46 protein-coding genes (2 of these 46 only partly in view) are annotated in these 57,671 nt (G+C 41.6%); 15 read left to right on the forward strand and 31 right to left on the reverse strand.

Going from position 1 to position 57,671, the window contains the following annotated elements; all coding sequences use genetic code 11:
- The 8 genes from C9J48_RS06165 to trxB all read right to left on the reverse strand — a co-directional run.
- Positions 1-334 carry the start of a glycine/sarcosine/betaine reductase component B subunit gene (locus C9J48_RS06165; RefSeq protein ID WP_036802590.1) on the reverse strand. Its footprint begins 959 nt before the window's first position, so the window shows 334 of its 1,293 coding nt (coding positions 1-334); it begins with the start codon at positions 332-334; the stop codon falls past the left edge of the window.
- 71 nt (positions 335-405) lie between these two features.
- Entirely contained in the window at positions 406-1,452 is a 1,047-nt protein-coding gene (gene selD, locus C9J48_RS06170; RefSeq protein ID WP_081450072.1) for a selenide, water dikinase SelD, read from the reverse strand.
- Between the two features lie 137 nt (positions 1,453-1,589).
- A complete protein-coding gene (gene grdD, locus C9J48_RS06175) occupies positions 1,590-2,786 on the reverse strand; it encodes a glycine/sarcosine/betaine reductase complex component C subunit alpha (RefSeq protein ID WP_006229107.1) in 1,197 nt (398 codons plus the stop codon).
- Between the two features lie 12 nt (positions 2,787-2,798).
- The gene (gene grdC / locus C9J48_RS06180) at positions 2,799-4,334 is read right to left on the reverse strand and encodes a glycine/sarcosine/betaine reductase complex component C subunit beta (protein ID WP_006229106.1); all 1,536 of its coding nucleotides are present in this window, start codon (positions 4,332-4,334) and stop codon (positions 2,799-2,801) included.
- Positions 4,335-4,439: 105 nt separating this feature from the next.
- Complete coding sequence (gene grdA / locus C9J48_RS06185; RefSeq protein WP_081450095.1) at positions 4,440-4,904, reverse strand: glycine/sarcosine/betaine reductase complex selenoprotein A; 465 nt, start codon at positions 4,902-4,904, stop codon at positions 4,440-4,442.
- Between the two features lie 14 nt (positions 4,905-4,918).
- Positions 4,919-5,404 carry a glycine/sarcosine/betaine reductase complex selenoprotein A gene (gene grdA / locus C9J48_RS06190; protein ID WP_081450071.1) on the reverse strand — a complete coding sequence of 162 codons (486 nt, stop codon included), beginning with the start codon at positions 5,402-5,404 and terminating at the stop codon, positions 4,919-4,921.
- Between the two features lie 101 nt (positions 5,405-5,505).
- Positions 5,506-5,832: a thioredoxin TrxA gene (gene trxA / locus C9J48_RS06195; RefSeq protein ID WP_006229102.1), complete on the reverse strand. Its 327-nt coding sequence runs from the start codon at positions 5,830-5,832 to the stop codon at positions 5,506-5,508.
- 9 nt (positions 5,833-5,841) lie between these two features.
- Positions 5,842-7,053 carry a thioredoxin-disulfide reductase gene (gene trxB / locus C9J48_RS06200; RefSeq protein WP_006229101.1) on the reverse strand — a complete coding sequence of 404 codons (1,212 nt, stop codon included), beginning with the start codon at positions 7,051-7,053 and terminating at the stop codon, positions 5,842-5,844.
- A gap of 981 nt (positions 7,054-8,034) precedes the next feature.
- Between trxB and C9J48_RS06205 the strand changes: the two genes are divergently transcribed.
- Both C9J48_RS06205 and C9J48_RS06210 read left to right on the forward strand, forming a co-directional pair.
- On the forward strand, positions 8,035-9,432 hold the full coding sequence (locus tag C9J48_RS06205) for an aminopeptidase (protein WP_006229100.1): 1,398 nt from the start codon (positions 8,035-8,037) through the stop codon (positions 9,430-9,432).
- 24 nt (positions 9,433-9,456) lie between these two features.
- Positions 9,457-10,929, forward strand: coding sequence for an oligopeptide:H+ symporter (locus tag C9J48_RS06210; protein ID WP_006229099.1), 1,473 nt, complete (start codon positions 9,457-9,459; stop codon positions 10,927-10,929).
- A gap of 154 nt (positions 10,930-11,083) precedes the next feature.
- Here C9J48_RS06210 and C9J48_RS06215 read toward each other — a convergent pair whose 3' ends face one another.
- Positions 11,084-11,440 (reverse strand): DsrE/DsrF/TusD sulfur relay family protein, encoded by a 357-nt coding sequence (locus tag C9J48_RS06215; RefSeq protein WP_006229098.1) that lies wholly within the window; start codon positions 11,438-11,440, stop codon positions 11,084-11,086.
- A gap of 135 nt (positions 11,441-11,575) precedes the next feature.
- On the opposite strand from C9J48_RS06215, the gene C9J48_RS06220 reads away from it, so the two are divergent.
- Positions 11,576-12,367, forward strand: coding sequence for a TOBE domain-containing protein (locus C9J48_RS06220; RefSeq protein WP_006229097.1), 792 nt, complete (start codon positions 11,576-11,578; stop codon positions 12,365-12,367).
- A 122-nt stretch (positions 12,368-12,489) separates the two neighbouring features.
- On the opposite strand, the gene C9J48_RS06225 is transcribed toward C9J48_RS06220, so the two are convergent.
- Positions 12,490-12,816: a hypothetical protein gene (locus tag C9J48_RS06225; protein WP_242610791.1), complete on the reverse strand. Its 327-nt coding sequence runs from the start codon at positions 12,814-12,816 to the stop codon at positions 12,490-12,492.
- A gap of 321 nt (positions 12,817-13,137) precedes the next feature.
- Here C9J48_RS06225 and rbsD point away from each other — a divergent pair, with 321 nt between their 5' ends.
- From rbsD to C9J48_RS06260, 6 genes are all read left to right on the forward strand, one after another.
- A complete protein-coding gene (rbsD, locus tag C9J48_RS06235) occupies positions 13,138-13,557 on the forward strand; it encodes a D-ribose pyranase (protein WP_006229094.1) in 420 nt (139 codons plus the stop codon).
- 83 nt (positions 13,558-13,640) lie between these two features.
- Positions 13,641-15,155: a ribose ABC transporter ATP-binding protein RbsA gene (rbsA, locus tag C9J48_RS06240; protein ID WP_006229093.1), complete on the forward strand. Its 1,515-nt coding sequence runs from the start codon at positions 13,641-13,643 to the stop codon at positions 15,153-15,155.
- A complete protein-coding gene (gene rbsC, locus C9J48_RS06245) occupies positions 15,152-16,141 on the forward strand; it encodes a ribose ABC transporter permease (protein WP_006229092.1) in 990 nt (329 codons plus the stop codon). The genes rbsA and rbsC overlap by 4 nt, the downstream gene beginning before the upstream one ends.
- Before the next feature lie 99 nt (positions 16,142-16,240).
- Positions 16,241-17,119 (forward strand): ribose ABC transporter substrate-binding protein RbsB, encoded by an 879-nt coding sequence (gene rbsB, locus C9J48_RS06250; protein WP_006229091.1) that lies wholly within the window; start codon positions 16,241-16,243, stop codon positions 17,117-17,119.
- Between the two features lie 158 nt (positions 17,120-17,277).
- Complete coding sequence (rbsK, locus tag C9J48_RS06255) at positions 17,278-18,198, forward strand: ribokinase (RefSeq protein ID WP_006229090.1); 921 nt, start codon at positions 17,278-17,280, stop codon at positions 18,196-18,198.
- Between the two features lie 88 nt (positions 18,199-18,286).
- Complete coding sequence (locus C9J48_RS06260; RefSeq protein WP_006229089.1) at positions 18,287-19,288, forward strand: substrate-binding domain-containing protein; 1,002 nt, start codon at positions 18,287-18,289, stop codon at positions 19,286-19,288.
- Positions 19,289-19,406: 118 nt separating this feature from the next.
- Here the strand turns inward: C9J48_RS06260 and fabG are convergent, their stop codons facing one another.
- The gene (gene fabG / locus C9J48_RS06265) at positions 19,407-20,141 is read right to left on the reverse strand and encodes a 3-oxoacyl-ACP reductase FabG (RefSeq protein WP_006229088.1); all 735 of its coding nucleotides are present in this window, start codon (positions 20,139-20,141) and stop codon (positions 19,407-19,409) included.
- Between the two features lie 289 nt (positions 20,142-20,430).
- On the opposite strand from fabG, the gene C9J48_RS06270 reads away from it, so the two are divergent.
- Positions 20,431-21,366, forward strand: a complete 936-nt coding sequence (locus C9J48_RS06270) for a LysR family transcriptional regulator (protein WP_006229087.1) — start codon at positions 20,431-20,433, stop codon at positions 21,364-21,366.
- A gap of 71 nt (positions 21,367-21,437) precedes the next feature.
- On the opposite strand, the gene C9J48_RS06275 is transcribed toward C9J48_RS06270, so the two are convergent.
- Together C9J48_RS06275 and fghA are read right to left on the reverse strand one after the other, a co-directional pair.
- Positions 21,438-22,670 (reverse strand): NAD(P)/FAD-dependent oxidoreductase, encoded by a 1,233-nt coding sequence (locus C9J48_RS06275; protein WP_006229086.1) that lies wholly within the window; start codon positions 22,668-22,670, stop codon positions 21,438-21,440.
- Between the two features lie 279 nt (positions 22,671-22,949).
- Positions 22,950-23,789, reverse strand: a complete 840-nt coding sequence (gene fghA, locus C9J48_RS06280; protein WP_006229085.1) for an S-formylglutathione hydrolase — start codon at positions 23,787-23,789, stop codon at positions 22,950-22,952.
- Between the two features lie 331 nt (positions 23,790-24,120).
- Here fghA and C9J48_RS06285 point away from each other — a divergent pair, with 331 nt between their 5' ends.
- Positions 24,121-24,990, forward strand: coding sequence for a LysR family transcriptional regulator (locus tag C9J48_RS06285; RefSeq protein ID WP_006229083.1), 870 nt, complete (start codon positions 24,121-24,123; stop codon positions 24,988-24,990).
- A gap of 102 nt (positions 24,991-25,092) precedes the next feature.
- Here the strand turns inward: C9J48_RS06285 and gfa are convergent, their stop codons facing one another.
- The 3 genes from gfa to C9J48_RS06300 form a co-directional block, all read right to left on the reverse strand.
- Positions 25,093-25,698: an S-(hydroxymethyl)glutathione synthase gene (gfa, locus tag C9J48_RS06290; RefSeq protein ID WP_006229082.1), complete on the reverse strand. Its 606-nt coding sequence runs from the start codon at positions 25,696-25,698 to the stop codon at positions 25,093-25,095.
- Positions 25,699-25,714: 16 nt separating this feature from the next.
- Positions 25,715-26,107 carry a EutQ-related cupin domain-containing protein gene (locus C9J48_RS06295; protein ID WP_006229081.1) on the reverse strand — a complete coding sequence of 131 codons (393 nt, stop codon included), beginning with the start codon at positions 26,105-26,107 and terminating at the stop codon, positions 25,715-25,717.
- 138 nt (positions 26,108-26,245) lie between these two features.
- Positions 26,246-26,557, reverse strand: coding sequence for a hypothetical protein (locus tag C9J48_RS06300; protein ID WP_006229080.1), 312 nt, complete (start codon positions 26,555-26,557; stop codon positions 26,246-26,248).
- 721 nt (positions 26,558-27,278) lie between these two features.
- Between C9J48_RS06300 and cfa the strand changes: the two genes are divergently transcribed.
- The 3 genes from cfa to C9J48_RS06315 all read left to right on the forward strand — a co-directional run bounded on the left by cfa (position 27,279) and on the right by C9J48_RS06315 (position 29,672).
- Positions 27,279-28,421: a cyclopropane fatty acyl phospholipid synthase gene (cfa, locus tag C9J48_RS06305; RefSeq protein ID WP_006229079.1), complete on the forward strand. Its 1,143-nt coding sequence runs from the start codon at positions 27,279-27,281 to the stop codon at positions 28,419-28,421.
- Between the two features lie 115 nt (positions 28,422-28,536).
- Complete coding sequence (locus C9J48_RS06310) at positions 28,537-29,040, forward strand: hypothetical protein (protein ID WP_006229078.1); 504 nt, start codon at positions 28,537-28,539, stop codon at positions 29,038-29,040.
- A gap of 185 nt (positions 29,041-29,225) precedes the next feature.
- On the forward strand, positions 29,226-29,672 hold the full coding sequence (locus tag C9J48_RS06315) for a hypothetical protein (protein WP_006229077.1): 447 nt from the start codon (positions 29,226-29,228) through the stop codon (positions 29,670-29,672).
- Between the two features lie 92 nt (positions 29,673-29,764).
- Here the strand turns inward: C9J48_RS06315 and C9J48_RS06320 are convergent, their stop codons facing one another.
- Positions 29,765-30,205, reverse strand: coding sequence for a carboxymuconolactone decarboxylase family protein (locus C9J48_RS06320; protein ID WP_006229076.1), 441 nt, complete (start codon positions 30,203-30,205; stop codon positions 29,765-29,767).
- 177 nt (positions 30,206-30,382) lie between these two features.
- On the opposite strand from C9J48_RS06320, the gene C9J48_RS06325 reads away from it, so the two are divergent.
- Positions 30,383-31,309 (forward strand): LysR family transcriptional regulator, encoded by a 927-nt coding sequence (locus tag C9J48_RS06325; RefSeq protein ID WP_006229075.1) that lies wholly within the window; start codon positions 30,383-30,385, stop codon positions 31,307-31,309.
- Positions 31,310-31,516: 207 nt separating this feature from the next.
- On the opposite strand, the gene C9J48_RS06330 is transcribed toward C9J48_RS06325, so the two are convergent.
- The 14 genes from C9J48_RS06330 to C9J48_RS06400 all read right to left on the reverse strand — a co-directional run.
- A complete protein-coding gene (locus C9J48_RS06330; RefSeq protein ID WP_006229074.1) occupies positions 31,517-31,855 on the reverse strand; it encodes a hypothetical protein in 339 nt (112 codons plus the stop codon).
- A 756-nt stretch (positions 31,856-32,611) separates the two neighbouring features.
- On the reverse strand, positions 32,612-33,742 hold the full coding sequence (gene csm6, locus C9J48_RS06335) for a CRISPR-associated ring nuclease Csm6 (RefSeq protein ID WP_006229072.1): 1,131 nt from the start codon (positions 33,740-33,742) through the stop codon (positions 32,612-32,614).
- A gap of 95 nt (positions 33,743-33,837) precedes the next feature.
- Entirely contained in the window at positions 33,838-34,452 is a 615-nt protein-coding gene (locus C9J48_RS06340) for a type VI secretion system-associated protein TagO (protein WP_006229071.1), read from the reverse strand.
- Complete coding sequence (locus C9J48_RS06345; RefSeq protein ID WP_006229070.1) at positions 34,439-34,639, reverse strand: restriction endonuclease subunit S domain-containing protein; 201 nt, start codon at positions 34,637-34,639, stop codon at positions 34,439-34,441. Before C9J48_RS06345 ends, C9J48_RS06340 begins: the two co-directional genes overlap by 14 nt.
- A gap of 45 nt (positions 34,640-34,684) precedes the next feature.
- Positions 34,685-35,056, reverse strand: a complete 372-nt coding sequence (locus C9J48_RS06350) for a hypothetical protein (protein ID WP_006229069.1) — start codon at positions 35,054-35,056, stop codon at positions 34,685-34,687.
- Between the two features lie 170 nt (positions 35,057-35,226).
- On the reverse strand, positions 35,227-41,424 hold the full coding sequence (locus C9J48_RS06355) for a DEAD/DEAH box helicase family protein (RefSeq protein ID WP_006229068.1): 6,198 nt from the start codon (positions 41,422-41,424) through the stop codon (positions 35,227-35,229).
- Positions 41,425-41,441: 17 nt separating this feature from the next.
- Positions 41,442-44,816, reverse strand: coding sequence for an STY4851/ECs_5259 family protein (locus C9J48_RS06360; RefSeq protein ID WP_006229067.1), 3,375 nt, complete (start codon positions 44,814-44,816; stop codon positions 41,442-41,444).
- A gap of 71 nt (positions 44,817-44,887) precedes the next feature.
- Positions 44,888-45,223, reverse strand: a complete 336-nt coding sequence (locus C9J48_RS06365) for a hypothetical protein (protein ID WP_006229066.1) — start codon at positions 45,221-45,223, stop codon at positions 44,888-44,890.
- 117 nt (positions 45,224-45,340) lie between these two features.
- On the reverse strand, positions 45,341-46,708 hold the full coding sequence (locus tag C9J48_RS06370) for an McrC family protein (RefSeq protein WP_006229065.1): 1,368 nt from the start codon (positions 46,706-46,708) through the stop codon (positions 45,341-45,343).
- A 2-nt stretch (positions 46,709-46,710) separates the two neighbouring features.
- Positions 46,711-49,251 (reverse strand): McrB family protein, encoded by a 2,541-nt coding sequence (locus C9J48_RS28180; protein WP_006229064.1) that lies wholly within the window; start codon positions 49,249-49,251, stop codon positions 46,711-46,713.
- 63 nt (positions 49,252-49,314) lie between these two features.
- Positions 49,315-50,886, reverse strand: coding sequence for a restriction endonuclease subunit S (locus tag C9J48_RS28185; protein WP_006229063.1), 1,572 nt, complete (start codon positions 50,884-50,886; stop codon positions 49,315-49,317).
- The gene (locus tag C9J48_RS06390) at positions 50,883-52,532 is read right to left on the reverse strand and encodes an N-6 DNA methylase (protein ID WP_006229062.1); all 1,650 of its coding nucleotides are present in this window, start codon (positions 52,530-52,532) and stop codon (positions 50,883-50,885) included. Before C9J48_RS06390 ends, C9J48_RS28185 begins: the two co-directional genes overlap by 4 nt.
- A 145-nt stretch (positions 52,533-52,677) precedes the next feature.
- Positions 52,678-56,205 (reverse strand): type I restriction-modification system endonuclease, encoded by a 3,528-nt coding sequence (hsdR, locus tag C9J48_RS06395; RefSeq protein WP_006229061.1) that lies wholly within the window; start codon positions 56,203-56,205, stop codon positions 52,678-52,680.
- Between the two features lie 106 nt (positions 56,206-56,311).
- A protein-coding gene (locus tag C9J48_RS06400; RefSeq protein WP_006229060.1) for an EH signature domain-containing protein crosses the window boundary here: on the reverse strand, positions 56,312-57,671 show its 3' portion. Its footprint extends 698 nt past the window's final position; the window shows 1,360 of its 2,058 coding nt (coding positions 699-2,058); its start codon lies beyond the right edge, outside the window — the gene reads right to left on this strand; the stop codon is at positions 56,312-56,314.

Here is a 57,671-nt window from a genome sequence, read left to right on the forward strand (position 1 = left end):
CAACGATTTCACCCGTTGTTACCACTGCCATACCTTTTAATACATGGGTACGACCTTCACCAACCATGGTTTCTTCACCCAGATGACGACCTGGGAAAATATCACCACCGCCAGACACTTTTACGCGAGGTTCAATGGCATCTTTCACTGGCATAATACGAGTACTATCACCAGGTTTTGCAATGCTTAGCTCTATAGAACGAATACGGTGGTCTAATTCACACAAGTAACCTTTCAGTGCGTGCTCATCAATTACTACCGTGTTTTCTTTAATTTCACTGGTTGACCCAAAAGCCAAATCGCGAATATTAATATTGCCTAATTCGAGTTTCATTTGTTTCTCCAAACAAGCGTCCATTGGGGGAAGTCTGTCGCCTTCACAAATTGTGTATCAAGAATGGTGCATCAAGAAACTTTGATGCCACGTCCTGATTCGGCGTAGCCAACCACCCAACATGATTCTCCAGTATTGCTAAATTCAAGTAATAAGGATTCGAGACAATCTTTGGGTACTGTTGCTAGCAAACCGCCAGAGGTTTCTGGGCAGCATAATTTTTGTTGCCAGCTTTCATCTAATTCAGGTGCAAACTCAATATCATCTTTATAGGCTTCAAGGTTACGATTCGCGCCACCAGGGAAAATACCTTGTGCTGCGTAATCTTCTGCCCCCAACAAAAATGGCACTTGGTCAGCAATGAAATGCATACATACATCGCTTTTTTCTGCCATTTCTAGGGCGTGGCCTAGCAATGAATAACCGGTTACATCAGTACATGCTTTAATTGGGTACTTAACAAAAATCTGAGCCGCGTTGCGATTGAGTTTTTTCATACTGTCGGTTGACGTTTGAATCGACTCTTGGCTCGCTTTGCCTCGCTTGGCTGCGGTAGAAATTACGCCAGTACCTAAAGGTTTAGTTAGTACTAATACATCCCCGCTTTCAACAGCGGCTTTGGTTTGCACTTTTGATGGATGAATCATACCCATAACCGATAAACCAAATTTTGGTTCATCGTCTTCCACTGTGTGGCCACCAACCAGTACTGCTCCAGCTTCACGGACTTTATCCGCACCGCCTTTCAGTATCTGACCAACAACCTCTTGTGGAAGATCTACTGGGACGCAAAAAATATTCATCGCTAATGTTACTTGTCCGCCCATGGCGTACACATCGCTTAGTGCATTTGCAGCTGCAATCGCACCAAAGTCGTAAGGGTCGTCAACAATTGGCGTAAAGAAATCCAATGTTTGAATAACCGCAACATCATCGTTAATTTTATAAACGGCAGCATCGTCACTTACCGCCAGCCCAACCATTAAGTTGGGGTAATCTTGTTCGGGAAACAGGGGTGAAATGGTCTGCAGAACCTGCGCCATGGCCTTAGGGCCTATTTTGGCCGCTCACCCTGCTTTTTTGGTCATCTGCGTTAGACGCATTGCTTTATCTGTCATCTCTAATTTCCTTAGAAGTGGACGGTAAGAGCGCATACCGTTTATTCAATCAATGTTTTGCGCTCAGCGTATGTTTTGATTCTTATCGTGTTTTTTATCTAATGCTTTATCTAGTATGTTTATCGCTAAATAAAACCTTATAAATATTTCGCTTCTACCAATTTGGCTTTAGCGGCTTCTTTATCTTCTTTGGCAACCAGAATAATGGGGCCTGTACATCCCATACCCGTGCGGGCAAAAATGTTCATTTTCCATAACACCTGACAAGCATCTTCAATCTCTAAAATATCAATGCCGCCAATATCGGTATCGGTCACTTTTTCAGGAGGGGAAACAACATCAGCCTTAACATCTGATTTAGCGTCAGTAGCAACAGGTTGCTTGTATTTATTAACTAAATTGTTAATGCCAGCTAATGATGCAGCTTCCCATTCTTCATTCACTCGCTTCATTACCCCTCCCTTTGCTGCATCTGCGCATAAGCGGATTGCGCCAGCAACAACAGGAGCACCAGAAGCGCGTGAAATAATGCTAACTAATTGCCCATCAGCACAGCCATCCTTGCTTAACCCCGGTCCATAACCAAAGCCAGATGCTTCAAAGCTGCCGCCAGTAGTAAAAGATGAGAACATCTTCATCAGTAAGTTGCCGGTTAAGCTGTCTGTTACCATGACATCCGGTGTACCGCGTAATAAATCATTACCACGCATTGCAATACCACCATCAGCCCTAGACGAGTCAGCAAAATGAATATCATAACCAGCCTGTTGCAGCTCTTTTAAGCCACGTTCGCACTGGGCTGCACCATCAATATTCAACACACCAACACTTGGTTTTTCAATGCCACTCGCTTTCGCTAATGCAATACCGTAAATAGTATTTTTCAACAACGCAGCTTGACGATTCGTGTCTGATGTACCAGTAGTTGAGGCGATAAACATTTCACGACCAGTTCCTGGCGTAACAACTTTACCCATCGTGCTCACCCCTAACGGGAAGGCATAATGCAGTGTCACACAACCATCGATTTGTTTATCAGCAAATAACTGCTCCATCACTTGATGACATTCAGTTAGCTCGCTTGCAGGATGATGTTCAAACTCACCCGCTTGCTCACCACCAATTAAAACAAGTTCGATATCACTATATTGGCGTGACACAAGCTGCGCGCCATGAAGCAATTCAGCTTCACCTAACTCGCTACCAATAAGCGTTAAACCAATACGTGTTTTACGAGCACATTGCCCAGACAATAAGCCATCGGCCATCGCATTGAAGGTATCAGAAAGTTGTTGATTGATGTGTTGATTGCCTTGTTGATTGGCATTTTGCATAACAACCTCCAATCACTTATTAGCGTTAAGTAAGTTTTCTGCAACGTCACGCATTGCTTGCGCCACAATTTGCTTCACTTGTGCTTCATCGAACTGCGCCGCTTGTTTGCCTGTGTTTTTCTGAACCACAAAGCTCAAGCCATCGAACAAGTTAGTCATTCGACCTAAGAACAAGCTACCTTTACCAACCATCATGAAATTATTGATTTCACCATTCATGATCATGTCACGACCGAAGCCTAAGAAAGGTACACCCGATGGGATATGGCCTTGCGTAGGAGCGAAACCTGTCATGCCATGCTCTTTCACAAAATCAAGTAACTGCGTACGCTCTAGCTGTCCTTCTTTCACGGCTAAGGCGGCAATCATTTTGTAATTAGACTCAGGAACATTACCTGCGCCTGCGGGTTTGGTAATTTCTGGGTTTTGCATTTCAACAGAATATTTATCAATATCTGTCATTGCCATGCCCGCATCTTTTAGCGGCTTAGCAATCAATGCAGTCATCACAGCTTGTGGTGATGAACCCGTACCAATCTGATGGCGACCAACAATGTCGGTATTGATCATTGGGCTAACACCGTCATTTTCGCTGACGACACAAGCAAAACCGGCAAGGCAGTCTTCTAGCACTGGCATGTTATTTTTCACATGGTCACGCCCGTTCATGCCCAATTTGGCAACAGCACCACCAGCAACAACCATGACGTTTTTAAAAATTCCCGCTTTCACGAGTGCAGCGGCCAATGTCATTGCATGAGCAGGTGCTGCGCAGAAACCACGCACATCTGAACCCGTTGCCGTCACACAACCCACGCTTTCACCAATCGCTTTAGCAAAGTTACCGCCACCGCGTTGATTAATATCGCCACATGCTTCTTCTGAACATTCAATAATGTAGTCAATCTCAGCCACATCAATGCCTTGGCGTTTCAGGTTCATTGCAGACATGACACCTGATGCTTTGGTACATAGATTTTCAAGCATGATATGGGCAGAAAGATTTTCATCTTCATCGTGTGCAGCTTTCACACAACCGATAATTTCACCATTAAGCATTAATACTTCAGCTTGATGAGATTCATGTAAAGCAAGTACTTCATCACGCGTAATCAGCTGATGACCCGCTAATAAATCAGTGTCGCCGTACAAAGCATGATGACAAATTTGGCTATGGTACTTTTCAATAAATTCAGCGGTAAAGCACACCAAATTAAACACATCAACGTGGTTTAACATGGCGTAGAAATGTTCTTGCGAGTTAATCTCGCCGTATTTACCTTCTGCCGATGTAGATTCTTTAATATTGAACCAAGGCTGAGGTAAATCAGATAATTGTTGGGGAGTAATATTGCCGATATAACATTGGTTTGCGGGGTAACTCACTACGTCAGAAAATGGACGAAGATGTGTACCTAGATTGGCTAAATAATTATCTTGAGGATCATTTTTAGCACGAGCAGCAACTTGTGCCGACCCATTGTGAATCAAGATATCAGGTGTATGAGCCAATACATAGCTCACCCCTTTAATAACTGCGTATCCCATTGTCACTCCTGCATCCGAGCCGGATATGAGATTCGAGCCTGTCATCAGACTCGAATCGGTATTGATGAGAAGATATCAAGCTGACTGATCAGCTTAATGTGGCACTTATGCTTCTACGGGTTCTTCACGGTATTGTTGCATTTCCGCTTTAATCGCATCGACATCTAGAACCATTTCCATCATCCCAATCTGTTCTTCATAAACAGCTGGGTCGACAGCTTCTTTTATTGCGTCTTCAACCACGTGGTAACAAGAAAGTCCTAACTGGACTCCCGCCAATGGTCCTGCAAAAGTCGGATCACCTGTGGTGACAGTTTCACACGCGAGTCCAGAAGCTTCTGCTTCTGCACCACCAAGAATAACAATTACATTCTCGGCGCCGAACTCGTCGGCGAGTGCTTTAATCCGTTTTTGATTTTCAAGATCCATTGCGCCTGCGCTAGTTCAGACGAAACATTCTGTTGTAGAGAAAGCAACGTGAGCACCGGTGGTCTTTATACAAGCTTCAATTGCTTGACCAGGTATGCCGTCACGGTCTCCAAGAATGATCGCTGTTTTGGTAGCAAACACTTCTTTATTCACAATTACACCTCAGCTTCCGCTAAAACATACTTCCCAAATTGCTCACGGTACCCTTTTATTTCTGCAATGATTGCATCAACATCAAGTACCATTTCCATCATGCCTATCTGCTCGTCATAGACGTCAGCATCAACATTATTTTTTATTTCCGGCTCAACCACATGATAACAAGAGAGTCCTAACTGGACTCCGGCTAACGGACCGGCAAAAGTAGGATCACCGTTGGTTACGGTTTCACAAGCAAGGCCTGAAGCTTCTGCTTCTGCGCCGCCAAGTACGATGAGAATATTTTCTGCACCAAACTCTTCAGCAAAACCTTTGATCCTCTTCTGGTTTTCCAGATCCATAGCACCTGCGCTGGTTCAGACGAAACACTCGGTAGTAGAGAACAAAACATGGGCACCAGCAGACTTAATACAAGCTTCGATTGCCTGTCCTGGTATTCCATCTCTGTCTCCTAAGATAATAACTTTCTTATCTTTGAGCATCGTTAACTCCGAAGGATTACAGATTACTAAACTTACGTTGCAGTCAATTACTTGATACAACCCCATTATTACAACTTGCTGATTTCATAAATGTTTACTGACTATGCTTGTTCACAAACAAAGCTTTCAATCGCATTCACAATATCTTCAACTTCTAATTCTTCACCAGAAAGGTGCGTTTGTTTCTCACCGTTTTTGTAAAACACGAACGAAGGTAAGCCCATCACTTTCTGTGCCATAGCCAAACGACGATTACCTTGAATGTTCAATTTACAGAACTTCATTTGCTCGCTGTATTTCGCTTCCATTTCAACCACATCGGGCATTAGCTCTTTACAACGTACGCAGCTTTCGCTCCAGAAATCGACCATCACAATGCCATTAACATTGACTTCAGAATCGAAATTCTCTTTGGTAAGTTCGATCATTGCTTTTCCTTAATACAAAGTTTCTAACTCATTTAGATCCTTAACATTTACACGCTTGGCTTCCTGCCCAGCGTCGAATCGAATAACAACCGGTATTTCAGAGACATTAAACTGCTTAGCAATTTTCTGATTTTTGAAGATATCGATTGTGACAACGTTCTTACCAGCTTGACCTTTATTGTGCGTTTCTAGCTGATTGATAACATCGATACTGTCTTGGTTTTGTGGCGCCCAGAATGCAACCAATGCGGTGCCATCAAAATCGACAACTGATTTACGCCAGTTATCTTCTTCCTCGATATAACGGTCTGCAGCTACAGCGGCTACCGCACCATCACCTGCGGCAGTAACGACCTGTCGCAAGAATTTATCTGTCACATCACCGACAGCATAAATACCGGGAATATTAGTCTCTTGTTTATCATTAGTTACAATGTAACCATGAGAATTCAAGTCAATCAGCCCTTTGATGAAATCTGTTTTAGGCACTGTGCCTACAAACATGAATACACCGTCAGATTCGATATGGCTGATCTCACCAGTTTTAATGTTCTTCACATTGACGCCATTCACCAGCTCGTCGCCAGTAATTTCGTCTAAAACTGAATTCCATACAAAATTGATTTTATCGTTAGCAAAAGCTTGTTCTTGGGCAGTACGATCTGCCGCTAAAATACCGTGATCACGACGTACAATCATGGTGATTTTATTGACAAATTTAGTGAGGAAGAGGGATTCTTCAACGGCGGTATTACCCGAACCAACAACCACAATATCCAGCTCTTCGAAGAAGTCAGCATCACAGGTTGCGCAATACGATACGCCTTTACCACGGAATTCATTTTCACCCGGTACACCAAGAATCAGTGGCGAAGCACCAGTGCCAATAATGATACTTTTGGCCTGAAATATTTCACCCTTAGTGGTCGTTAAGGTTTTTATGTAGCCGTCATCAGCAACGCTAATGTTATTCACAATACCTTTGGTGAATTCAACGCCAAATTTGTCACAATGAGCACGGAACGCATCCATTAACTCAGGGCCAGTAGCAGACAGAACACCCGGATAGTTTTCCATCTCATCGGTTGTTGCTGCTTGACCACCCGCTTTACGTTTTTCTTCAATAATAAGCGTTTTCATTTTGCCACGAGCGGCATAAACACCGGCTGACATTCCGCCAGCACCACCGCCAATAATAATTACATCATAGAGCTCAGACATACCTTCACCGGTTTAAACTTAAAGCCTAATTTAATAGAAGTACCAAGTTTCACTTAATAACTTCACCGAATTCGATCATCAAAAAATAAGCATTGGCAGTAGCATTCGACATGACATTAAGCTAACCATTAAATACAATCCGAAATTAAAACTGGTGAATAATATTTCACACAATATTCAAAACGAAGAATAACATTCAACTTATATAAGAAACCGCTACAAACATCTAACGATACCCATCTAGCTTTAATATTAATTTCGTATCGATTTTATTGACTACACACCAACCTCTTACCAAGAATTGTGATTATAAATAGTAATCTATGTTTTTTTGTGACCAAAATCCGACTACAGAATAAAACCCTATAAAAAGACAAAAAATATGACATCCAGCGCATAATGATAGACATACCACCACACCATATGTTTCATAACCTCTTAATTTATAGTTACTTATGTGTTGTTTATGTTAAGGAATGTATGCATAAATGCGATAGAATATAATTCTAACTTTAGAAATGACTTTATTTGGTTTTTTTAGTCTTACCAAATCTTAATACCCACTCACAAAACTGAAAGATTTCGGATTAGTTTTAATAATACCTAAAATAAGAATATATACCCCAATAAAAAATGAGATAAAACGAAGATAACTAAACATTATATAAAACATATAAATATCATCGCATTTCGTAAAAATTCACAGACTTAACATATAGCTTTACACTATCAGCGTTACTGACAAGACCTTGCCAACAGCCAAGCTTGAAAATATTAATATTTGTAAACAAATGTTTGGATATAAAATTACATCTTAAGCGGCAATTACAACAATCATAAAAAACAATATATTCTATTGATAAAAAAGTCATTTTTACTGTGGCTGCTTTTTATTAAATAAAACGAGAGGGCTCACAATTTAAATTTATTCCTTAATGCTAATCTCCACCGCGAAAACAACTAAACTTTCGGAGTGAAGCAATGGAAACGCTGCAATATACCAATGGTTGGCTTAACCTCAATGAAGAACGTATTAATGAAATCAATCACTTTTGTGAAGACTATAAGCATTTCCTCAATAAAGGGAAAACTGAGCGTCAATGCGTAGCACTCTGTGTTAAACAGGCCGAAGAAAAGGGATTTCGTCCCATCTCTGAATTTAAACAACTAAACCCTGGCGATAAAGTCTACTTCGTAAACCGTAAAAAGAACGTCGCATTAGTGGTTGTGGGTAAACAACCGATCAGTGACGGTATTCGTTATGTGGTTTCTCATATTGATTCTCCTCGTTTAGATTTGAAACCTAACCCGGTATATGAAAAAAGTGAACTCGCATTAATGCGTACCCATTATTACGGCGGAATCAAGAAATACCAGTGGGCATCTCGCCCTCTTGCATTACATGGCATTGTTGCAACTAAGTCGGGAAGAAATGTCGACATCGTCATCGGTGAAGATCCACAAGATCCTGTCTTTACTATTCCAGACTTATTGCCCCACCTAGACAAAAAAGTACAGCGCGAGCGTACGGCAGCAGAAGTCCTAAAAGGCGAAGAGCTTCAGATTATTGTTGGCTCGATACCAATGGAAGTAAATGACGACAAGATTAAAGACAAAGTAAAGCATCATATTCTAACTAAATTATTTGAAAAATATGAAATTTCAGAACCAGATTTTATCTCTGCTGAATTAATGCTTGTACCCGCAGGTGAAGCCCGCGATGTAGGTATAGATGGGGGCTTACTAGGCGCGTACGGCCAAGATGATCGCATTTGTGCTTTTACCTCGTTAGAAGCAATTTTCGATATTGCTATGCCAGAACAAACTGCTGTTTGCTTCTTAGTGGATAAAGAGGAAATTGGCTCATCAGGTTCAACAGGACTTGAATCTCGCTATCTTGAATACTTTACTGGCGAGCTGCTTATCCGCCAACTTGGTAATCAATATAACGATCAAATGATGCGTCGTTGTTTATGGCAATCTTATGCCCTTTCTTCTGATGTAAATGCTGGCTTAAATCCATTATTTGAATCGGTTCATGACGTTCAAAATGCATCAAAAATGGGTTATGGCTTGGTCTTAACCAAATACACCGGTCATGGTGGTAAAGCGGGTTCAAACGATGCTGATGCCGAGTATGTCGCTGCATTACGCCGCATGTTTGATGATAAAGAAATCAAGTGGCAATCAGGTTTGTTAGGCAAAGTCGACGAAGGTGGTGGCGGTACCGTGGCTAAATACCTAGCGCATTATGGCATTAATACCATAGATGCAGGGGCGGCACTGCTTTCAATGCATTCACCGTTTGAACTTGCCTCTAAGTTTGACATTCACGAGCTCTACAAAGCATATAAAGTTTTCTTTATTGATGCACTTTAGTCTGCTGAGTATCGGAGATAAGCAATGAAAAAACGTCATCCACTGACCTTTTATATTCTCTGTTCATGCCAGTTTTGGTGGGCATTATCTTTTTACAGCTTATGGGCAATTTTGCCGGTTTTTTTAGGCGATGAACTCGGTATTGATCAAAAGACCTCATTCGCAACATTTGGGGCATATGCTGCCCTTGGTGCTGCACTGTTATTTGTCGGCGGCTGGTTAGCCGACAAAGTACTTGGTGCAAAACGTACCTTAGTATGGGGGTTTTTCTTTCAAGGCTTAGGTTATTTCATCATTGCGTACTCGGCCCTAACGGCACAACCAACTTATGTGTTTATAGGTTTAGGTACCATTATTGTTGGTCGTGGTATTGGTAGTGTTGCTCCTCCCACTATTATCGCTGCGTCTTACGAGAAGGATGACCCAAGGCTCGATGGCGCATATACCTTGTTTTACATGGTGAATAATATTGGTGCTTTCATCGCCCAATTAGGTGCTCCGATCGTTGCTTATAACATAGGGTGGACAGCAGCGTTTATTCTTTCAGCCGTAGGTATGACAGTGAACGTTATCACCTACTGGATTATGCATAAGAAGATTAACCCAGCATCAGAGGCCGACAAACTTAAGATTCCATTTAAAACCAACAGTTTGTTTCTATCTGGCGCATTAGTGACCGTTGCAATGGCAAGTTACCTACTGACCAACCTACCATTGGCACAGTTTGTATTGGCTGCAGCAGCAGTAACGATCTTGTTCTTAATCATGCGTGAAATGAAGAAAGAACAACCTGAAAGCCGTATGCGGATGATTGTAGGCTTAGCTTTAATGGGGCAAGCACTGGCATTCTTTGTGTTGTATAACCAAATGCCAACATCGTTAAACTTCTTTGCGATTAATAATATTGAACCTGAAATATTTGGTATCGCGATTAATCCGGTGTCTTACCAATCATTCAACCCGATGTGGGTTATTTTTCTTAGCCCTATTTTGGCGCATATTTACACCACGTTAGGTGCAAAAGGAAAAGATTTATCCATGCCCGGTAAGTTTGCATTGGGAATGCTAATTTGTTCAGCAGCCTTTGCTTGTGCAGGTTTCTCACAATACTTTGGTGATGAAAACGGCATGCTTAATCCATTCTGGATTGCAGCTCCTCACTTCTTATTTGCAATTGGTGAGTTGTTAATTTCTGCACTGGGTCTGTCTGCCATCGCAAAACTATTCCCGAGTCGTATTAGGGGCTTCATTTACGGTGCTTGGAATATGACATTGGCAATTGCATCGGTCGCAGGGGCTTGGGTGGCTGGCTTGTCGTCAAACACAGGTGTGGAAATGACCCCAGTAGAAAGTTTGGTGTCATACGGCAACTACTTCTATGCCTTAGCCATTGCAGCAGCTGTTGTGGGCGTAATTTGTGTGATTATGGCACCTCGCCTAAATCGTTTACTTGAAACACCACCAACAGATACACCTGAAACATTGAAAACGGCATAACTTGTTAAGCCAAGATGCATACTAATCAATTGATCAGCTAAAAATTGATAAGGTAAGTAAAGTCGCTCAAAAAAGTAAACAAAAATATAATTAGAAACAAGAAGCTAAAAAGATAGCCTCACTGCATTGTAAAAAATGCAGTGAGGCTCTTCTTTTAAAAGCTAACGACTTTATCAGCTTTCAATGTCCATAAAGACAAATCATCCAGCGTGCCAATTTCTGCCCCTTCGAGCAAAGGTAAATCAGACATGCCACGTGCATCAGTACAGGTTTTACACAATTTCACCTGAGCGCCTTGTGCTAATAAAATATCCAGCATTTGCTGAATATTGTAGCCTTCACTTGGCTTCTGCTTAACTAATGCGCAGCTTACAGAGTCTGACATAAGAAATATCTGTAATTGTGTTGCTTCATGTTCCTGTTCGTTTAAATTAATTGCTAACCGTAATGCATTAAAAGAACGTTCTGAACCGTACGGCGCTTCATTCAGAATAAAGAGAATATTTTGCATGGTTGGTACTCACTAAAAGGTTACTTGAACATAAAACAATAATTGCTTTATGCATTGTGCGGTATACTTTACGACAAGTTGAACCTTAGCGTTCTGATTTAGCTCTAGTTTTTAATCAAAGGTACGCACTTAGCAATGATGGATTTTGACGCGCTTCTTACCCTTTCTACCAACGGTAAAACCTTTGCTAATCCCCGACGGGTGGCTTTGCTCAAGGCAGTGCATACGACAGGTTCAATTAGCCAAGGGGCAAAACAAGCTGGTATCAGTTATAAAGCCGCTTTTGATGCGATTAAAGACATGAATAGTCGATCGCAAGAGCCACTGGTCACCAGTGAGAAAGGGGGTAAAGGCGGTGGTGGTGCTTCCTTAACGCATTTTGGCGAACGTTTAGTACAAATGTATGAACTGCTCGATAAGATTCAAGATATGGGCTTAAAAGCACTCAACGATGAAAATGCCCCACTTCATAGTTTACTAGGCATTATGTCTAAATTCTCTTTGCAAACGAGTGCCAGAAATCAACTATTTGGTACTATTTGCGATATTCAACGCTATGAATTACATGACTTAGTCATTATTCAACTCGCCAGTAACCATCGTATTTCTGCCACGATTACGCATGGCAGTACGGTAAGGCTACAGTTAGCTATTGGAAAAGATGTAGTTGCGCTGATCAAAGGGCCATCCATCACTGTTTTTAACGAACCAGCGTCAAAACTTGATTACGATAATCAGCTTAAAGGCACTATAAAAGCAATTAATCGGGATAAAACATCAGCAGAAATTACAGTTGGTTTAAGTGAAGATGATGAAGTATGTGCCTTAGTCGATAATGATAACCTCACAAAGACAAACACGAATATCAATACGCCAATCTATGCATGTTTCCATTCAACTCAAGTGATTATTGCCACCATGTGTTAATGCTCAGTAGAGCATTAACTTATCCAGGTTGGTATCAGCCAGGGAACTCTAAAATACACATTTGCAATGGTGGACTGTAGTTTTTTCCTTCCAATAAACAATCGGTAAAGTGCTTGTAGTCTTCATATTGCAAAATACCTAGCAGCGCCACCGAGATAAGCATACCAACCATTGAAATGCGCATTAACCATTTCTTTTTTGCCTTCAACGAGAATAAAAATGCGATGACAGACACAGGAGCAAGCGATAATAGAAAAAACCATGTATTCATCGACAAAGCGATCATGACAAACTGCATTCCATTCAAGAACTGTTAAGGGTGGTGATGGTAAGCCTTTTCCATCTATAAATTCAAAGGTATTCGTATTTTTTTGCAAAGCTTTACAAAACATTGACAAGATAAATCTACATTCATCGCCATCTTGTATCGTAATCGAGACAACTTTCATTCTTCTTCTGACAATGCCTCATTTGATATAAAACCGATTTAATAACCCATTACAACCCATTCAGATACCCCTACTTCCCCTTTAAGAATTAACTCATGTGATCCATAACTCCATTTATTCAGTCCAAGCATATTTGTTCTGATCTGAATCACATTTTGTAACAAACAAAAGTGCAAAACATCCCATTTAACTCTACATTTCACCCATCGAAACGTTTGCGTAACCGTTTCGATGACTGAGAAACACGATTTAAAAGGATTTACCGCCAAGGCTGGCAACATACTTTAAGCATCACCATTACGAATAATTAAGGCGTAACTCATGAAAAAAAACGCACTCATCAACGCTGAATTGTCTTACGTTGTTGCCACTCTCGGCCATACTGATGAGATCACGATTTGTGATGCAGGCTTACCGATTCCTGATGAAGCACAGCGTATCGATCTAGCTTTAATACCCGGCGTGCCAACTTTCATCGATACCGTTAAAGCGGTATTAGGCGAAATGCAAATCGAAGGCGTTGTTATGGCAGAAGAATTTGCTCAAGTCAGCCCAGAACTACATCAAGCCTTGGTTACACTGATTCGTAATGAAGAATTGTTATGCGGTAAAAAGATCACTTTGTCTTATGTGAGCCACGAAGCGTTTAAAGTGCATACGCAAGACAGTAAAGCTGTAATTCGCACAGGTGAATGTACACCTTATGCGAACGTAATTTTCCAATCAGGTGTTGTCTTTTAAGCACAGGTTTTGAAGAGCTGTTGTTTAACGAACAGACAAAATTGAAGACACACTGATTATCGGAATAATCGCAAGGAACTGACATGAACCAGCCAATTTTAGAACTTAAAGGCATTGAAAAAGCATTCCCTGGTGTAAAAGCGCTAGATAATGCTTGTTTGAATGTTTACCCAGGCAAGGTAATGGCTTTAATGGGTGAAAATGGTGCCGGTAAGTCGACGCTTATGAAATCCTTAACTGGAATCTATGCGATGGATGCAGGTGAAATTCGCTATCAAGGAAAAGTCGTTAACTTCGATGGTCCTCGCCACTCTCAAGAAGCAGGCATCAGCATAATTCACCAAGAGCTGAACCTGATCCCTGAATTAACCATTGCTGAGAATATCTTTCTTGGTCGTGAAAAAACCAATGCATTCGGTGGCATTAAATGGACAGAAATGTACCGTGAGGCCGATGCTCTACTTAAGCGCTTAAATGTGAAACACCACTCCCGTCAGTTATTGGGAGAGTTAAGCCTTGGTGAGCAACAAATGGTTGAGATTGCGAAAGCCTTATCTTTCAAATCTCAAGTCATCATTATGGATGAGCCAACCGATGCACTAACAGATACCGAAACGGAATCGCTGTTTAAAGTGATTAATGAGTTGCGTGACGAAGGTTGTGGCATTGTCTATATCTCGCACCGCTTAAAAGAAATCTTCGAAATCTGCGACGATATTACAGTATTACGAGACGGAAAATTCATCGGTGAACGCGCTGTAGCCGATACCGATGAAGACGGCTTGATCGAAATGATGGTAGGCCGTCGCTTAGATGAGCAATACCCTCGTATTGATGTGCGCCACGGTGAAACCTGCCTTGAAGTAACAAACCTGACAGGTGCTGGTGTCAACAATGTCAGCTTCAAACTGGATCGCGGTGAAATCTTAGGCGTCTCAGGCTTAATGGGTGCAGGTCGTACCGAGTTAATGAAAGTTATTTACGGTGCCCTAAAGCGTGAGTCAGGCGATGTAAAACTTAATGGTAAAACCATTAACCCAGTAACTCCACAAGATGGCTTAGCGAACGGAATTGCGTATATATCGGAAGACCGGAAAGGTGATGGGCTGGTACTTGGGTTATCAGTAAAAGAGAACATGTCGTTATGTTCACTCGAACAGCTTTCTAAAGGTGTTCAGCTGAAACATTACGAAGAAGTAACCGCGGTGGAAGATTTCATCCGCTTATTCAACATCAAAACCCCAACGCGAGATCAAATCATTGGCAACCTCTCTGGTGGTAACCAACAGAAAGTCGCCATCGCCAAAGGATTAATGACCCGCCCGAAAGTCTTAATTTTGGATGAGCCAACCCGTGGTGTTGATGTAGGGGCAAAGAAAGAGATTTATCAACTCATCAACCAATTTAAGGCTGAAGGCATGAGCATCATCTTAGTTTCTTCTGAAATGCCAGAAGTACTGGGAATGAGTGACCGCATCATGGTGATGCATGAAGGCCGTATCAGCGGTGAATTTATGGCAACCGATGCCGATCAAGAAAAATTACTGGCCTGCGCGGTAGGTAAAACCATCGAGCAGAACAACGAGGTAGCAGCATGAGCAGCAACGCGATGACCAAAACAGACGATTCAAAAAATAAAGCAGGTAAGCTGTTCACTAAAGAATGGTTAATTGAACAAAAATCACTGATCGCATTGATCTTACTGATTGTTGTTGTGTCTTTTCTTAACCCCAACTTCTTTACTGTCGACAACATTTTAAACATTCTTCGCCAAACCTCTGTCAATGCAATTATTGCAGTAGGTATGACGCTGGTTATTTTGACTGCTGGTATCGACCTAAGTGTGGGTTCTGTATTAGCCTTGTGTGGAGCATTTGCCGCCACCATGATTGGTCTTGAAATTCCAGCCATCATTGCCGTACCTACAGCCCTACTAGCAGGTGCAGCTTTAGGCGCTATCAGTGGTGTCATTATAGCCAAAGGTAAAGTGCAAGCATTTATTGCCACCTTAGTAACCATGACATTACTGCGTGGTGTCACCATGGTTTACACCGATGGTCGCCCTATTTCTACTGGCTTTACAGATGTAGCAGATAGCTTTGCATGGTTCGGTACAGGTTACGCAATGGGTATTCCTGTTCCTATCTGGCTAATGGTTATTGTATTTGCTTCAATCTGGTATTTATTGAATCACACTCGCTTCGGTCGTTACATCTACGCACTGGGCGGTAATGAATCAGCAACTCGCTTATCAGGTATAAACGTAGATCGCGTCAAGATTGGCGTCTACGCTATCTGTGGCCTGTTAGCTGCCCTTGCTGGCATCATCGTAACCTCTCGTCTTTCATCTGCTCAGCCTACCGCTGGTATGGGATACGAACTGGATGCGATTGCTGCTGTGGTATTGGGTGGTACCAGCCTTGCTGGTGGTAAAGGTCGCATAATGGGCACACTAGTAGGTGCGCTTATTATCGGCTTCTTAAACAATGCACTAAACCTGTTAGACGTGTCTTCATACTACCAAATGATTGCAAAAGCAGTGGTAATCTTGCTTGCGGTACTGGTAGATAATAAAAATAAGTAATTCGAAAACATAAACCTCTGAGCATTGGCACAATAAACACCCCCAACCCTTTGTTTATTGTGCCTAACAAACTGACCCGAAATATATAAGGAATATAGAATGAAAAAGTTAGCAACCCTAATCTCTGCTGCTGTTCTTTCGGCTTCTTTCAGTACGACTGCATCTGCGCAAGACACTATGGCAATGGTTGTTTCTACGCTGAATAACCCATTTTTCGTCACCATGAAAGAAGGCGCTGAGGCGAAAGCAAAAGAGCTGGGCTACAACCTGATTGTTCTTGATTCTCAGAATGACCCAAGCAAAGAACTGTCTAACGTTGAAGATCTGACTGTTCGTGGCGTGAAAGCCATTTTGATTAACCCAACCGATTCAGATGCGGTATCGAACGCGATTCGTATGGCGAACCGTTCAAATATCCCAGTACTAACACTTGACCGTGGCGCAAGCCGTGGCGAAGTAGTAAGCCACATTGCATCAGATAACGTTGCTGGTGGTGAGATGGCGGGTAAATACATCATGGAAAAAGTGGGCGAAAAAGCTCGCGTTATCCAACTTGAAGGCATTGCAGGCACCTCTGCTGCACGTGAACGTGGTAAAGGCTTCATGCAAGCTGTAGATACCTACAAAATGGATCTGCTAAGTAGCCAGCCAGCTGATTTTGACCGTACTAAAGGTCTTAACGTTATGGAAAACTTGCTAGCAGCAAACCCTGATGTTCAAGCGGTATTTGCACAAAATGATGAAATGGCACTGGGTGCACTGCGTGCTGTTCAAGCGTCTGGTAAAGATATCCTGATTGTTGGTTTTGATGGCACTGATGACGGCCTTGCTGCGGTTAAACGCGGAATGCTTGGCGCCACAATTGCCCAACAGCCTGATCTAATTGGTGCACTTGGTGTTGAAACAGCCGTCAAGGTACTAAAAGGGGAATCTGTTGAGAAAAGCATTCCTGTACCTCTAAAGGTTGTTACTGAGTAATCAATACCATGGTGAGTATCTAGGAATTCATTTCTAGATACTCTTCTGATTATTTACTTCTCCCCTCATCAACACAAAATACATCGTTTAATACCTGCCTCACATTGCAGTATTAACCCATATGTTTTGGTAAAGAACACAAATAAGAAAGGTTTTGTATGAATAAGTTAGTTGTTCTAGGTAGTGTTAACGCTGATCATGTTCTTCAGGTTGCTTCTTTTCCTCGTCCCGGTGAAACGTTACATGGTCACAGCTATTGTGTTATTCCTGGCGGCAAAGGGGCAAACCAAGCTGTTGCTGCGGCCCGTTTAGGTGCAGACATTGCCTTTATCGCGAGTGTAGGTGATGACAGTTTTGGTCATCAGATGCTAGAAACATTTGCCAATGAAGGTATGAATACTGAAGCGGTAATGGTTGAAGAAAACATGCCGACAGGCATTGCGATGATTCAGGTTGCAGCAACGGGTGAAAACAGCATTTGTATTTCAGCTGAAGCAAATGCATGCTTAACCGCTGAACGTATTAAACCTCACCACGCATTAATTGCCAATGCTAATACGTTACTCATGCAATTAGAAACACCAATAGAAACCATTGAAGCTGCAGCCACTATTGCGAAGCAATCTGGTACCAAAGTGGTGTTAAACCCTGCACCAGCGCAACCATTAACAGATGACTTATTGCAACTTGTTGATATGATTACGCCTAATGAAACTGAAGCTGAGCTGCTAACAGGCATCAAAGTTGAAGATATGGCATCTGCACAACAAGCTGCTGATGCACTTCATGCCAAAGGGATCAAATGTGTAATGATCACATTGGGCAGTAAAGGTGTTTGGATAAGCCAAGGTGGTAAAGGCCAACAAGTTGAAGGTTTCCGTGTTGATGCTACAGATACAACAGGTGCTGGCGATACATTCAACGGTGCTTTTTTGACCGGTTTACAAGCAGGTCGTAAAATGGATGACGCAATCCGTTTTGCACATGCTGCCGCTGCAATTTCAGTAACACGTATGGGTGCTCAAACATCGATTCCACACCTAAGTGAAGTAGAACGATTTCTTACTGAGCACAGCTAAATAGCAATTAAATCTGAATCGCAGCACGCATTTTAGTTACGTTTTCAAATAGTAAGCTGCGATCAGATATTGAGTCAGGGAGAGTTTAATGGCGACAATTAAAGATGTTGCAAAACATGTGGGAGTTTCTACTTCAACAGTCAGCCACGTACTCAACAAAACACGCTTCGTCAGTGAAGATATATCGACTCGCGTATTAGCCGCAGTAGACGAGCTGAACTACGCACCTTCTGCGCTGGCTCGTAGTTTAAAAGTAAAAAACACACGTACTTTTGGCATGCTCGTGACCACATCAACGAATCCATTTTTTGGTGAAGTAGTAAAAGGTGTTGAGCGTCGCTGCTATGAACACGGTTATAACCTAATTCTCTGTAATACCGAAGGCGATATCGCTCGCATGCACTCTAACCTTGATACCCTGCTACAAAAACGGGTAGATGGTTTGCTTCTAATGTGTAGCGAAGTCGACAATGAAGAATTCAATTTATTCGCTCGTCACCAGCCAGTACCGACCGTTGTCATGGACTGGGGGCCTATTGATTTTCCAAGCGATAAAATTCAAGACAACTCACATCATGGTGGTTATTTAGCAACCCGCCATCTTATTGCTCAAGGCCATACTCAAATCGGCTGCTTAACTGGCCCATTAGACAAATTGCCAGCTCAGCAACGCTTATCTGGCTTTGTACAAGCAATGGAAGAAGCTGGATTAACAATCAATAAAAATTGGATTGCATCAGGTAATTTCGAATGTGAAGGCGGTGAAAAGGCATTTGAAGATCTCTACGCGAGAGGTAGTTTACCAACTGCACTTTTCGTTTGTAACGACATGATGGCAATGGGTGTCATTAATACAGCAAATAAAAAAGGCATTTCTGTGCCTAACGATATCTCTATTGTGGGTTACGATGATATCAAATTGGCTAAATACATAACGCCATCATTAACAACCATTCACCAGCCCAAGCATCGATTGGGTCAACAAGCCGTCGATACGTTATTGGATAAAATCCAAAGCCAACGTGAAACAAACCAAGTTATCCAACTTGAGCCCACATTAGTAGAACGAGACAGCGTTAAAAAGATGTAGCCCATTTAGCTTATGATTAGTAATAAATAGTATATTCTTAATTTTTAGATATAAAAAAAGCAGGTTTATGGTGATAAGCCTGCTTAAAGTTTTTAGCACATCGTTACTTTTATTATAATTAAATCACTAGACCACCATCGATCTTCAAAGTTTGCCCAGTGATAAATGATGAACGTTCACTCGCAAGGAACAATGCCCCTTCCGCTATATCTGTTGGTTTGCCCATTCGCTTAAGTGGCGTTTTATTTGTCATGTAATCCAAGACTTTTTCTGGCAAATCTTTGGTCATTGGCGTCTCAATAAAACCAGGTGCTATGCAGTTCGCGCGAACCTGAGCCCCTTTACGAGAAAATTCTTTCGACCAACCTTTCGTCATGGCGATAACACCACCTTTGGTTGCCGCATAGTTACTCTGACCAATATTACCATCAGTACCCACAACTGAAGACATAGTAATAATAGAACCAATACCATTTTCAATCATAATAGGCGCAATAGCTTGTGTCATATTGAAAACCCCTTTCAGGTTCACATCAGCCACCATATCCCATTCTTCTTCGGTCATTTTATCAATAAGGTTATCACGCGTTATACCCGCATTATTTACCAGCACATCAATATGACCAAATTCGGCCTTAATACTTGCTATTGCCACACCGATAGATTTTCTATCACATACATTGAGCTCTAAAGCACGCACATTGTTGTATGCCGATTCAAGATCTGCCATTACTGACGCATTCATATCGCATGCAAAAACCATTTTTGCATCATTTTGTGCAAAGGTTTCTACAATACTACGTCCAATTCCTTGAGCACCACCAGTCACTATACAAACTTTATTAGTTAACATGAGCTATTCCCTTTTAAATACCAATCAAAAAGCATTGTTGATGCACACTTTGGTATACATAACGAAATCTAACAGCACAGTAAGTACCAACGCACTCAAGAGCCTTTTAATCTATTTTAGATGATTAAATCCAAATGATTACCGTCAATGATGCAAAACTGCTTTGCAATATCGAAACTGAATAGCGCAACACATCTGCAATAGCGTGCATAGAATAAATTTGATATAAGTATATACATAGTACATACAAATAAATTGATCTCAGTACCATTACTAAACAGGATGTTAAATGCTTAACAAGGTTGTCTTTTTTTTGCATGTCGTCAGAAGTGGGTCACTAAGTGAAGCGGCAAAGCAGTATGGTATTTCAGCATCAGCAGGAAGCCGATGGTTAAATGAACTCGAAGAAAAAATGGGCGTAGGCTTAGTAAAACGTACTACACGAAAAATAAGCCCAACTCAGGCAGGTCTGCACCTGTTTGAGCAATTTAGCACCATAAACAACCAAATTAATGATGTTTTCAATGAAGTTCAAAATTTAAGTAATGAAGATAAAGGCACAATTAAAATTGCAAGTACTCCCCTATTTGCAAAACATTTTTTAAGCCAGATTATTGGTGAATATGTTCATGAGAACCCTTTTATTAACTTTGTTGTAATTGAAACGGCTTTCGATGTCGATCATGTACATGATGTTGACTTCGCTATCCGTGCAAACGCGACTTACCGTGGCTTTCAAGATAAAGATAGCCTACTGGTTAAACGCACATTGCTGCATGAACCTCTTACAGTTTGCTGCTCTCCAAGTTATATTAAAAAATACGGGAAACCAATTTATCCACATGATTTAACACAACATTTATGCTTATACGCCACCACGCTTGTAGGGGGTAACAAATGGATTTTTGAACAAGATGGTGAATATAACACGGTTGAAATATCGCAAACAGTGGAAGCCGACGACAGCGAAATACTTAAAAATATTGCACTCGCAGGCGGAGGAATTGCGTATTTACCTTACAGCCTAATTCAGCGTTCTGTTGCACAGGGAAAGTTAGTCCCCATTTTGAATAACTATATCAGTAGCGAATTTGAATTAAGTTTATATTTCAAACCCAGAAAGCATATGCCCGCCCGTTGTGCAAACTTTAAAGATTTTTTGATTCAACGCGTTGAAGAGCTCACTCTCGAAAAGAAAGAAAGGAAAGAAAAGGTAAGGGATTAAAACCAGAATGACGTACTCTGGCTTTAACACGAAGCAATTCAAATATAACGTAAGCGATATTAAAAGTAGCCTTAGGAAATATTTCCTTTGTAATAAGGGTTCAACGCGCACTTGATACGTTTTAGTAAAACTAAAGCCGTTACACGCCCCCAGCCAAATAAGATCTGTTGGTGCAGGCGGAAAATCATATCGTAAAGATTGCGAACAAATCGACCACGTAAGATCAGTTTATTATTCATTAAGCTGCCCACGGCATAGTCATGCCCTACCGCAATCACCATACCACCATCGTTAAAAATAAAAGGTTTTAGCGCCTTCCCTTTTAATAAACGCTTAAACTGGCGTGCCAGATGTCCTGCAGCTTGATTCGCAGCCTGTGCTCGTGGTGGTACAAACGAGCCATCCGCTTGTGGACATTCCGCACTATCACCCAACACGAAGATTGCATCATCAAGTGTCGATTGCAGATTAGCATCAACTTTAAGCTGATTTAGGCGGTTGGTTTCCAGTCCATCTAACTGAGTTAACCACTCAGCACACTTGATCCCAGCAGCCCATACTTGTAGATCCGCAGTTATAATTTCTCCTTCTGCAGTCACTAATTCACCAGCTTCTGCACGTTGAACTCGGGTATTCGTTCGTACTGTGATCCCTTGCTTTTCGAGAGCTTTTTGTACTTTTTCTGACATGCATTCAGGACCAGCAGGCAATACTCGATCAGATGCTTCTATTAAGGTAATTGCTAGCTCTGAGCCATGACGATAACGTTGCAACTTAGCACTAACTTTAGCCAACTCTGCCGCTAGCTCCACCCCTGTTGCACCCGCACCAACAATCGATAAATGATGCTTACCTTCCGCCCTGAGTAACGGATTAATTTTCTCCCAAGCAAGTTGAGCTTGCAACGAAGAATCAAGAAACAGACAGTGGTCACTTACACCTGGTGTTTTGAAGTCGTTGCTCACAGCCCCAACAGCAATCACTAGATAATCATAATCAAGCGAAGATCCTGTACCATTTTCATTGCGTAATTGGAGCGTCTTCGTTGCTCGGTCTAAACTTGACATCGCAGCCTGAACATACTGGTAGTCATTACAACGGGCATGCTGTAAGTAACTTACCGCATCCAGTTCAGCATCAAAGGTGCCCGCAGCGATTTCATGTAGACGAGGCTTCCAATAGTGGTGAGTGGAAGGTTCAACCAGAATAATTTCATGAGTATCGCGACGACCAAAGCTTCTACCTAGACGAGTTACCAGCTCTAGACCTGCGGCACCGCCTCCCACAACAACAATTTTTGACATAGTATGCTCTACCCTTTTAACGCCAGTCTGTTGGCGTTTGGAAATCTGATAACTCGTCATAACAACGAGCGATTATGTGATGTGGGTATTATATTGATACCAAATAAAATGATAATCCGCCATTTCATCAAATGACTATTACCAACATGAAACAATTTCGAAGGGGTAAGTATAAAAAGCGCGCAACAATAAATAGAAATAAAAAAATCCCGCCGGGCATACGCCCGACGGGATAAAAGTTAGTACATAGCTATTTAGTACATGACTATATGGAATATTTTACTGATTAAGATGACTCGCATGAAAACGTAAATGCTGTTCAATAAAGCTACTGATCAAGTAGTAACTATGGTCATAGTCTACATGTTGATTTAACTCTAGTGGGTATCCACTCACTTTAGCGGCATCAGACAATTTCTTAGATGTGAGCTGATCGTCAAGGAAGCCATCGCTCTCGCCTTGATCAACCCGTGCTGGCACAAAATGTTTTGCTTTACGCATCAAGGCACAAGTATCATAGCTCGCCCAGCTTTCACGATCTTGACCAAGATAAGCCGTAAATGCTTTTTGTCCCCAAGGCACATCCATCGGGTTACTGATCGGACTAAATGCCGATACTGATTGATAGCGTTCTGGGTTGCGCATTGCTATTACCAGTGCTCCATGCCCACCCATTGAGTGACCGGAAATTGCACTTTTTTCATTTATCGGAAAATGTGTTTCAATCAATTTTGGCAGCTCATCAACCACATAATCATACATCTGATAATGACGATTCCATGGTGCCTGCGTTGCGTTAACATAAAAGCCAGCCCCCAGACCTAATCCATGCTCTACATCATCGACAATATCATCACCCCTTGGACTCGTATCCGGTGCCACAATGGCTACCCCAAGTTCGGCAGCAAGACGCTGTACACCCGCTTTTTGCATAAAATTTTCGTCAGTGCAGGAAACATCAGAAAGCCAGTAAATCACTGGTACCTTTTTTCCACATACAACCTGTGGTGGCAAAAAAATGGCAAACTGCATAGTGCAATTTAAGATATTGGAGTAATGGCTGTATTGTTTATGCCAACCACCAAAAGACTTATTTACACTAATATTTTCAATTGTCATTTTTCTATCTCTTTGCACTGCGTTGTCCCTCTAACTTCATAGAGTAAAGGGAACTGAAAAACCAAAAGCGGTTACTTTACCGATGTAAATTCAAAGGAAATTATATGTCCTGTTTCAATAAACTCATTATATTACTTTCACTAAAGATGATAATCAGCTAAAAAAACAAATTACTTTTACTAACAGGTAATAATAATGACTAATTTTATCTTGCCAGTTTGACAAGAAGAACGAATCTCTTCAGTAAATTTTCAGCGTGAAATTGCTTGCTTTTATTTCAATGAGGTCGATAATTCAATTAATATTGAATTATTTTTACGTGGTAGTAATAATGTTTAACTGGGAAGGAGTCAGTGAGTTTGTCGCTGTTACTGAGACTGAAAGCTTTACCGCAGCATCAAAACGACTGGGAATTTCAACAGCCCAAGTTAGTCGTCAAATCAGTGCGTTAGAAAAAAGATTATCCGCTAAACTGTTTTACCGTACTACCCGAAAAGTGTCTGTAACCGATGTTGGTCGCGTTTATTACCAACACTGTCGACAAGTTCTAGACGGGTTAGATGAAGCTGAAAGAGCAATCAGTAATTTGCAAAGCTCGCCTCAAGGGAAATTAAAAATTACGGCTCCCATTACCTATGGTGAAGGTACTCTTGCACCGTTAATAAACGATTTTACTCTTCAATATCCCGAGCTTGAAGTTAACCTACAACTATCAAATCAAAAAGTTGACTTGATCGACGAAGGGTATGATTTAGCTATTCGTCTTGGCCAACTAGAAGATTCTTCGATGATGGCCAAAAGGCTGGGATCTCGTACCCAATATGTTTGCGCTTCAGAAAAATATCTTTCGACCCATGGTGTGCCTTATTCATTATCTGAACTCAATCATCATAATTGCCTTCAGGGAACACTCGACTATTGGCGTTTTCAAGAAAATGGCAAACACCGTAATATTCGGATAAAAGGTAATCTTCGTTGTAACAGTGGCCATGCACTAACTGATGCTGCCCTAAAAGGACTTGGTATTGTTCAACTGCCTGACTATTACGTACAAGAATATATCGACAATCAACAGCTCATACCGTTGTTGACCCAATTTACTGAGAGTGATGATGGGATCTGGGCACTCTACCCACATAACCGTCATCTATCACCTAAAGTACGTATGCTGGTTGATTTCCTAAGCGAGCAACTAAACTAACAGCGTAAAATTGGACTAAATACGCAGAGATCACTCTGAATCTTGTAGCTTAGGTATATACATTAAAACAGATCAAAAAAAGGCTCCAAAGAGCCTTTTTTATTATTTGCTGTTCGCAATATGTGCTGCGATTGCATCCATTAATACAGGAGAAAGACAATCATAAGGTTCTAAACCTTGCGATTGTAATTGCTTACGAATTGCTCCCATATCTTCAGGATTTGTTCCTGTTTCTATAATTGATGATACAAACGCTGCGAACTCAGGTGCTGACCAACCTTTTTCTGCTGATAGTTCAGTATGAATAAAGTCTAAGCCAAAGAACGGGTGATCGGTATTGTCAATTCGCCCATACATGTGCACACCACAATCCTTACAAGCAAATCGCTTAATGGCTGCACTCTCATCAACAACCTGAAGTTTCGACTCATTATTAGTCACTTTCAGGTTATCTCTTGGTATTACAGCAACCTGTGAGAACAAACTATCGTTAGGCTTCCAACACTTAGAGCAACCACAAACATGGTTATGAGCACTTTGCCCTTTTATCTCAACAGTAACTGTATTTGAACGACAATTGCATTTTAAAACACCGCCCTCAAAATTATCTGATGTTGGTTGGATGCCGTTATCAACATTAGGATGAATATGCACACCATTCGAAGAGCAGAATACCGCTTTATATTTATTAACTATTTTATTTATCATGGTAATACCTTAAATATTATACTTGTGGTGCAAATTCAGGAGCTGCTTTCCGGTGAGCTGTATAAATTGCTTCGCCATCACTTTCTGCGTCAAAAATAACAGATACATTAGAAGAAAATAAAATAACATCACCAACTTCAGCAATATATTTATTACCTTGTTGATCACGCATTACAATTTTCCCTTTTGTGACCACTTTATATTCTACAGAATCATAAAGATATTCAAATTCAACGCCTGGTTCCATGATGAAGTGACCAATCGTTAATGCATTTGAATTATTTGTCACTGCAACTTCAGCCATTTCGCTTTTTAAGCCATCAACTTCAAGAAGTTTACTTAAATCATTCAACTTAAATGAACCAGATTTTAATAGAGTGATACCCGGCTTATCAGATAGAGTCGTCATTCTTTGTTCCTTTATTTATGTTTTATACCAACCATAGAGATAAATGATAATATTATGTGATTGGTTTCATGAAGTCCCTAAACGGAACTCTATTCAAATATTGAGAAATACCTTTAGCTTGTTATAAATACGTAATCTTTAGCGCTTACTCACACCATGATACGCAATGCGTAAAAATTCCTCACCATTAGACGTCACTGCTTTATATTGAATAGAACGTGAACTATTTAAGGATAAGGGAATAAAAACACGACCATTATCGTCAGTGTTAAATGCTTGATTTAATTGATACAACTTAGGAGTCGTAACTAATGCATTCTCTTCTGCCACACCATTTTTAGATACCGTTACCCACGAACCATTTTTTGTATCTACGATATTAATATCAGCTAACGTTGCCGCTGAAAATAAAACCAACAACGTAGAAATGGAAATATTTAATTTTTTCACTATTTACCTTCATTATAATATGGTGTCTAACGCTTAATGTATTACGGATCACTTTCGGTATAAAACCTATATATCATAGAATTTATCGATCTTGTTCAGCACTATAGTAGACAGAGTTAATATGCATATAGCATTGCTATTAAAGAAACATCAGAGCGTTTATTTATGCTCTTCGTTTTGATGGAGCAATTATGCTTCATTCCATCATTGGTGATAATCTGTCTTTTAGATAAATGACTTTTACTATACTGTAACAATACCGATAAACATGCTAATAAACACAGACTTAGCTTATATATCGGAACATTTAAATCGTACAAAACATTCATCAACATCATTATTAATAGCTATACGTAATAAACAATCTAACTTTTAATAAAGTACACGCCTCATAATGCTATAAAGATTTATTCGTCATACACCTAAATTAATCTATCTTCGATGAGTATATTTAAAGCGGTATTTCATTTAACTTTCGGCAGCACAATGTAGTAAAGAGAGCAACAAACGACGATAAATAATAACATCATCAAACCGCTGTATAAATTTCGTTCAATTCAATCACTAATACTAAGAAGTACTTCCTATACACAAAACATCAAACTTTTCACGTTAATTATTCTAAGCATGGTGTTTAGTAAAAATGAACATAATGTCATTTCATAAAGTGCTATTTTTTTGTGGTCTCAAAATGTTTCTTGTTTTATATAGCAGGTAAGTTATGTCCAATTTAAAACTTTTCAATGAACTATTACGCCCAGCCGATATTCAAATCAACGGTAAACGTGATTGGGATATCAGGCTTCATGACGAGGCTGCACTAGATAGGATTCTGGTGGATGGTTCATTAGGGTTAGGTGAAACTTACATGGATGGTTTATGGGATTGCGACAGAATTGATGAATTAGTAAGTCGCATCACCAAGCACAATTTAGAGAGTAAACTCGGTCTTAAAGCTAAGCTATTGCTAGGCGCTCATATTGGACGAAATAAGGTTGTAAGCCTATTCAATAAGCAAAGTGTCACGCGATGCAGTAAAGATGTACCCTTCCATTATGACCTCGGTAATGATTTATTCCAAACAATGTTAGATGACCGAATGACGTACACGTGCGGTTACTGGAAGCATGCGGAAAATCTCAACGAAGCCCAAGAATCTAAACTTGACCTAGTTTGCCGTAAAATGGGGCTAGAACCGGGTATGCATGTATTAGACATTGGCTGTGGGTGGGGCAGTTTCATGAACTACGCCGCTGAGCATTATGGTGTTATTTGTCATGGTTTAACCCTCTCTAAAGAACAAATGACACTAGGTATGAAAAAAGCACGCGACAAGCGATTGCCCGTTAATTTTATTCTTCAAGATTACCGACACTACTCGCCAGACATTGCATACGACCGTGTTGTATCAATTGGTATGATTGAGCATGTGGGCCCTGAGAATTACGAAGAGTTTTTCACCTGTGCAAACCGATTCCTTAAAGACGACGGAGCATTCTTGCTCCATACCATCGGTAATCCAAAATCTCAAAACGAAACTGACCCTTGGATTGATAAATACATTTTCCCCAATGGGGTGATTCCATCAATCACTCAATTAGGTGCAGCAATGGAGAACAAGTTTAACTTTGAAGACTTGCATAACATTGGTCCTGATTATGATAAGACGTTAGTCGCTTGGTGCCATAATTTTGAAGAAGGGTGGGGAGAAATTTCACATAAATACGATGAAACATTCTATCGAATGTGGCGTTACTACTTACTATCGTGTGCGGGGGCGTTTCGAAGCCGTAGCTTGAGTGTATGGCAAATGGTCTTAACGAAAGAAGGGGCTGGGCTACCGCAATACGCAAGAGCCGTGTAAGAGAAAAAGGGGCGAAAGCCCCTAACAGCAAACCTTGATCTTGCTATTGAGTAGGTAGATTCGATGTATTGTCAGCTCACAGAAGCCAGCCTAGATATATTTGAGGAAAAACGCTATGGAATCAACCGTCGTACTGTTACTCGAGCTAGGTAACTCAGCGATTTATTCAACGAATGTAAATGCCAGAACCCACAAGCTTAATACTCATTTAAAGCAATCCCGTTATTGCGCTATCGATGAATTACTGACATTGAGCAACATTGCAGCGAAAGGCTCTGTGGTTATTAAGGATATCCAAGTCTGTGAGCAATCAGGTGATCATACTGAATTTACTATCTACGTTAGTTATCTTCCGGCATTTATTGACGTGGCAGTAGAAGCCGAACGTAACAATAATGGATTCTCTTACTATGTAGAAGTCGCAGGTGTCGGTTATGTGTACTCAGCCAGTCATGCGGTAAAAGCAAGAGATATTGCCTTGATGTCGCTTAGAACACATAAACCAGACATTAAAGACTTCGAAATAACCCTTATAGATAAAGAGACAGAGAAGATGCCATCAGAAATAGAATTAGATGAGTTCTCTAGTGTGTATATGACAGCGAGAGTCATCATATGAGTTTCCATTCGTTCATGGAAGTACTCCATTACTTCTTCGTGGCTGCATTTTTCATCATCATTGCTGCCAGTGTAGCGATCAAGATTGAAAATAAAAGAAGTAGAGATTAGTTCATGAGCTGACATTCATTATCCAAACGGAGCATCCCCCCCCTTTGGGAAGATGCCACAATGAGGACGCGAACAATGAGCCCTTTAACAATAATTTTAGAAGCGCAGCAAGACATAGATGCGAATACTGACGAGTTGATGAGCGTCTTGTCTCATGCAGCCATCGGAGTCAACCTGAATAAACCGCTTAACCGAGGCCGTTGGTTAGAGGCTTATTTCATCAAAATATTGCCATCTTTAAACCCTAACGGATTAGCATTCAAGGTGGTACAAGGCTGTCGCAAGGAATCAACCAGCAATAAACTCGCAAGGTGTTTTGAAACCTTCTACGAATTTTATTGGGGCACACGACCATACCGTGCCGCGCGACCATTACCCGGCAAGATTGATAGAGCGCATAATCGAGTCCGGGAATATTCACGAATTAAAAAAGCAGTTATTGGTGAATCGACACAATCTCGCCCTCTTGGTTGCGTTAGTCACTTAGTCGGTCATATCGAAAAAGCCTCAAACCATTACTGATTCAAGGCTTTCTCATGGCTTACTAATAAAGATTGGTGAGCCATTTATCATTGTGAAAAATATTATAAACTCTTCATCAAGGTGAAAGAAATTTAGCTGGCATGCTCCATTTTGGTCGATATCGCTATTCGGTTCCAAGCATTGATAGTGACAATTTGCATCATACACTGCGCGGTCGCAGTTTCGCCCAGTAATTCAATACAGCGCTTATAAGTTGCTTCAAGCAAACCCTGATCGGCAATTAACGTCATTTCATCAGTCATCGCCAGTACAGCGCATTCTACATCGCTAAACAGCGGCGATTCTTGCCATGCGGCTAATGTCATTAAACGCTGTACGTCGATACCACTTTTTTGAGCAACAGGTGTGTGCATTTGAATACAATAGGCGCAGTTATTGATCATCGATGCACGCAGTTTAATCAGTTCTTTCAAGGTAGCTGGCAGTTCAGAGCCTGACACATAGTTTTCTAGCCCCATCATCGCTTCAATTGCTTTTGTTTGTAATCCACTAATATCAATACGCTTTTGCATTCTTATCCCCTCAATTGATTGCACTATTTTAGATATGTAAACTGTCAAATATTTTCGCAGACTGGCCCTTGTTGAGCTCCCTTCTGATTCAATAAGGACATTGTGCAGAATTCGACTGAGAGATAGAATGCCGCTATTATCTGCAATAGTTTTGCGTAAAACGCAAAGGTGAGCTGAATGTTAGATCTTGTACGAGTGTTTACCCAGGTAGTTGAATCCGGCAGTTTCTCTAAGGCGGGGCATGCTCTGCACATGGCACCCTCTTCTGTGGCCAGAAATATCGATAATCTTGAAAAACAGCTTCGAGTAACCCTATTTAAGCGCAGTACACGCCAATTATTACTCACCGAAGAGGGTCAGTATTTCCTTGTTGGTGCCAGTAAGCTAATGGAAGATGCCGATCAACTCATTCGTTCTATGGATAAAACAAACGATGTACCGAGTGGCACCTTGCGGATCTCTGTTTTTGAAAGCTTCGGAAACCTGTGTATCAACCCTATCTTGCCTGACTTTCTCAAACGCTACCCTAACGTTACCGTTGATATTGAACTAGACGATAGAATGGTCGATATGAATGCTGAGAATATCGACTTAGGTATCCGAATTGGCCGCCCTGCCGATAGCAGCCTAAATGCTAGAATGCTGATGCCGAACCATACAATTCTGTGTGCTTCTCCAAGCTACCTTGAGCGTTGCGGTACACCGACTACTCCAGAAGAAGTAAGCCAACACAACTGCTTGCTACTAAGCCGTGACAGAAAACGTAACTACTGGCATTTTTCCAATAAGAAACAACATAAGAAAGTTGCAGTTAAGGGGAATTTATATTCAAGAGGCGGGTCTCCATTAATGTCTGCAGCACTGGGTGGGACAGGCCTATTGCTACTTTCAAGCTGGATGGTATCTGACTCTATAAAAGATGGGAAACTACAAAAAGTATTGCCAGATTGGACTGCTTCACCACATGAACATGCAGGTATTGAGATTTACGCCGTTTATCGTGGTGGCAAATACCCCAAACCACAGCTCAGGGCTTTTTTAGATTATCTCGTGGATCATATTGAAGTTGGTGAACTTTATGAAAAAGTCAGAGGGGAAATCTAAGTAACGCCTGTTTAGGTAAAATATTTTACCTAATGTTAACTGGTCATGTAAGTCGATAAATGTTCAGGATTACACGACCCTAAGTCATATCTGTAACAAAGAACTGTTAACTCTGTGATAAAAGGTCTTTATACAAAAAGAAAATAATTAACTGAAGTCCCCAATAACCTATGCATAAAATCCTGCACTCAGGCAGGATTTTTTGTATTAGCCTTTATCACAGCAATGTGTTTCAAGATCAAGGCCCTTCCAACAATCGACATACAACGGCTCTCTAGTTTTAGGGTCACATTCAATTAAACAACTCCATTTACCAGTAGGGAAACACATAACATCAGTTTTACCATCAGCTTCAAAATATAAAGAACCATCTTTATACAGCACTGCAGCGTCAGCTCTTATCCAAGCATTGTAATCGCAAGCCATTTTAGTCTTCACGCACCATAGGCGTTTATCATTATTTTTTTTAACATTTCTTCGAGCCTTCTTTATCATTTTTCGTTTATTTTTATCTGCTTTCTTTTTCTTATTATTCCAAGTATTCATAACTTTCTGAAATCGCCCCCCCTGTCTTTTTCAACAAGATCTTCTCTTCGGTTTCGGTATAATTAATATATAGGCATCCTTATGACGAACGTCCGTAGCTTGCTGAAGCTACATAAAAAACTATCTAGTGTTGATACAGTTTTAGTATTTATTTCATGGCCATGGCTTTTATTTAGTTAACTGCTCGCTGAAAATAAAGCACATTTATATTTTACGAAGATTATCATGATGGCAATTACTACCGATAATTACACTAAATAACACCTTCCTTCTTGACTTCATTTCCGTAGAACCATTAACAGATATTTAATCAATTAAAGAGCTGGATTTGTCATTCATAAGCTTAAGATCGCGGTTTATCCTCAGGTTGATATTGCAAGGGTTCATCAATATTCATTTTAAGTTCTTGTGCTTTTTTCTGATGTTTATTCTTCACTTTAATCAAATGAATACGATGTTTTTCTATAACCAGAGATCTTACTTTTTTCTTATCATTACTCATAATTTTAATACTTTTCCGCAATCTTTACAGTGGTAAATTGCTTTATTAAATAAGCGCTGCCATAAATTTCGTTTAACTCTTTTTATATTTATATGCTTGCACTGAGAAGTCATATCACAACCTATAGATGTCGAAAAACAATTGATAAAAATCAATTTAAAATAAAAGACAAAGAAGTAACCCCTTAAGTTATTTGATCTTTATGAAAATATTACTCAAGGGATAACGATTAATCGAATTGAAAAATTATTAACTTATTTTTTAGTATAAGCAGTATCAATAACCTCTAAGTCATCTGAAACCCAGTAGGTATTACCGCCACTGAAGCGTTTAGAATGAATTTTAACTTTCTCAAACACATCAGCAGGTAAGGCTTTTTTTAGCTTTCCGTTTACTTGCGTGCGAATTGGTTGAATAAATTCCTTTTCCATGGGTTTGAGTAATGCAATATCTTGCTCTTTCCAGGAGATTTCATCCTCTAATCCAAATGTTTTATATACTCGAACATCCCCCTTCATCAAAGCATATACAGAAAGATAAGCTTTACTCGGCTCAATACTTTCAACAAATGTTCGATCAACAATAATTGTTTTATCTGATTCTCGCGTTATAAACTGATACAGCGCTAACTCTTTCGCTGTTAATTTTATATCAATACCTAAAACAGATATTGTCGACGCTTTATTCGATATTTTAGCTGAAGCTAATTGTTCAGCAGAATTCATCATCGCGACAGTTTTACTGAATGAGGCATCTTCAATCTGACTGATCAAATCATGTTCAAATTTTTTCCTCATTCTTACAAAAGGAATTTCAGCTAAAGTCACAATCGCATCTTTGGTATTAACAAGAGATCCTGGCTTTTTTCCCGTAATCCAGTTATCACGCAATGTTGGGAAGTAGAAATCAGAAACAAATTCAAATTCATCATTTACAAAAACATGGCTCAATGAATCTTGCTCACGCCCCAATAGTGACATGGCATAGCCCATATAAAAAGCCATTGTCTTACGACCACCAGCTATAGAAGCATAAATAGCAGTATTCGTATCCGCTGTTAGTTCAGCCACTTTACGCGTAATAAAATCAGCCATGTGTGCTTGATCAGCCTCACCTTTTGCATCAGATAAAGGCTGTCCATGATCATCTTCAATCACCCAAATATGACCTTCATTAAACACTACTTCAGGCATCCCATATTCATCAAATAACGCCTGTAGATGGCCATTTTTATACAAACCATCGATAAGCATCGCTTTTGAGCTTTCTGTTGTAATCACATACATTTCATCAGGAAAAGCTTTGCCTTGTGTATATAAGCCATAAAGCGTCTCTGTTAATACCTGAGGACTTGCACCTGTTGTACAAAGAAGAATATTTTTCATTAGATTGACCATAGCTGTAGAAGCGGCGCCATGTTTTTCACCGCGAATAAGAGAATGACAAATGTTATAAGCAGCCTATATCATGTTGGAAAATATCACCAACCGCATGTTTCGCGTAGAGGCTTCACCGCATTATCAATACCAGAAATATCGAAGATAGCCGTAACAGGCGATTCATTATAAGGGGTAACCTGGGCAACAAACTTTGATTGTCCTAACATCTGCTTAATTAAGACTATTGGATTACGCTTAAACGATGCCTTACTGTCAGTAGAAAGAGACCAATTCTCTGTTGAGGCTTTTTCAGAACCAATACGCGTTAAGACTTTCGCTTCACTGCCGAGGTATTCTCCCCAAGTGATATACATATCGGTTGTATTCTGACTACAACGTAATACAAGACCGACATTACGTCCCCATTTACTTTTTCCTGATTTTGACTCCAGTACCATGGTTACTGTTTGGCTATCATCAACAGGGTTAATCTTTTTATCGACATACCAATCACCCATTGCAGTTTTATCCAATTTCAGTGATTGTGGACCATCTAGTTTGTTCTTTTTAGCCAGCGAATCAAAACACTCTAAACGTGATAAGTCGCCATCAATTGATGCACAAGAAGCAAACGCTTTTGTATCTACATCAGCTTTTACAACGCCTGTAGCCAATAATAGTGCCATGCAAATAATATTCATTTTAGTTTTTTTCATTATGTTCATCTCTATCATTTTTCAATAAACCATTAAAATACAAAGCGCACTTTTCATTTAACGCTTCAGAAAATTTCTCTTTTTCTTCGGTGCTTGGGGCGTTATCAACCATTCGTTGAAGATCATCAAGTTCTTCTGCTATTCGTTTTTGTTCAGCTAAGGGAGGAATATTTATATTCAACTTCATCTTTGACTACATCTCATTAAGACGCATCCATGCGGCGTTTAATTACTAGGCTTTATTAAGGTATTGCTCACAACCTGGTTTATTAGCATCAATAACTAAGTTTCCTTCTACGCTGAAACCAATCGCACCCAGAAGAAAAAGAAATGCATGATTATTTTGTGTAACAACCACATCTGTTAGGCCAACGGCACAATGATTATTTTCAATCGCTTTATCCGTTGCTTCTTTTACTTGGGGAATTCCGAATGGAAAAAGGACTACAGGCACCATATCTTCTCCTTCCACACGCTCACCTGTCACAAAACCATCAGAGTTTAGATTCATGTTTTTAGTGGAGGCTACAGTCAGATCAGCTACACGTTGAGAACAACCAGACAAGGCTAATATAGCTAGTAAAGCGACAGTGACATTTTTCATTTATTACCCATTTAATTAATTTAAGTGATGCTTAACAACACCACTTGCAATCGATATGGGTAATAGTAATACTCATTATGAGTAGACATGTAATCGTAAGCTTACGAAATAAATTTAAGACGGGATAGGTATGTTCGTGAAAAAAGGCAGCCGAAGCTGCCTTTCTTTTATTAATCGTCTATTGAGAAGAACACTGCGGTAGGCCACTGCCCGCCCCTAAGCTGCCATTTACCTTGAATAATATGTTCTGCCTGTTGTTGAATGCTCAAGTTTGAAGGGAAGCGATTTTCTGAATCGTATTTATCTACCCACCAGTAACCAAAGCCTTGATCAAGCCAAATAGTTACAATCGCACCGTCATCAAAGGTCAGGTTCATTGTTCTGGCGTGTGGCAAACTAAATTTAGGTGCAGTTTCAAAAGTAATATCAAGTTGAGTTTTATTAATACAGCTCTCAACCAATTGTTCCCTATCTTCCTCGCAGTACCAGTTATCTTGCACGGTTTCTGGAGCATATAGCGAGGTATGCAAGCGACCAGTGATGATCTTCGCTTTACAGCCATTGTAATGACCTAGTAATGCCCCAACAGTGCTTAAGCACAAACTAAATGGTAATGGTGCTGCCAAATAACGGTCACAATACTCTACCTCAACAATTTTATTGGTCTGCATCTTACTCAGTAACAGATCAGATGCTTGGAGTACCTTGGTCCAAAACAAAGCACCAAATGCTTTTACTGTTCCATTCAATTCATTATGAACCTGCACTGTACCGATTTTTTCATGATGTTTAGTAACGTTTAGCTCTATCGCTTTTAGTTCTGGTACGGCGCTACATCCCGTAATCAACTGTGAGTCATACTCATTAAGGAAACCCCAGCAATGAGCAAGCTCGCCACTATAAATCTCGGCGCATAACGTCATATCACTTTTTAGCGGTGTAGTACGCTGAAGTAGTTCAATATTCGGATGGTTTGACAACCATGAGAGGCTGATCTGCTCAGAAGTAGATAATTCGCTATCACGACTTATTAGAACGACTTTCACCCTTCCCTCTCTAGCCCAACTATAAAGAACATCAATTAATGGCCACTCACCCAAATCACCAAGTGCCTCGCTATCTAGGTAAATACATAGTTCAGGTGATTTTAAGCGTGCCAGCGACTGCTCTAATGCTGTCACTAATGGACGCAACTCTCTTCGGTTAGCGTGATCAAATAGCATGAATTCACTTGGTAGTGACAGCCGGGCAAAGAAGTCATTATCTAAAAACTCAATGACTTTCCAGCGATTCAATAAATCCAGAGCATGTTGAGTCGAGTAATCAACCAGACAACGGTGACATGCCTTGTCGCAATTACACTCAATGGCCTTTTTCTTCGCTCGTTGCAGCAACTCAACAATAAATTCAGGGGCTTTAATCGCAAAACCAGCGCCACCAGCTGAAGAATCGTAAAGTACAATGGCTTGCGCTTCATGGTCTTTATAATTTACAGGCTTGGTTGTGCAACCGATCTCATCACTATTGATACCTAACTTTTCAGCCAGTTCATTACGTAGTAATACAGATATAGATCGCGCAACAGTACGGTTATTCAGTACAGTACCATCTCCATTAAAAAGCAATAATTCAAATACATCGGTACGAGTACTGTGCCCTAACTTTATTGGTCCCTTAATCGCAAAATCTCGTTCATTCCCGCCGCAGAAATGCTCGCTCTCCCGTTCGATCTCACCTTTTCCGCCACGTAAGCGTGTATGGTTATCAAGGACTTGATGTGGCGTTACACCGTCGGCATCAGGCATTGGCTCCATACGCCCACACTCTAAACACAGTGCGTAACCACTGTTTGAAAGCCCTGCACTATGATAATAGACATGACCATCGTGGCTCGATCTGAACAATGCACTCGGGTTAACACTTATTTCTTCCCAATTTGCTTGTTCAACTGTTACCCAAGGATCTTGAAATGGCACATGGACTAAACGAGAAATATCATTGTGGGGTTTATTGCGAATATCAACCGCAAAACTACCCGGCTCGATAAATCGATGGTAGCTATCAGATTTTAATGACGCATCACAGCAACGACACTCTGAAGGCATATTTCTATCAGTGCCACTGGCACCGCAATGCTGACAGCGCCAAGCCCACATTAACGATTGGATTTCATTAACCTGATCGGCAGATGCAGGGCTGTGCCAATTAAGGATCACACCGCCGGATTGGTATACTCGGCCATCGAGTACAACCTCACTGCCCGGTGCATAATCTCTTATCGCAACAGACAAATCCCGAGACGGGTAATCTCGTGCGCTATACAAATTATCAATACGATGTTCTAGTTTCTCATTTTTTGCAGACTTCGCTTCTTTAGCGGCTTTGATTAACCCTTTTCGACGATTGATGGTTTCTGCATTATCATTATTGAGTGAAACCACATCGGTAGGGAAACCATAACCAGGCAAGAACCCTTTTCTAGCAAGCTCAGATAACAGGTATTCACCTTCTAAACGTTGAATTTGGGTTTCAACTGCAGCTTGGGCTGTAGAAAGTCTATTACTATCAGCCTTAACTGCCTCACTCTGCTCACACAACAACTGATGCTCTTTTAGCCAACTTTGCAAGATTACATTCATTTGCTTAGCGGCATCTTGAACCAAGTGCGCTTTTGTACTGGCTTGTAAAACAGTACGTCTGAGCAATGTTTCTAAGCCATCACTCATAATCGTTAGCGCTTCAGTACAGCACCAATTGGTAAACAGCTCGGCTTGTGAAGCACAGTTTTCATGAGCTGAAATAAAGAAATTACCACAGCTCAAACGCAGAGAGTTTTCGCTGATATTTTTCTGACGTAAGAAAACTGATAGCAGCAGAGCATTAATATGGCGCTTTACTATATATTCACTTGATAGTGAAACATTTGGAACATGAATCGGCGTATCAAAAGCCCAACGTGTCTGACCAAAAATATGTTCACCATGTGGCGTGCTCTTGCATAGCGTTAATGCCACTGATTTTGTTTCACCACGACGACCAGCACGACCGGCACGCTGAAGATAGTTCGCTGGGTTTGGTGGCGCGTTATTCATCGCCACAACTGAAATACCACCGATATCGACGCCCATCTCCATGGTCGTCGAACAACTCAAGACATTAATTGCCCCCTTCTTGAACTTATCTTCGTAATCGCGAAGTAAGCTTGCAGGTAATTGAGCTGAATGCTCAGCAACTCTAAAATACGGCGTACGCTCAACAATACGATCAGAAATGTCAGACCACGCATTTTCTTTACGCAGGTTGGCGATCTCGGGTTGTTCTTGCCAGTCTCTCGCTTCATTCAAGGTGACAACTGAACCGTCTTCAATACGTCGCCCATAGGGATAAGGATAAGCAGGGGCTTCCAATAAACGGCAACGCTGCTCATCACGCTGCCCTTTCACATTCAGATAAGGCGTTATCTGCTCTAGTGGGGTATCAATGATTTTCTGGGTATGTGGACACTGCCATTTTTTATCAATCAAACTAAAGCTAGCCTGATGTTCTAACTCAAGACGATAACCATCACCACTGGCCGATAACACATAGCGTTGAAGCACTTTCCACGCATCTTGCAAGATGATATTTATCTGTGTTTTATCTTCTTTTTCTGCAATATCAAGATTAAAAGCCGCAACAAGTAGCCTGACCAAACGTGGCTGAACGGCGCCTTTTCTCACTTGCGGCCAACTTTGAATATTCCTGAACTGACTTTCACTATCAGGTGCAATGATCAGACCCGCACTGAACTTAGCGCCAATCCAACGCTGCTGTTCTTCAGTCAAAGAAATTGCTTTATTAGCACGAACATGGAAATTTAGGCATAAGGTTAAAAAGTTAACCCATGCAGCCTGCCCTGCTGCAGTATCATCAAACAGTGATACCCACTCTGCTGGTGCAGTATTGCCTTTATCCTTAATCGCAGGGTATTCCATTCGGATCAACCCTAGCGTTTCCAATGTGTTCTGCCGTTTCGGACGGCTGTTAAACTCGCGTAATAACAACAAACGTGACAATAGAATTGGGTCTTTCACCATATTCATGGTGTCATCAAACCGTTGATAAGAGTCTTTGATCCAATACTGGAGTTCTTTTTCTTTTGCTAGCTCATGCTCAACATCAGACCATGGGATCGTAACGTCGCCAGCGCCACCACATAAAGAAGTAATCTTCTCCTCTATGATTTCAACCATGTCATCATCGCCGTCTTCGATAAACATGGCTAAGCGAGATTTATACTTTTTAAGGTCTTTTTCCTGCTCAGGTGTAAGCGTACCGCTTTTAAGGGTTCTATCCGCCACTAGATGAAACAGCGCAGCACGGAGAAATTGACGTTCGGCATCTTGCTGAGACTTAGCTGCAAATCGTGCCGTTCCTTGCCGACTATCGGTAAACGTGATCATTCGACGCCCATGCCAAGGGCCTTTTAGCTGTTCTTTTTTACCGTCTTGGCAAAATTCTAACAACGTAGGAATAACCGTCGACAGCATAAACGGCGCGCCATTGCGGAAGTGACGATAGAAATCATAATTCTGAATTTTAGTATGCTGACAACAAGGGCAACGAAGAGCAACGCCACTCCCATCTGATTTACTGTAACCTTCAACACGATGAACGTTAAATGCCCCCTTATAGGAACTTGGTTTTAATACGCCATCGTTGTTTAACCAATATTCACCAGTTTCGTCATGAGATTGCTCTGACATAATACAAATACGGGAATGACTCTCTGAATCATCCGGTTCGGAATCATCAAAAGACTCTGCATCGTCGATTTCGATATCTAACGTAAAATCATCGATACTTGAATCTGGCTTAGTTAGGCTAAGAACACTATTTCCTGATTCTTTCTCTACACTTTCATCCGCTAACAGCAAGCTCGTACCGCAGCCATTACAGCTGGTCATTTCAAAGACTGGCGATCCACAACCACATTGCTCACGGCGAGACATGTAAACCATGCCAAAGCGCCAATCAATCGTGTCTAACGCTGTGCCCGACTTTGCTTTACAGCTTGAATTCGAACAGGCCCATAAGCCGCTCGACACGCGATGGAACAAATGCAAACGAAATGGAATGAACGCTTGGCCCTCGGCTCCAACCGTCGACGCACAAACATCCAACCATTGCAGCGCCAACTTTTCAGCCATCGGCACTTCCGTGGCCGAGAGCAACTTACAGATTTGAGCCAGCGACAACCGATTATCATCAGAGCTTAACTGTTGGCGTAATACACGAAGCGGCATAATCGATTCAAGTACGCGATAACGAACCTCGGCATCCTCGATAGCCCTTACTTGCTTAATATCCATTGCGTGTGGCGTTGAAAACTCCGCAAGTTGTGTAATTTCTCGGTGACCTTTGACCAAATAAACCTGAGTAATATCGACACCCGCGACATCAGCAAGGAAGGCTTTCAAGTCATCATCTGAATCTTTACCACCAATGGTCGCCGAGGTTGCGACAAATCGCACTTGATCAGGCGTAACATCAAATCCATGCATCACTCGACGTAATAACAACGATAGTTCCGCCGCTTGCGAACCAATATAAGTATGGGCTTCATCCAGCACAATCCAGCGAAGCTTACCCTTTGATTTAGCCAGAATAGGCTCATCTTTTTGGCGGACTAGCATGTACTCCAGCATAGTGGCATTGGTCACCAATATTTGGGCAGGATCATCGCGCAATGCTTTTCTTGATAATTGTTGGTTTGGCTGCGAACGTTGTTTTGCAACGGGCATATTTTCTTTCGTTTCACCGTTATAAAGGCAAAATTTCACATCAGAACCCAGTTCATGCGTCCAGGCTGCTAGTCGATCACGTTGGCTGTTTATCAAGGCATTCAATGGATAAAGAAAGAGTGCTTCTACCCCCTCAGCTTTACTTTTCCGTTTCGCAATATCATTGAAAATAGGAACAAGGAAACATTCTGTTTTACCAGAGCCCGTACCACTACTCACAATCACCGAACGCGGTTCATTCTGTGACAAATGCTGCCATGCCTCATACTGGTGGGCATAAGGGAACCAGTGAGATTCAAACTGGTAGTCTTCTTTTAATTCTTTGGGGGGATTCGCCATCGCATTGACGACACTAGCTTCTAATAGGCCACCCGACAAAGCTTGCATGGTTTCAGTGTGTGGTTGCCAGCCAAACGTGGCTTCAAAAACAGGATCGCCTAGAAACGCACCGTCTTTACCCGGTGCTTTTGAAAATGCTTGCCATAAAAACTCGCGTAGTGGCTTAGAACGAAGACCAAACTGACCTAATGTTGCGCGTGCTGCACGTTTAGTCAGTTGATCAATAATCGATTCAAAATATTCCATTCTCTTTTTCCTAGGCGTTAAATTTGGACTAAACCAATGATCATTTTTTGGGTTAATGCAAAGCTGTCATCAAAATACTCTGGATCAAATCGGCGGTATTCACGCATCGCATGCACCACTTCAGGCGTCATGGTTAATCCTGCTTGGCCGCTGGTTGCCAGTGCCAATAACATCGGTGCATTCATCACATTATTCTTAAACCCATGTTTACTGGTTAAGCACAGCTGAGCAAATTGAGGGTTTATTTTACTAATAACTGATTTCATTACCCCATCGGCGAAAATAGTTGGCCATGGTGAATCAACCTGACGTTGAGACAAGGTGTTTCGACAATCATAAACATGCTGCATGTAAGCAGGTGGAACCAATGCTGGCTTCTGTTCAACCAAACCAATTTTAAATTGCATCATGGCAGATAACGGCGCAAGACCAGGAAAATAAGACACAAGTTCTGATAGCTTCTTCTGTATCCGATTTTGAGCAACATCTTCCATATCCTCACCTAAACGGTTTAGCAGGTTGTCATAGAAAGCGTTAATCACCTTGGCAGCTGTTGCCACTTTTAGTGAATACCAAAGCAGCGGGAACTGTTTATCCATTTGCCAAACTTGGTCGATTTCTTTTTTGCTGGCGTTTAGCAATAAAGCCAGCATAAATTCAGGCTGCCGTGCCACACCACGCCATAAATCAAAGGTCGTTAACGGCACATGATCGAACGATAGCAATGTACGCACATACTTCCATTCTGGACGGGTAAAGTCATACGCCATTTCCTTTGCAGCCTGACTGAATGCGTCTAGTCGTTCTGCTCGGCGCCCAATGCCTGCAGCGGCTTCAAAACCGTTACGTGCCTTGGGTAATAGCTCTAAGTCTTTACTCCACATTAGCGATCGAATTCCCAGCTGTGGGTTATCGCAATACACCAACCATGCACCAGCCTCTACTTCATCATCGGGGAATACCCATACACGCTCTGTATCTTCTAAACCCGTCGCTGGTACCAATTGCAACGGCGTTTGATCTGGTCGCTCTAAAGGCACGGTATATAAATTAATAGACGAGCTCATACCTTCGCCAACAAGCTCAACACAGCTTCGTTCACGGTCAGGTTGGAGTGAGTGAACATACGCAGATAAGAAGCAGGTAAACACTGCTTGCCCGTGGTTAACCACCGATACTTTCACTTTTGCATCCAAACTTGATGACAATGCAAAGAGTGCTTGAATATCAGATCGGAAGGTTGATAATGATAAACCAGTAGATAACACGTCAATTGAAGGTAATACCGTACTGAAAAAAGCACCTCGACTAAACGGACCACGCACATCATATGCATTTAATGAAAATTGCAGCTCAATTTCGCCTTCAAGGCCATAGCCATACAGTTCATAACGATTAATCTTATCGAACAACAATTCACTATGGCTATCAACAGGCTGTTGTTCACCATCTAACAAACAGACGCCCTTGCTTGGAAAAGGTACGGTTACCGATACTGCTTTGGGTTTTTCTTGCCACCATAACTCCAATTCAACTAAAGCCGGTGGCTGTTCTTGAGCACTGAATAAATCAATGGTGACTGAGTGCGGAGTTTGCGTTATTTGAAAATCTAATTGCCCAGCGTTAGGTTGAGTCAATGCCACCATAGGAGGACGCGAAGAAGAGATAACAATTTGACCACGATTAATCTGACGACCAGGTAAGAATTCAATCGTCATGTCTTGCGGTAAACTTGCCAATCTAAAACGCTTTTTTGCCTTCCCCCCATCAATGAAAGCCACTTCACTTTGACCTAATGGTAAGGTATCAAACGGCAGCCATTGTTGTTTTGATGCATGATGCCAACGTAGCTTATCTGCTGAAATATCGTGGTGTGCACCTTGAGCCGATAAGGCCAATAAACTTGGCTTGCCGATAAAACATTTGTTCGGCAGTGTTTGGTAAGATAATTCTGCACCTTGCCAAACAAACTCGGTGTTTAACTTACTGTTCTCTCCCAATTCAACAACCGCATCACCAAATTGGTAAGCACCCGAATCACTAAGCTGATACAGAGTGCGAGCGAAAGGTTGTTCTGTCACACCAAATAAGCACTCGCAACTCAAGAAAGAAGGTAATGTATTTTCTGGCGATAGCGCAATCAACGCTTTCGTCGACTCACAACTTACATCACCCGATCCTGCTAACACCCACTCACCTTCATGCTCAGTAAATACCCACGGTTCTTCAGTATCTAAGCCACTCCCTCCTAATAAAGGGGCGTACCATGTTTGGTCATTGTCGCCACGCGCCATTAACTGAATTTCACAATCAAACCAATCTTCAGGTAAATCACTGTCCATCACATCTAGTAAGTAACGTTCAGGGTTATTTTTAGGACGAAAAGCCTTTGCTAATAACAGCGGTTTTTTACCCATAGCAAATAGACTGAAGCGTTCTGGTAACACCTGCATACCAAAAAGCTGTTGAATATATTGAGCGTTAACCCGAGAACGTAACGTAAGCGAAAGCTGACATTTCCATTTTGCATCGGCTTGACTAGGTTCATCCACCACGTAAGCATGTTGGTTATAGGTTTGTGTTAAACGTCGAACTAGACGAATAGTGCTAGGCAGGCGACGTTGAACGGCAATGGCTTGACCTAATGCACTATTGATCAAGCCTTTCGCAATATCATGATCAATATTTAACGGCAGTTTCTCGGGCCAGTTTGGTGCGACAGCATCTAGAAAGCGTAATGGATCGTGCTGTTCATCTAGCCCATATTGGTCAGTCAGCTGATAGATAGCTTCTGCAATTTTACCCACCACAGAGTAAACGGCTTCAGTACGAAACGAAGCGGCGATACAATGATCGTGTGCCTCTGCAATCGCGGCGGCATTAGGCTTAGATAATGTAAACTTGCCAAAATCTTTGATGACTTGCTCGAAATAGTTGGAGAGCTTACTGTTTGGATCGGTGATTAACTGTAAAGGTAAACCACCCTCAACAGCTACAGAGCCTAAAAACATCCGACCTTGGCCATTACTCAGTATCGGCCTGCGCCAAAAACGAAAACCTGCCGCAATCAATTTATTACGTTGACCTGCCGTTATATCTGAATCACTAACATTCAGTGAACGAAAAATCGGTTCCCAGCTCCAATGGCCGCCATTGAACTGCTTTCTCCACCACTCGGCAGCATACATTACAAATGCCCCTGCCCACTCAGAACTCATTGCCGATGGCACATAACATTCAATATTTTGACTTCGTAAACTATCAAGCAATGATGTTTGCAAAGTTAAGTATTCACCATCAGTTAGTTTGTAACTATAAAGTGGCGCACCACTAACATGGTCTAACTCACGAGAAGACAAAATATCAGCGATGCAATGTCTGAATGTATTCATTGTTGTCCTTATAACAAACGGTGGTAGAGAAGTGAAAAAAGCACTCCAGCTCTATGCGTTGAATCTAAGTACTACGGCTTCAAGTAATCAATCAAGCACTCAATATCATTTTGAGTCGTGATTTTGAGTTTTAGTACGGTTTCGCCCCGTTGCAAGCCCGGAGTGGTATAGGTATTACTGTGGCGACCTTTGTCATGCGGGTACACTGTGTGGGCAATGTCGGGCATCTCGATACTGCCGAATGGGTATGGCAGCCATACATTAGCAAATGCGCCGCTATCCGGTTTATCGATTTCTACCACAAAGCCAAAATGATTCGTAATATGCCAAGCCTGTACTTTTTTGGTTGTACGGGCTGGTTCGCCGAATTCTTCATACAGGCGATCGATTAATGTATTTTTTATCATGATGCTTTCACTGTTATTTCAACTTATAGGTAGCTTATCGCAATCCTTGCCTTGCGTGGTTTTCATAAGCTTACTATCAAGGTAGCTATCTACTTCATGTTTAAGCACACGAGTTTTTTATACTCGAGGTTTTTGTATATAAGGCTTTTTCAAATGAGTCGGCCATATCAAACGGCTATTACTATCCAGCTCTAAAACGAAAGGCACCACCCACAAACGCAAGGTGTCACTAAAGTCGAAGCTATGCTCAAGTGGTTCTTCAAAGTGCGAGTGTACGGGGTAAATAAGGAAAACATCCCCTTTGCCCTGCAAGTATTTATGCCCATACGCGAACATCTGATAAAAGTCAGATTGAGATAAATCATACTTATCACTCGAAGAAGACTTACCTGCGTTAATCAGCTTCCACTTAGTATCTAATACCGCACAGCGCCTATTCATTGATTCAGCGGTTGATTCTGAGCTTGATTCTGAGCTTGATTCAATCACCAGATCAGGCTTTAACCTGAAGTAATCACTCTTATTATGCGTTACCAGCACCTTCCCTGTCGCTTGCTTGCAAAGCTGAAAGCCTTCAGGTAATTGCTGACTCAACACAGAAGCCACATAAGATTCAAACACAGCTTCCATCGGAAACAACAGCGATTGAGCATTTGCGTTTCCTTTCATACTGAGTGGCGAAAAACCCTCTAAAATCAACCGCGACCATGCAAGTGGAGCATGATAATAACTCATCCCTCTATCGAGCTTAATTTGAGCAAAATCTTGCTTTGGCACTCGACTGGCAGGAATACCATCAAACGCAAAATCTAATTCGCGAAGTAGACGTTGGTTTTGATGTCGTTTGGTATAACCTGCGACTTTTTTTAGCGCAGCACGAATCAACCTATTCGCTGGCCTGTCTTGCAGAAATTCATCGTACTCAACAAAAAACTTATGTTTATTAATCGCGTTATGACGAATCTGCTTATCCACCAGCAGCTTACCTTTTTGATAAGCGAGGTTGTCTTGCTGTTGAATGTAGTCACTTCTTAGCCCACGCTTTACTACCTGATTCACACTTTGCAGAAATTGTTCGATAAACACTTCTAACAACGGCATTTTCAGCGTTTCGACATTGGCTGTATTGGTTATAATATGACGAAAATGACCAAGATGCTTCAGCATCATCAATAAGAGCTTGCGTGAATGGGTAATTGCGCTTTCAGAACGGTCGGACGTTTTGGCAATTTTAGGCAATACTTCAATATGCTGACCATGTGGGGTAAAAATCACCCCGACATAGTTTTTTACTTGCAGTACTTTATGGCCGTGTTTAGCGCGCAACAGAAGAAACTGACTCACTTCAGCTTCTTCCTGACACAAACAACGTTGTTCCAAATATTGAAAGGCTTCAGTTGAAATCAGCGTGAAGCTATTTTCTTTTGCCGCTTTTTTATCACAACTTAGGTAACCATATTCAAAAACAATCGGATGCGTAGCCATAGTTAAGCGCCTATTGTTTCTGTTACCTGTTGGCTTTCTACTACTTCTACAGACGTATTGTTATCTGTAGAAACTCTTGATTCAGTTTCGTTGGCTTGGTTTGGCGCATAAATACCTTTATAGGCCAGTGCATAGCTCCACACATCGGCTTCTTTACTTTTCAAGCTGTATTGCTTTTGTGCTTCGCCAAACTGCTCTAAGCCATGCTTGCTACCAAACAAAGCATTCAGCGCTTTTTGATCAAGTTGCTTTTCTGTCACGAACTGCAATGAGTCCAGCTTTTGGTTATCAGCCAGCACTAAACGAATTTTGTCCCAATCTTCAAAGAAATATTCTTCAAGTAACGGGATGATCTTGTTTTTAAATACCGATTGAAGTTCATCAAACGCCGCGTTTTCATCAACTTGATCGCGCTTTTCTTTTACGGTCATAAAGAAGGCATGGCCTAAGGTATGTTCACGGTCGTACAACACTTCAATACGTTGATTCAGTACAGTCAGTAATTTCTGTAGATCGATACCGTTCACTGATACACCAGATAGTAATTCTGGCTTTGGCATCATTTCGACGAAATCAAAACGGCGGCGCAATGCCGTGTCCATCATAGCTAGCGAACGGTCAGCGGTATTCATGGTGCCGATGATGTGTAAGTTGTCTGGTACTGAGAAATTATCCCCTGTATGTGGCAATACCACATCTATTTGCTCTGTTGCCCCTTTGCGCTTTGATGGTTCTATCAGAGTGATTAGTTCACCGAAAATCTTCGAAATGTTTCCTCGGTTAATCTCATCAATGACCAAAACAAAGTTCTTACGCTGTGTATGTACTTCCTCGGTACGGTTTGAATAGATCGCCAGATGTTTAATTAACGCTGAGTAGTATGGGTTTAAGCCACCTTTGATCTCACGTTCTCTATTGAATATTGCTTTCAATGTCTTAACACTCAGCGAATGAGTTGAATCACCTTTGTCTTTCTCAAATCGGATTGTATTGTTATCTACATCAGTCACCGTAAAGAAAGTACGGATAGTATTGACTCTAATACCACTTTCAATTTGAGACAATTCAGCAATAAAATATGACCATAGTGAATCAAAATCACTGTCACCTTTTACTGTTTTTGTTTCTCGGTATTTATCAGCCTCTTCTGAAATGACTTTAAAAATGCCATCTTTTTCATAATAAGAGACTTGATCACCTTCTGTTTTCGCACTTAATCCCTCAACAAATTCTTCATAACCGTAGCTTTGATGAAAGGTGACAAAGCGAATCCGATTAGCCATAACCAGTTCATCATATTTACCTTTCAACTCATTTCGATTTGCAAACGTAAAATTAGGTTCAGCGGCTTTCACTGATGCTTCAATAGTATGATAGGTTTTACCCGTACCAGGAGGACCATATAAGATCTGGTTTAAGGGGGTAGCCACACTTTCAATATTCATTGTTGGTTCAACCTCATAACCAGTTTGAGCATCTTCACGGATTTGGTTTAATCGCCCATTTTTTAAATCTTCATATAAATGCCAAGTCGCCATATTAACGAACATAGGGTCATAATTATCAGGAAGGTGTGAACCAATAGCTTGCTTAAACTCTTGGTTCATATCGAACCAATTACCATCGAGAGACATCCCTAGGGCAAATCGTTCATTTAAGTAAGCGGCAACAGTTCTAAAACAATGTTCATCGATAGTCGATGTACATATAGTTGGTGCGATCGCAGCAAAAACGCGATTTAACAAAGCCCAATACATTTTGTTTAATAAACCATCCGCTTTGGCTTGCTTCATGGTTTGTTGGGCTTGACGATATGCCTCTGCGCTTGGGTTATTTCTAACATGCTCAGTGATTTCACGTAATACTGATTTTGCCGTTTCAAACTCTTTATGAGAGGGCGCGCCTTGGCGTAAGCTTGATACCGAATTATCACGCTGATACCAAAGTAGATTTAATGTATCGTCGGAAATAGCCGAATCATCAGTTATTTGATTGAATGTTTTTTGATATCCAATATACCAACTAGATGTAGGGTAAGACTTTCTCTGTACATATTCATCGAACAATTCAACTAGCGTATCACCCGTTAAGCGTTGATAAGCGAGTGTTAAATCTAGTTTCAGCAAAAAGTTGATCAGATCATCTTTGTCAGAAAAGTCAGCAATGCAATAACCCACTTTTTTAGAACCCGGCTTCACCTTATCTTCTCGGCAATAAACCGAATCATCACCCTCAAAGACGAACTCGATAAAATCAGGCTCTAAAGCAGCAGGATTAACAAAACGCTGAGATAAGTATTTATTCACCTCCTGACGTCTTGAATTATCTTTGGCAGGAAACGTCATTTGCACATGTTGCTGAAGGGCTTTTCGCTCAACGATATCAACGCCTGACGCATGCTTCATTACATGCCCCTGCTGTATCAGCTCGGCCAGTGCTTTAAATACTGCGATGGCATAGAAGCTGGGCTTATTGATTTCTTTGCTACTTAAGCAAGTCTCAACATAATGCTTATATTCAGTATATTTTTGCTGTAAATCCATTTTATAACCTATAAAAAAGCACGCCCCCTATAGTAGGTAAGACGTGCTGAATGTTTGTAATATTTAAGCGCTTGCCTTCTTCGCTGCCCGCTTTTTATTTGCCTCTATTTTCTTCGCCGCTTTGGCTAAGGCTTCTGCCTCTATACGGGCTTGGGCGATGCGTTCTAGCAGCTTATCCGCAGGCTCATCGCTTGGGTCTTGCGCTACCAGCTCACCACGGAAGGCTTTGGCCAAAATACTTTGGGTTAGGCTATCGACCCGCGCCTGCGCTTTTTTCACCTGTGCTTCGATGGTATCGGCAAAAGAAAAATATTGGTCGACGAGGCGAACGATTTCTTTTTGTTCTTCTAATGCAGGGATGGGAATAGGCACTGATTTAATTGTTTTCATGTTCAAAAATGGTTGAGCAACCTGAGACGTAATACTGTTAAAAATACGTCGATACGCATTTAGTACAATTACAAGAAATTCAGAATTATATACTTGCTTATCTACAGTAATTCGGCAACTACCAGTCGTTGATAGCATTGCAATTGGTTCATTCATTGGATACATACAACAGTCCCCCGTTGTTGCTCCAACCTTTGCAAAAAGAACATCTCCTTCATTAATTTTATGACGAGATAATCCTTCAAATTTTTCAAATGATACAAATTTCCGGTTTTCACGTAAAAACTGAAAAGGTCTAATATTGACCATTCTTATTACTGGCACACCATCATCAATGTAATCAGTTTTGACATTTATTGACGCTCCAAACGGACCGTCAACTATGCTGTCTGCATAATTATCCGTTACAAAACTCAATACCTTTTGAGTCCATTGTTCAGGAATACTTGGCAACAAATCTAATACATCCAAATGAGGTTCAATTTTATCGTCAATGTTTGATGGCTTTCTCGGTTTCTTAGACTTAGCTAACTTTGCTTTCTGGCAAGTTACTAAGTATTGTTCTTTTCTAACGTCTGTAATTTCACTACAGAACTTTTCAATATCTTGGGCTGTATTAATGTCACGCCACTCTTCCGTCAATTTCCCCGATACGGCGGCGGCGAGAACGGATTGGCGGAAGCGTTTGATGATCGCGGGAATGCCATCGAGACGCGCTTTGATGGTGTCTACCTGCGCCAGCACCTCGTCGAGTTTTTCTACGATGCGGGTTTGTTCGGCAAGGGGGGGAAGCGGCAATATAGCTTTTTTAACTAAATCACCACTGATATTTTTAACGACCCCACCAACAGCTAAATTATTGAACTGGGCTCCAACATAAGAAGAGGAAAGCAAATAATAGAAATAATCACTACTAATCTGTTTGGGAAGCCTAAAAACAAACCATCCATCATGAATATATCCTGGTATTCCCATTATGTATGGCAGGCCAAAAGACATTGAATTTGAGAGTATAAAGTCACCAACATCTACAAAGCGAGATTTCATGGCTCCTTCTTTCGTGATTTTTTCAGCTGTTGAGGTTAATAATTTTTGTCCCTTCTTAGCATCACCAATTTTGATCCAGTTAACACCATCATCACTGTCGGTTAAAAAGTTTTTAATTGGACGAGGGGAGCTTCCACGCTCAACAACAACCAAATTGCCTAGACTATTCTCAGCCCACCCCTTCGGCAATTGACTCATGCCTCAACCTCCTGAGTCGTACCACCTAGTATCGCGTTACTCGCATCTAGATCTTGTTCTTTCAGCCCAAATGCTTCTTCTAGCAATTGCTTCTGCGCTTCGGCTTCATCATTGGCACCCAGTGCTTGCATTAGCTGGTAGATTTCAGACATGGCTTCGGTCAGCTCTGCCATTGCTTCACCCGCTAGCACTTCAGGCTCTGGCAGGTTTTCGGTACTAGTGGCTTCTAGGTCTTTCAGCCATGAGATATCTAGCGAATCACCTTTCTGGTCACGAATGTAATCGCGACTGAACTTACGGAAGCGGGCTTCTTCTACCTTGTGCGCTTTCTGGCTCGTCTGCTCGACCGATGTTTCACCTTCTGCATAGATCGCGCCCATTACATCCCACACGCCTTCGCTACGTGGTGATTGACCGTTTTTGTCTTCGCCATAAGCAGCAATGAAAGCATCGAAGTGTTTGTCGGTTAACGGACGACGCTTACCAAAGGTATTCATGTTGGTACGCATGTCGAATACCCATGTTTCAGTGGTACATTTTTTGTCTTGCTCGGGGTTCTTTACCGTCCCTTTTTGGAAGAAGAGTACGTTGGTTTTTACGCCTGCCGCATAGAAGATGCCAGTAGGTAAACGTAGCACCGTGTGCAAGCGACATTTATCCATAAGATCACGACGAATATCGGCACCTTTGCCGCCTTCAAACAATACGTTATCGGGAATTACCACTGCTGCACGACCGCCCGGTTCTAGGCTTTCGACAATGTGCTGCATGAAACACAGTTGTTTGTTCGAGGTTGGGTGAACAAAAGTACGGGTAATGTTTGTACCCGCTGCGCTACCAAACGGAGGGTTGGTTAAAATCACGTTCGATTTCGGTAAGGCTTCACCGTCGCTACCCAAGGTGTTACCCAAACGGATGGCACCGCCTTTGTCTTGATCGCCTTCAATATCGTGCAGTAAGCAGTTCATTAATGCTAAACGGCGAGTTTCTGGTACTAATTCAAGGCCAACAAATGCACGCTGCATTTGGAAATCTTGATCGTCTTCGCTTAAGTCATCCAAATCGTTTGTGTGTGATTTGATATATCTATCAGCTTCAATCAAGAAGCCTGCCGTACCGGCTGCCGGATCTTGAATCACTTCACGAGGCTGTGGCTGCATTAGCTTAACAATGGTGCTGATTAGCGAACGCGGGGTGAAGTACTGGCCTGCACCTGATTTGGTTTCGTTGGCGTTCTTTTGTAGCAAGCCTTCGTACATGTCACCAAAATCGTCACGACTCTTGCCTTTGTCGCCTTCGAACCAGCCAAGGCTGTCCATGTTCGACACAAGTTCAGTCAACTGGGCTGGCTGAGTAATAGTGGTGTTCACGTTTTGGAAAATCGCACGAACAATGGCGTGACTATCGTCACCCAGTTGTACCAGCATGTTGCGGTAAAACTGGTGCTGTTCACGACCAATTTTGGTTTTCAGATCCTTCCAGCGTAGTCCTTCTGGCAGCAATTCGCTTTCTTGGCCAGTTTCTTCACACATTTTCAAGAACAGCAACGACGCCAATTCGTTCACGTAGTTTTGGTAAGACACCCCACCATCACGCAGGTTGTCACACAGTTTCCACAGTTTGGCGACCAAATCATTATTGTTCATGCTTATTCTCGATATTCATTCATAGTGAATGCGCGGCGAGTGCGAAGCTTCTTTCGACCGCTTTTCTTACAAGCGTTTCGTAAAGGCTTTTGGCACTCGCGGCACTAATGGGGTTATACCCAAGTATTGTGGGCATCATAAAGTGTTACGCGGGTTGATCCCACACATAATCATTCAGCTTGGCGAGTATGGTGTCTAATTCACCATCGAAGACAGTCGTAATCTTACGTTTGCCGCCTCGGCGCTTAAAGTTGCCCGATTTAAAGGTGTCGTCATCGACCACCACTTTCTCTTTCAAGCTTTCACCTAAGCGATCTAACCAAGTGGTTTGCTCTTCGTTCCAGCTGTTTTCGGTTTTAATGCGATTAAGGGCATTGTCTACCCGCGTTTCAAATGGCAGTAAGGCATCACCCATAGCTGCACGGCGAATATGCCCGATTAAACGCGCGGCTATGTCTTGGTTTTTGGTTTCTTGCCATGCAACACGCAGGGTCGATTCATCGAAGTGCTGGCGATCAAACCACTCTTGCAATTCTAGCAAGGCTTTACGGGTTAGATCGCGCGGCTTATTGATCACGGTTTGCAGGGCTGCATGCGCATTCTGATTACCCGTAACTAAGTTATCGAAGGCTTCTAGGAAGTCTTCCGCGTTTTCGTACTCGCCGTATAAACGCTCTACGCTGATCACTTTGTCGTCGATATCGGTAAAAATCGGCGCTTTGCGTAAGGCGTTAATATCTATTTTTAAGTGTTCAATACGTTCTACCAAGCCTTCGACTTTGTTAAACACTTCGGCGGTCCATTTCGGGCCTTTTTCTTTCAAAGTACGAGCAAAGCGGTTGAAGTCACAACCCATTGCATCTTGGCAGATATCGTCAAAACGTTTAATGGCACTGTCAATATCTGTTGAACGGTCGCGGTTGTTATTGGCATGACCGACAACACGTTGCAGTTTCGCCACCAGCTGTTCGTGGCTGTGTTCAGCAAAGCTTCGACCGTCTGCTTCCATTACCTTGTAGGTTTCTGAATCGGTGATTTCGTTCACCAAGGTTTTGAGCTCTACTTGGGGGCGTACCACCACTGGCTTCATGGTGTCGACCGATTCTAAGGTGTCGTACAAATCGACAGCATCGAAAATACGGAACGACACTTTACCCACATCGGGGCATAAACGGGTCGCACGGCCTTTCATTTGCTCGTACAAAATACGACTTTTCACTTTACGCAGAAACACCAAATTACAGATGCTTGGAATATCGATACCCGTTGTTAACAAGTCGACCGTTACCACGATATTCGGTAAACGCTCTTTGTTGTAACGGGTGATCATCGATTGCACTTTGGTTGGATCTTTATCTGAGTCACCGGTAATTTTGATAATGGCGTCGTGTTCTAATTCTGGGTATTTCACCTTGAACGCAGTTTGCAGCTGTTCTACCACCATATCGGCGTGAACGTTGTTGACACAGAATACTAAGGTTTTCTGTCTGCTTGTTGGGTCTAGGTGATTGACCAACTCTTCACACACCGCTTTGTTAAAGTTCGGCGCGATTACGCGGTTATTGAACTGGGCAACATCGAAGTTTTGTTCATCTTCAAGGGTGTCGGTAATCAATTCCCCTTGGTAACTCACCCGTTCTACCTGCTCACCTTGAGCAAAATAAATGCCTTCATTACTGCGTTCTGTGGTGATTTTAATCGGTGGTTCTTGGTCGGTTAAGTAGCCATCAATCACCGCTTTTCGGTAACTGTAGCGATAAACTGGCGTATCGAAAATTTCGACCGTGTGCAGGGCGGGTGTGGCGGTTAAGCCCACTTTAATTGCATCAAAATGATCGATAATACGGCGATAGGCAGAAATGAAATCGTTCTGGCTACGGAATACCATTTCGCCTTCGGTTTGTTCTTTATCAAGAATGTAACCGCGGTGCGCTTCATCGACAATGATGCAGTCGTAACGACCGACAGGCATGGCCTCATCACTTTGCAAAGTACGCTTGACCAATGACTGCACCGTCGCAACGTGGATCTTGGTGCTATCTTCTGGGAACTTGTCGGTTAATCCCTGAATATTGAAAATAGAATTGAAAGTATCGCCACTGATACGGGTATCTTCAAACGCGTTAAGTGCTTGCACGCCCAGTGAACGACGGTCGACCAAAAACAATACGCGTTTAAAGCGTTGTGATTGAATAAGACGATACATTAAGGCAATGGCGGTTCGAGTTTTACCTGTACCGGTTGCCATTGCGAGTAGAATTTCTTGTTGCCCTTTGATCACGGCTTGTTCAACCGCTGCAACCGCTTCTTCTTGGTAATAACGCAGACCAAGATCGCTCATGTCGGGGTTTTCAGTAAACCAACTATTGTGAACCTGTAAATTGCTTTCTAATTTGGCTATCAGCTCTTCAGGGCGGTGCCATGCAGGCAAGGCTTTGGGCATGTTCGAGGTATGACGAACATCGCGATACCAAATACCACTTTTGGTTTTATTCGTCGCGCGATAATCACGCCCGTTAGCAGAATAACAAAATGGGATATGGTAGATGTCGATACCGTTCGAATCTCGCCAAGAAGCCCGATAGCTTGGTAATTCTTCCGCAATTTGATGCAATAGATGTTCATCGTTAGCTGCGGCATCGGTAAGTTCGGCTTGCAGTAATTCAAAATCGAAATGCTTGCTATAGCGATATGCTTCAGGCAGTTTGCCCGCAACATCAATGTTATTGCGCTTGGCTTCAATCACAGCAACAGGTTTTAGCCCGACAAACATCACATAATCGGCAAAGCCAGTGTTGCCGTTTTCGTCGGTGCTGGTTGGCCATTCTGCAATCGCAATATTACGCCCAACTTGTGGACGAGTGCCCTTGGCGTAGCGCAGGTTAAGGCTGTCGGCATCCCACCCTGCTTCTCGCAATTGGCGATCGATAAGGTAGCGGGTTTCTTGCTCTGACAGATCCAGCTTACGCGCAGCGGCACGCTGGTTGATTTGCTCGCGGTATTCTTTACGCTCGCGCTCTGTCTTCTTCGCTAACTCTGCGTCTTTGGCTTTTAACTGTGCTTCTAAGGCAGCAATACGGGCTTGAGTTTGATCTTCCGTTTCTTCCTGCTTACCTTCAAGAATCGAAATATAACCGTTCAGTGCTGTTAATTTGTTCTTTTGTGCTGCTAGCTCTGAAGCCGATTCGGTTTTCTCGTTCAATGCATCAGACAATGCTTGTTTGAGTGACGAAATCTCGGTGTTATAGAACTCGTCGCTGCCCCCTTGTGGCAACTCAAACATAGGCAGTTCAAAGTCGAGATTTTTAGTGACTAGGCGGTAATACCAAACACTCACCTTAAACGCGATACGCAGCATCATTTCTGCATCGTTTAAGTCGTCGTGGTATTCATGTACCGCTTTGTTGCCCACTTTACGCAGCTGATGAAAGAACTTGATGATGTTGTCATCAACCCACGAGATCCGAGACAAATCACGAATTAAATCTACTTGGTTTTCTGGGATCTCCATATCCAACAATTTGGCTATATGCTTGGCAGACGCTTCGCCAAACATACGCAATTTCACCAATGTGGTATTGGGATCATCAGGGTAATTTTTCTCTGCCGCATACGCGATGCTGTAGAGAATGTCGTTAACCCCTTTAAGAAACTCAAAGTTAGATTTTTTCATACCTGTTCCTAGCACTTTTCAACTCGCTATATCTTACACCATAGTTTTTGTAAGGGCATGTTAACCAACATAAGTTTAAGTCATTACTTAGCTAACTACTGTTCCACTATTTATGTTTTTTTCTCAGATACTGGCTTCGTTCTCTATTTTTCGAAGTCCATTCTGATTTAGAAAAATGTTTAGCCCTATCTCTTAAGCCTTGATTATCATCAGAAGTATAATTTCGCGTCTTTTTATAAGTAACCTTAACTGCATTATCTGGCGTCTTTTTATCTTTATATTTTTCTTTCAGATATTGACTTCTTTCTCGATTTCTTTCATCCCACTCTTCTTTAGATGAAGGTTTTGATACATTTGATTTATTCGTAACATTTAGCTTTGGTGTATCTGCTGATAGAGGCGAGTGTGGTGTAAAAGTAATTCTAAATTTATTCGCTGTTTCAATAGCTTCTAAGTGCCCCTTTGAGGCAGCTTTAGCGATCCAATCTTCACCGTACTTCCTCTGAGTTGCATCATTCCTCGAAGCTAGCAACATATTTTTCCCGAGTTGCCACATAGCTTCTGAGCTACCTTGATTAGCCGCTTTTTTTATAAACAACTCGTAGTCGGCTTGGTTACCCAGCTGTTTTGCCATCTGAGCCTTAGTCAGATAAAGGTTACTTTTTTGCTGTAAACCTGATTGCTGACCGTATTTCGACGTTTTAAATTCGTGACGCCAAAATATCTCTACCCATTGTTCCAGCTGTTCTGCACGTTCAGCTAAATACATCTTATCAGGGTGCTGTAACCCTTTATCGTGAGAGTAAGCACTGACCGATTTTGGAATACCTGCAAAGTACTTAACATTTGCATTGGGTTTAATCTTGAATTTGGTTCTCAACAATTTTTCACAGAAATACTGCCAAACAATTAGATGATCGTGCACTTCTGTTTGCGGTAACTCACGAATGTCTCCAATACAATTGAAATCACCATCAAGCAATCTTTTGGCATTCCATTCACTGTTCTTAAATATGCGCGTTTCACTCACCTCACCTCGCAGAATTTCAACAACAAGAATCCGTTCTAATTCAAAAATGAATACTTCGGCACAATCTTCAGATTCATTGGAAAATGTACTTACCTGATTTGATAAACGAACGCCGTCTTCTTGCAGGTAGTTCAGTGTCGCCTGCGGTAAGATCACGCGAGTACGATTGAATTGCTCACTGTAGTTAGACCAAAAAGATGTTCTGCTGCGTATTTGTTTTTGCTCTTTTTCATCAATATCAAGCGCAATAGCACCACGTTCACTACACAGGGCGCGAGAGATCGTACTAAGTTCATAATAATTCGATAAGCCAAAGGTTTGCTTTAGCTTTGCTTGGGAAGCATCGGTTAACTCGTACCATAACGTCTGATCACTATCAGGCAAGCACATGTCTTCTAACAGCACTTTACATTCACCACGATATAATCGGTCTAAG

It is taken from the genome of Photobacterium profundum (assembly GCF_003026285.1).
GTDB lineage: Bacteria > Pseudomonadota > Gammaproteobacteria > Enterobacterales > Vibrionaceae > Photobacterium > Photobacterium profundum.

Excerpts from the sequence above, each read along its gene's own strand:
- grdD (WP_006229107.1), bottom strand. The coding sequence starts at position 2,786 with ATGCAAAATGCCAATCAACAAGGCAATCAACACATCAATCAACAACTT.
- grdC (WP_006229106.1), bottom strand. The coding sequence starts at position 4,334 with ATGGGATACGCAGTTATTAAAGGGGTGAGCTATGTATTGGCTCATACA.
- trxA (WP_006229102.1), bottom strand. The coding sequence starts at position 5,832 with ATGATCGAACTTACCAAAGAGAATTTCGATTCTGAAGTCAATGTTAAT.
- trxB (WP_006229101.1), bottom strand. The coding sequence starts at position 7,053 with ATGTCTGAGCTCTATGATGTAATTATTATTGGCGGTGGTGCTGGCGGA.
- C9J48_RS06205 (WP_006229100.1), top strand. The coding sequence starts at position 8,035 with ATGGAAACGCTGCAATATACCAATGGTTGGCTTAACCTCAATGAAGAA.
- C9J48_RS06210 (WP_006229099.1), top strand. The coding sequence starts at position 9,457 with ATGAAAAAACGTCATCCACTGACCTTTTATATTCTCTGTTCATGCCAG.
- C9J48_RS06215 (WP_006229098.1), bottom strand. The coding sequence starts at position 11,440 with ATGCAAAATATTCTCTTTATTCTGAATGAAGCGCCGTACGGTTCAGAA.
- C9J48_RS06220 (WP_006229097.1), top strand. The coding sequence starts at position 11,576 with ATGATGGATTTTGACGCGCTTCTTACCCTTTCTACCAACGGTAAAACC.
- C9J48_RS06225 (WP_242610791.1), bottom strand. The coding sequence starts at position 12,816 with ATGAAAGTTGTCTCGATTACGATACAAGATGGCGATGAATGTAGATTT.
- rbsD (WP_006229094.1), top strand. The coding sequence starts at position 13,138 with ATGAAAAAAAACGCACTCATCAACGCTGAATTGTCTTACGTTGTTGCC.
- rbsA (WP_006229093.1), top strand. The coding sequence starts at position 13,641 with ATGAACCAGCCAATTTTAGAACTTAAAGGCATTGAAAAAGCATTCCCT.
- rbsC (WP_006229092.1), top strand. The coding sequence starts at position 15,152 with ATGAGCAGCAACGCGATGACCAAAACAGACGATTCAAAAAATAAAGCA.
- rbsB (WP_006229091.1), top strand. The coding sequence starts at position 16,241 with ATGAAAAAGTTAGCAACCCTAATCTCTGCTGCTGTTCTTTCGGCTTCT.
- rbsK (WP_006229090.1), top strand. The coding sequence starts at position 17,278 with ATGAATAAGTTAGTTGTTCTAGGTAGTGTTAACGCTGATCATGTTCTT.
- C9J48_RS06260 (WP_006229089.1), top strand. The coding sequence starts at position 18,287 with ATGGCGACAATTAAAGATGTTGCAAAACATGTGGGAGTTTCTACTTCA.
- fabG (WP_006229088.1), bottom strand. The coding sequence starts at position 20,141 with ATGTTAACTAATAAAGTTTGTATAGTGACTGGTGGTGCTCAAGGAATT.
- C9J48_RS06270 (WP_006229087.1), top strand. The coding sequence starts at position 20,431 with ATGCTTAACAAGGTTGTCTTTTTTTTGCATGTCGTCAGAAGTGGGTCA.
- C9J48_RS06275 (WP_006229086.1), bottom strand. The coding sequence starts at position 22,670 with ATGTCAAAAATTGTTGTTGTGGGAGGCGGTGCCGCAGGTCTAGAGCTG.
- fghA (WP_006229085.1), bottom strand. The coding sequence starts at position 23,789 with ATGACAATTGAAAATATTAGTGTAAATAAGTCTTTTGGTGGTTGGCAT.
- C9J48_RS06285 (WP_006229083.1), top strand. The coding sequence starts at position 24,121 with ATGTTTAACTGGGAAGGAGTCAGTGAGTTTGTCGCTGTTACTGAGACT.
- gfa (WP_006229082.1), bottom strand. The coding sequence starts at position 25,698 with ATGATAAATAAAATAGTTAATAAATATAAAGCGGTATTCTGCTCTTCG.
- C9J48_RS06295 (WP_006229081.1), bottom strand. The coding sequence starts at position 26,107 with ATGACGACTCTATCTGATAAGCCGGGTATCACTCTATTAAAATCTGGT.
- cfa (WP_006229079.1), top strand. The coding sequence starts at position 27,279 with ATGTCCAATTTAAAACTTTTCAATGAACTATTACGCCCAGCCGATATT.
- C9J48_RS06310 (WP_006229078.1), top strand. The coding sequence starts at position 28,537 with ATGGAATCAACCGTCGTACTGTTACTCGAGCTAGGTAACTCAGCGATT.
- C9J48_RS06315 (WP_006229077.1), top strand. The coding sequence starts at position 29,226 with ATGAGCCCTTTAACAATAATTTTAGAAGCGCAGCAAGACATAGATGCG.
- C9J48_RS06320 (WP_006229076.1), bottom strand. The coding sequence starts at position 30,205 with ATGCAAAAGCGTATTGATATTAGTGGATTACAAACAAAAGCAATTGAA.
- C9J48_RS06325 (WP_006229075.1), top strand. The coding sequence starts at position 30,383 with ATGTTAGATCTTGTACGAGTGTTTACCCAGGTAGTTGAATCCGGCAGT.
- C9J48_RS06330 (WP_006229074.1), bottom strand. The coding sequence starts at position 31,855 with ATGAATACTTGGAATAATAAGAAAAAGAAAGCAGATAAAAATAAACGA.
- csm6 (WP_006229072.1), bottom strand. The coding sequence starts at position 33,742 with ATGAAAAATATTCTTCTTTGTACAACAGGTGCAAGTCCTCAGGTATTA.
- C9J48_RS06340 (WP_006229071.1), bottom strand. The coding sequence starts at position 34,452 with ATGAAAAAAACTAAAATGAATATTATTTGCATGGCACTATTATTGGCT.
- C9J48_RS06345 (WP_006229070.1), bottom strand. The coding sequence starts at position 34,639 with ATGAAGTTGAATATAAATATTCCTCCCTTAGCTGAACAAAAACGAATA.
- C9J48_RS06350 (WP_006229069.1), bottom strand. The coding sequence starts at position 35,056 with ATGAAAAATGTCACTGTCGCTTTACTAGCTATATTAGCCTTGTCTGGT.
- C9J48_RS06355 (WP_006229068.1), bottom strand. The coding sequence starts at position 41,424 with ATGGAATATTTTGAATCGATTATTGATCAACTGACTAAACGTGCAGCA.
- C9J48_RS06360 (WP_006229067.1), bottom strand. The coding sequence starts at position 44,816 with ATGAATACATTCAGACATTGCATCGCTGATATTTTGTCTTCTCGTGAG.
- C9J48_RS06365 (WP_006229066.1), bottom strand. The coding sequence starts at position 45,223 with ATGATAAAAAATACATTAATCGATCGCCTGTATGAAGAATTCGGCGAA.
- C9J48_RS06370 (WP_006229065.1), bottom strand. The coding sequence starts at position 46,708 with ATGGCTACGCATCCGATTGTTTTTGAATATGGTTACCTAAGTTGTGAT.
- C9J48_RS28180 (WP_006229064.1), bottom strand. The coding sequence starts at position 49,251 with ATGGATTTACAGCAAAAATATACTGAATATAAGCATTATGTTGAGACT.
- C9J48_RS28185 (WP_006229063.1), bottom strand. The coding sequence starts at position 50,886 with ATGAGTCAATTGCCGAAGGGGTGGGCTGAGAATAGTCTAGGCAATTTG.
- C9J48_RS06390 (WP_006229062.1), bottom strand. The coding sequence starts at position 52,532 with ATGAACAATAATGATTTGGTCGCCAAACTGTGGAAACTGTGTGACAAC.
- hsdR (WP_006229061.1), bottom strand. The coding sequence starts at position 56,205 with ATGAAAAAATCTAACTTTGAGTTTCTTAAAGGGGTTAACGACATTCTC.